The sequence below is a fragment of the Bradyrhizobium icense genome (genome assembly GCF_001693385.1).
GTDB lineage: Bacteria > Pseudomonadota > Alphaproteobacteria > Rhizobiales > Xanthobacteraceae > Bradyrhizobium > Bradyrhizobium icense.
On the sequence record NZ_CP016428.1, the window covers coordinates 5,782,007 to 5,838,865 of the forward strand.

General features: G+C 61.8%; 55 protein-coding genes, 1 pseudogene and 2 riboswitches (1 of these 58 running past the window's edge). Of the genes and pseudogenes, 12 read left to right on the top strand and 44 right to left on the bottom strand.

Going from position 1 to position 56,859, the window contains the following annotated elements:
- The 12 genes from hypF to LMTR13_RS27050 all read right to left on the bottom strand — a co-directional run.
- Positions 1-292, bottom strand: partial view of a carbamoyltransferase HypF gene (hypF, locus tag LMTR13_RS26995; RefSeq protein ID WP_065730425.1) — the start only. It extends 1,964 nt beyond the left edge of the window; the window shows 292 of its 2,256 coding nt (coding positions 1-292); its start codon is at positions 290-292; its stop codon lies off the left edge, out of view.
- Positions 289-1,248 carry a hydrogenase nickel incorporation protein HypB gene (hypB, locus tag LMTR13_RS27000; RefSeq protein ID WP_065730426.1) on the bottom strand — a complete coding sequence of 320 codons (960 nt, stop codon included), beginning with the start codon at positions 1,246-1,248 and terminating at the stop codon, positions 289-291. Before hypB ends, hypF begins: the two co-directional genes overlap by 4 nt.
- Complete coding sequence (hypA, locus tag LMTR13_RS27005; RefSeq protein ID WP_065730427.1) at positions 1,248-1,589, bottom strand: hydrogenase maturation nickel metallochaperone HypA; 342 nt, start codon at positions 1,587-1,589, stop codon at positions 1,248-1,250. Before hypA ends, hypB begins: the two co-directional genes overlap by 1 nt.
- Complete coding sequence (locus LMTR13_RS27010) at positions 1,582-2,679, bottom strand: nickel-dependent hydrogenase large subunit (RefSeq protein ID WP_065730428.1); 1,098 nt, start codon at positions 2,677-2,679, stop codon at positions 1,582-1,584. Before LMTR13_RS27010 ends, hypA begins: the two co-directional genes overlap by 8 nt.
- A complete protein-coding gene (gene hybE, locus LMTR13_RS27015; RefSeq protein ID WP_065730429.1) occupies positions 2,676-3,209 on the bottom strand; it encodes a [NiFe]-hydrogenase assembly chaperone HybE in 534 nt (177 codons plus the stop codon). The genes LMTR13_RS27010 and hybE overlap by 4 nt, the downstream gene beginning before the upstream one ends.
- Positions 3,199-3,414, bottom strand: a complete 216-nt coding sequence (locus tag LMTR13_RS27020) for a rubredoxin (RefSeq protein WP_065730430.1) — start codon at positions 3,412-3,414, stop codon at positions 3,199-3,201. Before LMTR13_RS27020 ends, hybE begins: the two co-directional genes overlap by 11 nt.
- Positions 3,411-4,229, bottom strand: a complete 819-nt coding sequence (locus LMTR13_RS27025) for a hydrogenase expression/formation protein (RefSeq protein WP_236843161.1) — start codon at positions 4,227-4,229, stop codon at positions 3,411-3,413. The genes LMTR13_RS27020 and LMTR13_RS27025 overlap by 4 nt, the downstream gene beginning before the upstream one ends.
- 470 nt (positions 4,230-4,699) lie before the next feature.
- Positions 4,700-4,990 carry a HypC/HybG/HupF family hydrogenase formation chaperone gene (locus LMTR13_RS27030; protein ID WP_065730432.1) on the bottom strand — a complete coding sequence of 97 codons (291 nt, stop codon included), beginning with the start codon at positions 4,988-4,990 and terminating at the stop codon, positions 4,700-4,702.
- 16 nt (positions 4,991-5,006) lie between these two features.
- On the bottom strand, positions 5,007-5,591 hold the full coding sequence (locus LMTR13_RS27035) for a HyaD/HybD family hydrogenase maturation endopeptidase (protein ID WP_065733005.1): 585 nt from the start codon (positions 5,589-5,591) through the stop codon (positions 5,007-5,009).
- Between the two features lie 12 nt (positions 5,592-5,603).
- Positions 5,604-6,335, bottom strand: coding sequence for a Ni/Fe-hydrogenase, b-type cytochrome subunit (gene cybH / locus LMTR13_RS27040; protein WP_065730433.1), 732 nt, complete (start codon positions 6,333-6,335; stop codon positions 5,604-5,606).
- An 11-nt stretch (positions 6,336-6,346) separates the two neighbouring features.
- A complete protein-coding gene (locus tag LMTR13_RS27045) occupies positions 6,347-8,137 on the bottom strand; it encodes a nickel-dependent hydrogenase large subunit (RefSeq protein ID WP_065730434.1) in 1,791 nt (596 codons plus the stop codon).
- Positions 8,138-8,158: 21 nt separating this feature from the next.
- Positions 8,159-9,250: a hydrogenase small subunit gene (locus tag LMTR13_RS27050; RefSeq protein WP_065730435.1), complete on the bottom strand. Its 1,092-nt coding sequence runs from the start codon at positions 9,248-9,250 to the stop codon at positions 8,159-8,161.
- Between the two features lie 266 nt (positions 9,251-9,516).
- Here LMTR13_RS27050 and LMTR13_RS41980 point away from each other — a divergent pair, with 266 nt between their 5' ends.
- Entirely contained in the window at positions 9,517-9,702 is a 186-nt protein-coding gene (locus tag LMTR13_RS41980; RefSeq protein WP_065730436.1) for a hypothetical protein, read from the top strand.
- Positions 9,703-9,833: 131 nt separating this feature from the next.
- On the opposite strand, the gene LMTR13_RS42965 is transcribed toward LMTR13_RS41980, so the two are convergent.
- Both LMTR13_RS42965 and LMTR13_RS27060 read right to left on the bottom strand, forming a co-directional pair.
- Entirely contained in the window at positions 9,834-9,971 is a 138-nt protein-coding gene (locus tag LMTR13_RS42965) for a GNAT family N-acetyltransferase (RefSeq protein WP_236843504.1), read from the bottom strand.
- Positions 9,972-10,294: 323 nt separating this feature from the next.
- Complete coding sequence (locus LMTR13_RS27060) at positions 10,295-11,263, bottom strand: hypothetical protein (protein WP_065730437.1); 969 nt, start codon at positions 11,261-11,263, stop codon at positions 10,295-10,297.
- 1,458 nt (positions 11,264-12,721) lie between these two features.
- Here LMTR13_RS27060 and LMTR13_RS27065 point away from each other — a divergent pair.
- Positions 12,722-13,297 (top strand): histidine phosphatase family protein, encoded by a 576-nt coding sequence (locus LMTR13_RS27065; RefSeq protein WP_065733006.1) that lies wholly within the window; start codon positions 12,722-12,724, stop codon positions 13,295-13,297.
- On the opposite strand, the gene cobT is transcribed toward LMTR13_RS27065, so the two are convergent.
- The 8 genes from cobT to LMTR13_RS27105 all read right to left on the bottom strand — a co-directional run bounded on the left by cobT (position 13,292) and on the right by LMTR13_RS27105 (position 20,546).
- Complete coding sequence (cobT, locus tag LMTR13_RS27070; protein ID WP_065730438.1) at positions 13,292-14,347, bottom strand: nicotinate-nucleotide--dimethylbenzimidazole phosphoribosyltransferase; 1,056 nt, start codon at positions 14,345-14,347, stop codon at positions 13,292-13,294. The two genes, LMTR13_RS27065 and cobT, sit on opposite strands and share 6 nt — an antisense overlap.
- Before the next feature lie 53 nt (positions 14,348-14,400).
- Complete coding sequence (cobF, locus tag LMTR13_RS27075; protein ID WP_065730439.1) at positions 14,401-15,147, bottom strand: precorrin-6A synthase (deacetylating); 747 nt, start codon at positions 15,145-15,147, stop codon at positions 14,401-14,403.
- Positions 15,148-15,196: 49 nt separating this feature from the next.
- Positions 15,197-15,874: an energy-coupling factor ABC transporter permease gene (locus LMTR13_RS27080; protein ID WP_065730440.1), complete on the bottom strand. Its 678-nt coding sequence runs from the start codon at positions 15,872-15,874 to the stop codon at positions 15,197-15,199.
- A 38-nt stretch (positions 15,875-15,912) separates the two neighbouring features.
- Positions 15,913-16,131, bottom strand: a riboswitch (cobalamin riboswitch).
- A 51-nt stretch (positions 16,132-16,182) separates the two neighbouring features.
- Positions 16,183-16,911 (bottom strand): uroporphyrinogen-III C-methyltransferase, encoded by a 729-nt coding sequence (gene cobA, locus LMTR13_RS27085; protein ID WP_065730441.1) that lies wholly within the window; start codon positions 16,909-16,911, stop codon positions 16,183-16,185.
- On the bottom strand, positions 16,908-18,221 hold the full coding sequence (locus LMTR13_RS27090) for a cobyrinate a,c-diamide synthase (RefSeq protein WP_065730442.1): 1,314 nt from the start codon (positions 18,219-18,221) through the stop codon (positions 16,908-16,910). The genes cobA and LMTR13_RS27090 overlap by 4 nt, the downstream gene beginning before the upstream one ends.
- Positions 18,221-19,003, bottom strand: coding sequence for a precorrin-4 C(11)-methyltransferase (cobM, locus tag LMTR13_RS27095; protein WP_065730443.1), 783 nt, complete (start codon positions 19,001-19,003; stop codon positions 18,221-18,223). The genes LMTR13_RS27090 and cobM overlap by 1 nt, the downstream gene beginning before the upstream one ends.
- A complete protein-coding gene (locus LMTR13_RS27100; protein WP_065730444.1) occupies positions 19,000-19,368 on the bottom strand; it encodes a cobalamin biosynthesis protein in 369 nt (122 codons plus the stop codon). The genes cobM and LMTR13_RS27100 overlap by 4 nt, the downstream gene beginning before the upstream one ends.
- Positions 19,365-20,546 (bottom strand): bifunctional cobalt-precorrin-7 (C(5))-methyltransferase/cobalt-precorrin-6B (C(15))-methyltransferase, encoded by a 1,182-nt coding sequence (locus LMTR13_RS27105; protein WP_065730445.1) that lies wholly within the window; start codon positions 20,544-20,546, stop codon positions 19,365-19,367. Before LMTR13_RS27105 ends, LMTR13_RS27100 begins: the two co-directional genes overlap by 4 nt.
- On the opposite strand from LMTR13_RS27105, the gene LMTR13_RS27110 reads away from it, so the two are divergent.
- Positions 20,545-21,294: a cobalt-precorrin-6A reductase gene (locus LMTR13_RS27110; RefSeq protein WP_065730446.1), complete on the top strand. Its 750-nt coding sequence runs from the start codon at positions 20,545-20,547 to the stop codon at positions 21,292-21,294. The two genes, LMTR13_RS27105 and LMTR13_RS27110, sit on opposite strands and share 2 nt — an antisense overlap.
- On the opposite strand, the gene cobJ is transcribed toward LMTR13_RS27110, so the two are convergent.
- The 7 genes from cobJ to LMTR13_RS27145 are packed head-to-tail and all read right to left on the bottom strand — an operon-like array spanning position 21,270 to position 29,176.
- Positions 21,270-22,004: a precorrin-3B C(17)-methyltransferase gene (gene cobJ / locus LMTR13_RS27115; protein ID WP_065730447.1), complete on the bottom strand. Its 735-nt coding sequence runs from the start codon at positions 22,002-22,004 to the stop codon at positions 21,270-21,272. The genes LMTR13_RS27110 and cobJ overlap by 25 nt on opposite strands.
- Positions 22,001-22,732 (bottom strand): precorrin-2 C(20)-methyltransferase, encoded by a 732-nt coding sequence (cobI, locus tag LMTR13_RS27120; protein ID WP_065730448.1) that lies wholly within the window; start codon positions 22,730-22,732, stop codon positions 22,001-22,003. The genes cobJ and cobI overlap by 4 nt, the downstream gene beginning before the upstream one ends.
- 2 nt (positions 22,733-22,734) lie before the next feature.
- On the bottom strand, positions 22,735-23,364 hold the full coding sequence (locus LMTR13_RS27125; RefSeq protein WP_065730449.1) for a precorrin-8X methylmutase: 630 nt from the start codon (positions 23,362-23,364) through the stop codon (positions 22,735-22,737).
- Positions 23,348-24,526 carry a precorrin-3B synthase gene (gene cobG, locus LMTR13_RS27130; RefSeq protein WP_065730450.1) on the bottom strand — a complete coding sequence of 393 codons (1,179 nt, stop codon included), beginning with the start codon at positions 24,524-24,526 and terminating at the stop codon, positions 23,348-23,350. The genes LMTR13_RS27125 and cobG overlap by 17 nt, the downstream gene beginning before the upstream one ends.
- Complete coding sequence (cobN, locus tag LMTR13_RS27135; RefSeq protein WP_065730451.1) at positions 24,523-27,771, bottom strand: cobaltochelatase subunit CobN; 3,249 nt, start codon at positions 27,769-27,771, stop codon at positions 24,523-24,525. Before cobN ends, cobG begins: the two co-directional genes overlap by 4 nt.
- Positions 27,771-28,805: a cobalamin biosynthesis protein CobW gene (gene cobW, locus LMTR13_RS27140; RefSeq protein ID WP_065730452.1), complete on the bottom strand. Its 1,035-nt coding sequence runs from the start codon at positions 28,803-28,805 to the stop codon at positions 27,771-27,773. The genes cobN and cobW overlap by 1 nt, the downstream gene beginning before the upstream one ends.
- Positions 28,802-29,176, bottom strand: a complete 375-nt coding sequence (locus tag LMTR13_RS27145; RefSeq protein ID WP_065733007.1) for a DUF1636 family protein — start codon at positions 29,174-29,176, stop codon at positions 28,802-28,804. The genes cobW and LMTR13_RS27145 overlap by 4 nt, the downstream gene beginning before the upstream one ends.
- Before the next feature lie 90 nt (positions 29,177-29,266).
- A riboswitch (cobalamin riboswitch) is annotated at positions 29,267-29,483 on the bottom strand.
- A 39-nt stretch (positions 29,484-29,522) separates the two neighbouring features.
- On the opposite strand from LMTR13_RS27145, the gene cobO reads away from it, so the two are divergent.
- Entirely contained in the window at positions 29,523-30,176 is a 654-nt protein-coding gene (gene cobO, locus LMTR13_RS27150; protein WP_065733008.1) for a cob(I)yrinic acid a,c-diamide adenosyltransferase, read from the top strand.
- A 25-nt stretch (positions 30,177-30,201) separates the two neighbouring features.
- Complete coding sequence (locus LMTR13_RS27155; RefSeq protein WP_065730453.1) at positions 30,202-31,650, top strand: cobyric acid synthase; 1,449 nt, start codon at positions 30,202-30,204, stop codon at positions 31,648-31,650.
- 10 nt (positions 31,651-31,660) lie between these two features.
- Here LMTR13_RS27155 and cobD read toward each other — a convergent pair whose 3' ends face one another.
- Complete coding sequence (gene cobD / locus LMTR13_RS27160) at positions 31,661-32,626, bottom strand: threonine-phosphate decarboxylase CobD (protein ID WP_065730454.1); 966 nt, start codon at positions 32,624-32,626, stop codon at positions 31,661-31,663.
- An 11-nt stretch (positions 32,627-32,637) separates the two neighbouring features.
- Positions 32,638-33,579, bottom strand: a complete 942-nt coding sequence (cbiB, locus tag LMTR13_RS27165) for an adenosylcobinamide-phosphate synthase CbiB (protein WP_083219507.1) — start codon at positions 33,577-33,579, stop codon at positions 32,638-32,640.
- Positions 33,580-33,709: 130 nt separating this feature from the next.
- Between cbiB and cobU the strand changes: the two genes are divergently transcribed.
- From cobU to bluB, 3 genes are all read left to right on the top strand, one after another.
- On the top strand, positions 33,710-34,213 hold the full coding sequence (gene cobU / locus LMTR13_RS27170) for a bifunctional adenosylcobinamide kinase/adenosylcobinamide-phosphate guanylyltransferase (protein WP_065730456.1): 504 nt from the start codon (positions 33,710-33,712) through the stop codon (positions 34,211-34,213).
- A gap of 73 nt (positions 34,214-34,286) precedes the next feature.
- Complete coding sequence (cobS, locus tag LMTR13_RS27175; RefSeq protein WP_065730457.1) at positions 34,287-35,075, top strand: adenosylcobinamide-GDP ribazoletransferase; 789 nt, start codon at positions 34,287-34,289, stop codon at positions 35,073-35,075.
- Positions 35,075-35,707, top strand: coding sequence for a 5,6-dimethylbenzimidazole synthase (gene bluB / locus LMTR13_RS27180; RefSeq protein ID WP_065730458.1), 633 nt, complete (start codon positions 35,075-35,077; stop codon positions 35,705-35,707). Before cobS ends, bluB begins: the two co-directional genes overlap by 1 nt.
- A gap of 10 nt (positions 35,708-35,717) precedes the next feature.
- Here bluB and LMTR13_RS27185 read toward each other — a convergent pair whose 3' ends face one another.
- Positions 35,718-36,215 carry a ParB/Srx family N-terminal domain-containing protein gene (locus tag LMTR13_RS27185; protein WP_156795824.1) on the bottom strand — a complete coding sequence of 166 codons (498 nt, stop codon included), beginning with the start codon at positions 36,213-36,215 and terminating at the stop codon, positions 35,718-35,720.
- Between the two features lie 20 nt (positions 36,216-36,235).
- Entirely contained in the window at positions 36,236-38,401 is a 2,166-nt protein-coding gene (locus LMTR13_RS42970; protein WP_236843163.1) for a hypothetical protein, read from the bottom strand.
- Positions 38,402-40,637: 2,236 nt separating this feature from the next.
- Here LMTR13_RS42970 and LMTR13_RS27210 point away from each other — a divergent pair.
- Positions 40,638-41,042, top strand: coding sequence for a hypothetical protein (locus LMTR13_RS27210; protein ID WP_065730463.1), 405 nt, complete (start codon positions 40,638-40,640; stop codon positions 41,040-41,042).
- A 115-nt stretch (positions 41,043-41,157) separates the two neighbouring features.
- The gene (locus tag LMTR13_RS27215; RefSeq protein WP_065730464.1) at positions 41,158-41,448 is read left to right on the top strand and encodes a hypothetical protein; all 291 of its coding nucleotides are present in this window, start codon (positions 41,158-41,160) and stop codon (positions 41,446-41,448) included.
- Between the two features lie 2,320 nt (positions 41,449-43,768).
- Here LMTR13_RS27215 and LMTR13_RS43460 read toward each other — a convergent pair.
- On the bottom strand, positions 43,769-44,218 hold the full coding sequence (locus LMTR13_RS43460) for a P-loop NTPase family protein (protein WP_065730466.1): 450 nt from the start codon (positions 44,216-44,218) through the stop codon (positions 43,769-43,771).
- Positions 44,219-44,331: 113 nt separating this feature from the next.
- On the opposite strand from LMTR13_RS43460, the pseudogene LMTR13_RS43895 reads away from it, so the two are divergent.
- Both LMTR13_RS43895 and hemN read left to right on the top strand, forming a co-directional pair.
- Positions 44,332-45,185: pseudogene (locus tag LMTR13_RS43895) on the top strand (universal stress protein); the annotation flags it as partial.
- A 321-nt stretch (positions 45,186-45,506) separates the two neighbouring features.
- Positions 45,507-46,859, top strand: a complete 1,353-nt coding sequence (gene hemN, locus LMTR13_RS27235; RefSeq protein WP_065730468.1) for an oxygen-independent coproporphyrinogen III oxidase — start codon at positions 45,507-45,509, stop codon at positions 46,857-46,859.
- A gap of 32 nt (positions 46,860-46,891) precedes the next feature.
- Here the strand turns inward: hemN and LMTR13_RS27240 are convergent, their stop codons facing one another.
- The 10 genes from LMTR13_RS27240 to LMTR13_RS27285 form a co-directional block, all read right to left on the bottom strand.
- Positions 46,892-47,299: a DUF6455 family protein gene (locus LMTR13_RS27240; protein WP_083219252.1), complete on the bottom strand. Its 408-nt coding sequence runs from the start codon at positions 47,297-47,299 to the stop codon at positions 46,892-46,894.
- Between the two features lie 171 nt (positions 47,300-47,470).
- The gene (ccoS, locus tag LMTR13_RS27245; RefSeq protein WP_065730470.1) at positions 47,471-47,638 is read right to left on the bottom strand and encodes a cbb3-type cytochrome oxidase assembly protein CcoS; all 168 of its coding nucleotides are present in this window, start codon (positions 47,636-47,638) and stop codon (positions 47,471-47,473) included.
- Positions 47,638-49,830 (bottom strand): heavy metal translocating P-type ATPase, encoded by a 2,193-nt coding sequence (locus LMTR13_RS27250; RefSeq protein ID WP_065730471.1) that lies wholly within the window; start codon positions 49,828-49,830, stop codon positions 47,638-47,640. Before LMTR13_RS27250 ends, ccoS begins: the two co-directional genes overlap by 1 nt.
- 11 nt (positions 49,831-49,841) lie before the next feature.
- Positions 49,842-50,288, bottom strand: coding sequence for a FixH family protein (locus LMTR13_RS27255; RefSeq protein WP_236843165.1), 447 nt, complete (start codon positions 50,286-50,288; stop codon positions 49,842-49,844).
- 71 nt (positions 50,289-50,359) lie between these two features.
- Entirely contained in the window at positions 50,360-51,823 is a 1,464-nt protein-coding gene (gene ccoG, locus LMTR13_RS27260) for a cytochrome c oxidase accessory protein CcoG (protein ID WP_065730473.1), read from the bottom strand.
- Positions 51,824-51,899: 76 nt separating this feature from the next.
- The gene (ccoP, locus tag LMTR13_RS27265) at positions 51,900-52,769 is read right to left on the bottom strand and encodes a cytochrome-c oxidase, cbb3-type subunit III (protein ID WP_065730474.1); all 870 of its coding nucleotides are present in this window, start codon (positions 52,767-52,769) and stop codon (positions 51,900-51,902) included.
- Positions 52,770-52,775: 6 nt separating this feature from the next.
- Entirely contained in the window at positions 52,776-52,940 is a 165-nt protein-coding gene (locus LMTR13_RS27270) for a cbb3-type cytochrome c oxidase subunit 3 (RefSeq protein ID WP_065730475.1), read from the bottom strand.
- An 11-nt stretch (positions 52,941-52,951) separates the two neighbouring features.
- Positions 52,952-53,686, bottom strand: coding sequence for a cytochrome-c oxidase, cbb3-type subunit II (ccoO, locus tag LMTR13_RS27275; protein ID WP_065730476.1), 735 nt, complete (start codon positions 53,684-53,686; stop codon positions 52,952-52,954).
- Between the two features lie 11 nt (positions 53,687-53,697).
- Positions 53,698-55,320, bottom strand: a complete 1,623-nt coding sequence (ccoN, locus tag LMTR13_RS27280) for a cytochrome-c oxidase, cbb3-type subunit I (protein WP_197521182.1) — start codon at positions 55,318-55,320, stop codon at positions 53,698-53,700.
- 403 nt (positions 55,321-55,723) lie between these two features.
- Complete coding sequence (locus LMTR13_RS27285; RefSeq protein WP_083219253.1) at positions 55,724-56,443, bottom strand: cyclic nucleotide-binding domain-containing protein; 720 nt, start codon at positions 56,441-56,443, stop codon at positions 55,724-55,726.
- Positions 56,444-56,859 lie beyond the last annotated feature (416 nt).

Below are 56,859 nucleotides of genomic sequence, written 5' to 3' on the forward strand. Positions count from 1 at the left end.
CGCGGATCGAAAAGTCTTTCGTCGAAAGCGCGTCAATCTCCTGAACGGAGATGTGGTCGATCCGCGCCAATGGAGGCCTTTCGAGTGGTAAAGCGGCCACAAACTCGCACGTAAGGTCGCCCTCGACCTCGATGATCACGCCATCGGGATCGTTGGCGACGAACCCGGTCAACCGATAGCGGGTAGCGAGACCATAAATATACGGACGAAAGCCGACACCCTGCACGGCGCCACTGACGCGCACCCGCAGCCGCGTTCCGCCGCGGGCGATGCCGTCGCTGCTCGCGCTCATCGCAATTCGTCCCCGACGGGACGTCTCTGATGCGCAGCCTGCTTCCGGATCCAGGCGTAGAGCGCGGCAAAGCCCTCGCCCGTACGCGCCGAAACCGTCAGCACCTCAATGTTCGGATTGACACGTCTCGCATATTCGACGGTCTGGGCTAGATCGAATTCGATCACCGGCGCCAGATCAATCTTGTTGATCAGCATCAGCGACGATGCGGCGAACATATCCGGATATTTGAGCGGCTTGTCTTCACCATCGGCGGTCGAGAACACCACGATCTTGCAGGCCTCGCCGAGATCGAACGCCGCGGGACAAACTAGATTCCCGACATTCTCGATGAAGAGAATACCGCCCTTGAGCGGCGGCAAGCGCCGATAAGCCTCGCCGATCATCGCAGCATCGAGATGGCAGCCCTTGCCGGTATTGATCTGGATTGCGGGCACGCCGGTGGCGCGAATGCGATCGGCATCGTTCGAGGTCTGCTGGTCGCCCTCGATGACACCAACCGGGCGGCTGCCCTTGAGCTCGGACACGGCGCGGACGAGCAGCGAGGTTTTGCCCGCGCCCGGACTAGAAACAAGATTGAACACGAGCAGGTCATCGGTCAGGAAGCGCGCGCGGTTGTCGGCGGCGATGCTATTGTTCTTGCCAAGGATGTCGCGCTCGATCCGAATGGCTCGCTCGCTGCTCATACCCGCGATCTTCAAGCCGGCCGGGTCGGCGCCACAATCCACAAGCGCGCCTCCGCCCTTAGCATGCTGATGGCTATGATCATGATGGTGATAATGGCCATCGTGATGGTTGTGAGAATCATGCACGTTTTGACCGCTAGGCACATGATCATGATGGTGGCCGTGCTGATCATGCGCATGATCATGGTGATGGCCCTGCTTTTGCGCACTTTGCGCGTCGGCGCGTTCGATGGAGGGCGTTCTTTTGCTACAGCCACATACGGTACACATCAGTCGACCTCCAGCTCTTTCACTCGCATCTCTTCGCCCGCAGTCACCTGCAGCTGATAGCTGCCGCAGCAGGGACACGGGTCATCGCGCTGCGCAATCTCAACGCTCCTCGAACAGGCCATGCACCAGGCGACGCCAGGCAATTCGACGACCTCAACAACCGCGCCGTCGGCGATGGTCCGCGCGGCAACGGCCGCAAAGCAGAACTTCATCGCTTCGGGAGCGACATGGCTCAGCGCCCCGATCTCCAGACATACGGTCTTTACCCTGGAAAACGATCGCCGGCGCGCCTCCTCCTCGACGATCTCGACGATGCCCTCACAAAGCGCCATTTCATGCATCGCCAATTTCGCGAAAATTGAGAGTGAACCCGACGCAAGGGTCGAAGGATGCGACCATCGCGCGAACCGCACGCTGTCCCCGTGGTTTCGCGATCAGCACCGCGCCTTGCAGGCTGCGGACAAGCGGTCCGCGCGCGTGAAAATTCCACTCGGTTGGGGCAAGAACTTCGAAGCGCGACATCTGCCCCTGACGATCAAGCTCAACCGCGTGATAGAGACGTCCCCTCGCGCATTCGACCGCGGCCGCACCAAGGCCCGGCCCCAGCCTGTAGCTTTCGACGATCCCATCCTCCGCTGTTTCAACATGAGCACCGGCGCGGAGCCAAGCGTGCAGCCGCACGATTTCCGCGATCCTCGCCTTCAGCCGCTCGGCCGGCCCCGACCGGCCTAGCGTGAGCTGATCACGCATCATTTGGCGCGCCCACGCACCTGTTTCGGGAACGGGGCCCTCCAGGTCGAGGCAACGGCAAAATCCTGCATCATCCGCGAGCAGCCTTTCAATGACGTCGCGGTCGTCGGCAACGGACAAAAACGAGTGCTGCATCGGCGTCGGGTTCAAGGCGTCTTCCTCGAGAGCCGCGATGCGAAGCGCGAGTGGGTTACCGAGCATCGGCGCGCCGTCTTCGTTCGTTATGCCAAGCGCTGCCAGCGCAATCGCAACCCGCGCTGTTGCCTCGCGTCGAACCTGGCCGCAGCCGGGCTCTGCGCTGCTGAGAAGTGCCGATACCCCCTCCATCAGGGCGCGGATCGCTGCGGCGCTGGTGGTATCCAGCGCGAAATGCCCGACAAACAGGCCCCGCAGCAATTCCGCCAGCCGCTCGGCAACGACCATGGCGATACGATGCTGCCGCGTCGCAAGGCTGATGTTTTCGCCGCGCGCCGCCTCGATCGCGGACAGGAATGCCACCTGGTGCGCGGCGGCACACAACGAGAAGATTCGCGGCAGCACGTTGAGCAACGAAGCGACCGGCTTGCCGGCGAACAGCCGCGCCAGTGGCGGCCGGGCGCGCGGCAGAATCTCGACCGCCGCAATTGCGTCGCCAGCAAGCGATACGGTAACATCGATCTGGTTGCGGACGGCGAGGCTCATGCGCGCCGCTCCGCCAGTACACGGCGCAAGAAATGCCGGCGGTCGATCGGACTGATATGTGGCGCATCGGGCCCATGTGACGCCGCGCGATTGGCCGGCGACATCAGCGCCGCGAGCACTGCTTCGGCGGTGGCGCGCGCAGACGCCATATCCTCGAACTCAAACATCGGCGAAAACAGTGAGTAGCTCGCGAGCGAGCCCACGGGCGCCAGCTCACTGACGGTGAATTCGATCTCGCCGGCCGGAAATCGCAAGCGCAGGTTCGATCCCGTGCCCGGAGACGATTGCGAAGTGCCGTCACGCATGGATATGACCACGTTCATGAACCAGGGCGTGACCATGATGCCGACGACCCTGCCCTCGCGCGCGCGAAAGCCGATGGCTTCGACGCTCAAGGCCTCGTTGAAGATCGGCAGGTCGCGCATGGTGCGATCGGCGATATCCCGATAGGCTGCCGCGAGCATCTCGCCCCACGCCGACGCATCGGCGTGCACGCTTCTGCGGGGATGCTGTTCGCGGTCAGACGTCATCTTCAATCGCCATGAACTTAGATTTGGGCGCATCGCAATTTGGACAACGCCAATTTTCGGGCAACCCGGCGAAAGGCGTTCCCGCTGCAATCTGCGTCGCCTCATCCCCATCAGCCGGGTCGTAGACGATCCAACAGATGCCGCACTCCATGCGCGCGCCGCCTGCGATATCCTTCCTGACGCCAGAATTCTCGAAGCTCGTCATTCGAAGTACGCCTTGATGATTTCTTGCAGGCGTTCGGCGGAATCTGAGAAATCCTCCTCGGCGGCCAACGCAACTGCTGGCACGCCGCCGACCTCCAGCGTATCCAGAATGATGGTGTCCATGGCATTGAAGAACTGCACCGACCAGACGTTCCGGATGCCTGTCGCAAGCACTCGGCAAGTCCCGTAGCCGCGCGAGATGAGCTGGATCGGCCCGTTTCCAACGCTTTGCTGCAGAAACGCCTGGTCGACCGCGCTCATCGGCAGCAGGGAGAAGTTAATGATCTGCGAGCGCATGCCCGACCGCCAGGCCAGCGCCCGCTCGCGGATTTCCGCGAGCACCGGCAGCACGTTCATCGCGCCTTCCGGTGCCGCGCCGATCATGAGATCGCTCGACGTCAGGTCGGTTGCGGCGCGCCGCACGATCTCCGGGATCGCACCGACCTCGACATATTCGTGTGCGGCGTCGGTCTCGATGCGCACGCGCCAGATTCCCGCAAGTACCGATTCCTGGATTTGCGCCACGCGGCCACCCGGCAGCGCAACGACCCCGGCGAGCTCGCCCTCCCCAAGCACGTCCGCAATCAGCTTGCGCTCAAGATCGCTGAGATTCCCGAGCCTGAACAGCTGCGTCGGCAGGTCGCTCTTCTGGCCGGAAATAGCAGCCCCGACGGAAGACAACAGCGCGATGGCATTCGGACAGTTCCTTGCCAGCTCGATGCCATCGAGCGAAGCGAGCTTCGCGAGCTCACCCGCAGCCGTCAACCCGCTATGGGCTGCGTCGAGACTTTCCGCGGCGATGGGAAACACGCTCATCGGCTGCTCGCATTTTCTCGGCGCTATCGGGTGCGACCCAGAAAACTGTTTCATGATACGACGTTCCGTTGGTGTACTGAGGGATGATGCTTATGTCCACGGACGCGCCATTGGCGCGCGGGCGATCAATGAGTTTCGAAATGCGGTGGATAGAGTTCTCCCGGATCTTGGCGATCATGCCGAGTGTCTTTCGCTTGTGCGACGCTTGCGGTCCCCACCTCGGATAGACGGAGCCGCGTCAGATCATGTTTCTCGGGCTGAAAGTCCATCAGCCGCCTCTCAGATAATCCATGGTTCTGCTGGATGAGGTGTAGCAAGGCACGTGCCAATCATTGCTCTTTCGCGATTGCGTTCCCGCTCGGATCAGCACCCGCTCGACATATTCCGCGTGAAGCTCGTTTCGGCTGCAAATTTGGCTTCCGTTGATATTGGCAAAGATGGGCAGGCAGTGTCCGGGAGGCGGCACCGGGCTAGCGCAGGTGCTCGGGCAGTTGCGGCTCTTGACCGATCAAGTCCGCAAAGAAACGATCGCAATCGTGGTCATCGAGGGCCGCATTAAGGCCCTCGAGCGCGTCCGCGATCAGCCGCGCTTCGTCGTCATCCAAGAGCCGCACCGCGGTATCGATATGGACAAGCACGTTGGCACCGACCGGCGGCTCGGAGAGCAGCATGACTGAGACGCGCCGCTGTTTATTGGCATATTCGCACAGCGCCGACATGCCGTCGGTCTCAATAATCGTCATTGGCAAGCCAAGGCACATGGTAATCCGCGAGCCGCTAGATCGGCCGCGTCCTCCTCTCATACTTTGCATGGTCGATATCGTTCGCGAGCAGAAGCTCCGACTCCGGTAGCGGCGCGGTCCGCAGTTTTGCCGGAGAACCCCATTGCGCCAGCAGTTCGCAAGCCAGTTCAATCGCAGGCGCAATCTGAGTGCGCACCGGAGCGGTCAGCGGCCCGCCCCAATCCTCCAGATCAAGTGGCTGACAGCCGATTAGAGCGAGCTCTCGCGGACAGCAGCCAAGCAGGTCGGCCGCACTTAAGACCTCCTGGAAACCGGTCTGATGCAGGCTCACCTTCTTGGCGCCGGTGAATTTCGGCACCTCCTCGTCTCGCACGAGCTTCAAGTGCCCGGGCGCGAGTCCATAATCGATGGCATCGAACGCGATCAGGCTATCGGCCTCCTCGAGAAAATTGACGAGGTAGAGTCCCTGCGTGCCGCCGTCCAGCATGGTTACATGGTCAGGGACGGCGTAGCGGCGGTGGAACTGCTCCACCACCCGCACGCCGAACCCCTCATCGGCCCACAGGATATTGCCGATGCCAAGCACCAGGATCCGTTTCGTGTTCTTCGGAGTTGGCATCTGCATCGTCAATCAATCGCGGAAATCGCGCTCGCCAGAAATGATCGAGGAGACGATGCTCTGGCGCGACACGATGTCTTCGCGAACCGCCGTATAGATGTGGATGAGCGCAAACGTCACGATCATCCACAGGCCGAGATGATGCCAGGTGTGGACGTCCTGGCTGTTCGGCCAAATCGAAAACACCCAGCCGAACAGCTTGTACTGCCAGCTATCGTTGCCGGTTCCCTGCGCATACAGTGCAAAGCCGGTGACGATCATGAACGCGATCGCCTGCGTAAACATGAAGAACATCGCGAGCTGGGCCAGCGGATTGTGCCCGACATATTTCTTCGGCTCGACCGCAACGAAAGCGTACCAGCGAATCTCGTGCCACACCTCGCGCCAATAGCTCTTGCGCCAGAACGGCACGTAGAAAATCTGCTTAGCATGGGGGTTGCCCATGAACGCCCAGTAAATGCGCGAGAGGAAGCCGAGCGTGAGCACATAGCCTGCGAAGAAATGCGCAAAACGGATATAGCCGAACAGGAAATTGGCGCTTGTCTCTCCCGGCATGGTCGGTATCGCACTGTCGATGAAATAACCGGTGAGGCCTAACACCAGGATTGCCGCGGCGTTGATCCAATGCCACAGCCGCACCGGCGCCTCGTAGACGTAGACGACGCCACGCTCGGCGCTGCGGCCGGAGCGTACCGCGTCGGCCGCGACAGCGGCGGTTAGCGCTTGCGGAGATTTGTCCAACAATGCCCCCTCCCCTAGCGGACCTTGACCGTTGCCATTTCCTGGGCATCCGGGCCCATCACATGGGTCGAGCAGGCCAGGCATGGATCAAAGGAATGGATCGTGCGCAGGATTTCCAGCGGCTTCTCCGGATCAGCGATCGGCGTATCCATTAGCGAGGCCTCAAATGCACCGATATTGCCCTTTGGATCACGCGGCGAGCCGTTCCATGTCGTCGGCACCACGCATTGGTAGTTGTCGATCTTGGTGTCCTTTATCTTGATCCAGTGCCCGAGCGCACCACGCGGCGCCTCGGTGAAACCGTAGCCCTTGGCTTCCTTCGGCCAGCTCTCCGGCTTCCATTTATCGACGTTGGCGGTAGCGGTGTCGCCCGCTTTGATATGCGCCATAAGCTTGTCCTGGAAATAGCGCATCTGGTGCGCGGCCCATTGGCATTCGAGCGCACGCGCCGCAGTGCGGCCGAGCGTCGAGAAGAGTGCAGCGAAGGGTAGATCGAGTGTCTTCAGCAGCTTCTCGGCCGGTTCCTTGAACTCCGCTTTGCCTTGCGCGTGACCTATGATGTATCGCGCCAGCGGTCCCACCTCGACGGCGTTGCCGCGCCAGCGAGGCGCCTTGATCCAGGAATATTTGCCGCCTTCGTCGAGCTCCTTGATGTGGGTCCTGGTGCCCTTGACGTTGGGCCCCAGCTGGAAATTCGGCTCGGTGATACCACCCCAGGGATGCAGCCCCCTGGTTTCATCGGGATATTTGTACCAGGAATGGGCGACGAACTCCTGGATCTGATCGGGATCGCCGTGATCGATCGGCAGGACTTCGCTGAAATTGCCATTGAGGATCACGCCGCGTGGCTGCTTGAGGTTTTTTGCGGAATAATCATTGGCGTTCTCGGGAATGTCGCCATAGGACATTATGCTCTTACCCGAGAGACCGCCGCCATAGAGCCAGTCTTTGTAGAAGGAGCCAATCACGGCAACGTCGGGCAGATAAACCTGCTCGACGAATTCGATCGAACGGTCAATGATCGAGGATACCAGGTTCAGTCGCTCCATATTGATGGCGCCCACTGCACCGGTACCATCGACATTGATGGCACAGGCCACGCCACCAACCAGCCAATTCGGATGCGGGTTCTTGCCGCCATAGATGGCGTGGATCTTGACGACGTCCTTCTGGAAGTCTAGCGCTTCCAGATAATGCGCCAAGGCCATCAGGTTCGCTTCCGGCGGAAGCTTGTAGGCCGGATGCCCCCAATAGGCATTCTTAAACGGGCCGAGCTGCCCTGATTCAACGAACTTGGTGAGCCTGATCTGCAGATGCTTGAAATAGCCTGGCGACGATAGCGGCCAGGACGAGACCGATTGCGCCAACGCAGAGGTCGCCTTGGGATCGGCCTTGAGGGCGGAAATCACGTCGACCCAATCCAGCGCGTGCAGGTGATAGAAGTGCACAAGATGATCGTGCACCTGCAGGCAGAGCTGCATGATATTGCGGATCGAATTAGCATTCTCTGGAATGGTGATGCCCAGCGCGTTCTCCACCGCGCGCACCGAGGTGAGCGCATGTGCGCCGGTGCAGACGCCGCAAATCCGCTCGGTGAACGCCCAGGCATCGCGAGGATCGCGTCCACGCAGGATCGTCTCGATGCCGCGCCACATAGTTCCGGATGAGACCGCGTTGCGGATCACATTGTCGGAATCGAGATTGACCTCGACGCGGAGGTGGCCTTCGACCCGGGTCAGCGGATCGACGACAATGCGTTTGCCGGAATTGTCGAGCTTGAACCCATTGGGTGTCTGGGCGCCCATCGTTGTCCTTCCCTGAATTAATTATTTTTCCTGGACTATGCGGCCCGGTTTACGGGTCAGCCGCTTCGCGGCAGTGACCGCCGCGTGGGCGGCAACGGCTAGGCCGACCGCGCCAGCAGCGGCCATGCCGATCTGATCGGCGTTGGCCTCGATGCCGAATTGCTTGATGGTCGTCAGTCGATCGTAAAACGAGCCCTTGTCCCAAAAGCCATCTTCGGAGCAGCCGAAGCAGCCGTGGCCGGATTGGATCGGGAAGGAAACGCCGCCGTTCCACCGAACGGCCGAGCAGGCGTTGTAGGTGGTCGGTCCCTTGCAGCCCATCTTGTAGAGGCAATAGCCCTTGCGCGCGGACTCGTCGTCCCACCCCTCGACAAACTGGCCGGCGTCGAAATGGGGACGCCGATAGCACTTGTCGTGGATGCGCTGGGAATAGAACATCTTTGGACGCCCTTGGCGGTCGAGCTCGGGAAGCTTTCCGAACGTGGTGATGAAGGTCACCAAGGCTGTCATGACCTCTGCGATGGGCGGGCAGCCGGGCACCTTGATGATCGGTTTGTTCGTGATCACTTTATCGATCGGCGTCGCCTGAGTCGGGTTGGGCTTGGCCGCCTGCACGCAACCCCAGGACGCACAAGTACCCCAAGCAATGATCGCCATGGAATCTTCCGCCATCGCCCTGAGCTTTTCGACGAACGGTTTGCCGCCATCAATGCAGAACATGCCGCCTTCGTTCAGCGGCGGATTGCCTTCAACGGCAAGCACATACTGGTCCTTGTACTTGGCGCGGGTCTCCTCGAGGATGGCTTCGGCCTGGTGTCCTGCCGCCGCCATGATTGGGGCGTCATAATCCAGCGAGATCATCGACAGCACCACGTCTTTGACCAGCGGATGGGCCGAGCGGATAAAGCTTTCCGAACAACAGGTGCATTCGAGCCCGTGCATCCAGATCACGGGCACACGCGGCTTTGTCTCCAGCGCGTTGGCAATCTGGCTTGCCGCGAGCGGACCGAGCCCGAGGCTCGTTGCCGTCAAACTGCAGAATTTGTGGAAACTGCGACGCGTGATACCCTGACGTCTGATGACGCCGTAAAACGTTTCCGTTGTCCCGCCCATAAACTCTTCCACGAGATCTGTTATCGACGACTTGCTGACGCTCGGGTAGCAAGAAGCAGGCCAACACCACACGTGAAACGCTTGAGAGATACCAAGCCGTTTCCAGACTCGAAGCGCAAGGGCGATGAGAGCCGGGGAAACGGAACGCATTCAATCAGAAAGCGGCAAGTAAGCTGCCGGCTATGGCTCGGTGACTTTGCGATCAATCCACCGTACACATCACGCAGGGCCGAACGAACACGCGATATTCTGGTCGCAGCGTCTGCATGACCAAGCCTTTGTTCGACACTCTGATAGCTAAACATCACCTCGATGCGGGCATCGCCACGTCTTTACTTGTCGAGCTCACCTTCCGCGTTTCCGCGACGCCGCACTTCTCTTGGTCGTTGCGCGTCGAAATCCAGTGCCTCCACCTCCTTCAGCTTTTCACGAAGCTGGTCCCTCAGGACTAGACTGGATTATCCACGTCACAATGTCGTCTATCATGTGAGGTGGGTCATCCCGGCCGGTGAGCCGCTTATCGTAGAAGATCACTGCATATCCGTGCAATATCCCTTCCTTGCGGCGAACGTAGCCAGCCGTCTCATGAAGCCTGAGTCCCTACTTGGATCTTTGTCGTGTCGAGAATTATGCGCTTGAATCCGAGAGCCCCGGCTCGCGATTCCAATTCACGAAGAATCTTCCCGAGCCCTCGTCGTTGAAAGGCGGGATCGACCCGCATCCGCTTCAGCGCTGCGACATCGCCGTCAACAGGTTTCAATCCTCCATGGCAAAGAGTCGGGAACCAATATGCGCAACCACGAAGTCTCCGCCTGACGCGATGTATACTTCTCCGATGTATACTTCGCCAATGTTGCGTAAATCATCCTCCCACGTTCCTTCCGGGCCACGCACACCAACATTCTCCGATGCGCTTCTATGCATATGCCATACATCATCAGTATCCCCAGACTCAAACCTACGAAAGATCACCTCGTCATGGAGACATCGAACATCACCCTTCGACCGGTGTCGGACGCCGCACGTCTGGCGCATACCGTCAGCTTACGGACGCGCCGCCGTTAATAGCCGCTGTGAAAGAACAACCTCAATACTTTCCGACGCCTCAACTCCGATAATTGGACGACCCGGTTCAACCGTATGTTTTAAAGCAGTAATACGGTGCATCCGGGTAAACTGATCCAGCGCATAAACACAAGACGCGCGCAGCTTTCCGATTCCATTGCCATGGCGTTCCATGACGGGCGAAATGGTTGCAGACCTGGGAAAGTCCGCTTTCCCTTCTAGCCAAGTTGGCGTGAGCTCCGCGCTTCTATTGTCCGGCGACAACCAGCGGAACACCTCGTGTATGAATCCCTGCGGATAGTATTCGGACAGCCGATATACATCCCTATAAAATTGCGGCTTCTGTTGGAAGAGTTCTTCACCGACCAGTAGCACCGAGACCGCCACGATGCGGGCAGAGAACCGACCGCTCGGGCCAAGCCTGTTCTTGTAAGGTTTTTTTCCGTAAAACACACGAAATTGGCCAAATAGGTCAGGCGACATATGTTCATAAAAGCGCGTCAGAACATAATTTGCTGACTCAAGGTGCTCCAAGCATACCGCAAGACATTCACGAGCGTCCGCGCCAGCCGCGTCACGCAATTCAAGTAGAGCGTCGATTGCTAGCTGTAGCTCGCTCTCGATGAGTTGGTGACCCAAGCAAAAATCTCGCTCTTCGACCCCAGCCGCGCCGAGGCAATATACGCGTGGATCGCTCTGCACCGGGTTCGCAAGAATCATATCTTCATACGAGAGGACCTCAATGCTAGGCTGCCGATGACAACTTAAGCGAGCAAGACGGCTCAGCTCCTCTCCCACCGTCAACTCCGCTTCCACGGGATGAAGACCGGCAAACGCTGACATCTGATAAGCACAGTTGACGAGATAGTGGATGTCTGTCTTAGCGATCGAGAAGTCGGGCTGCGGCAGATTCAGCAGCTGTACCTCATAGTCAGTCGATGCAATCATCGCGTTGATGCTGCGTCCAAGAGCCTTGACCCCTTCATCTGGCGTTTACTGCCTTTGATCTCGGCAATGGAGTGCGGAAGCTGATCTACGACAAAATTGCTGACAAGCCCAAGCGGGCGTTTTCGCTGCCCGCGATCAATGCTATCGGTCAGATGAGAAAATATCTGCTTCGCCCGATAGGGCGGCGGCTCCGGAGTGGAAAAGGATAAACTAGCGACCATAGGCGAGCGCGCCCCGATTTCATCGAAAGACAGCCTGCATTTCTGCACTTGACCCGTATCTTGCGGCCGGCAAGTAGTCGTGTTTTTCGAGCAGATCGGTTCGCTTGTCTGTTATCATGCTATCGTTGTACGCGACCCGCTCAAGCACATTGTCGGAGAAAAATAGCAGCGATACTGCGCCCGAGTTGCATTCGCCTCCCACTACTCGGCCCAGATCAGATCGCACGTCGCGATGCGCCCGGCGAGACGCACGGGATGACTGCAGATTGTCGAGGACAGGCAGGTGTCGCGGCCACCGCGAATATTTTCGTGCGTTGCGAAACCTGACGGCACTCAGTGCGGCGTCTCTAGCGCTGATTTGGATCAATCGAGTAAGTTTCATTTACCTCCTGCGCCAATGACTGGGAGAGCGGCATGATCGCGCGGATCCTTTACCGTGTCCCAGCAATCGACGTGCCACCAAGCACGTTGTGCGAGCCTTGCTTGAAGAGTGAAAACCATGTGCTTCGCGCCGCGGCGACAGAATACTTGCGCCTCAGCGTCGGTTTCCGGACATATGCGTCTTCAACCGGACACGCCGAACACGACAACACGGAGCATCGAATGGCGATGGTCGTCTCTCGACGAGCTCAGTTGCCCCATTTCGTGGCCGAGCGGGAAGTCAGCCTGGGAGAAGCGACGCTGCTACACATCGCACCAGCTTATGGTTATTCTCGCTGTTGGCCCGATCATACCAGCCAGTGGTATCGTAATAGGTCGCCGGCGGTCGAGCCGTTAAGCCTGCAAAGCATCCCATCCGCGGGCGGCCGATGTCGATTCCAGAACAGAGGCCGATGGCAAGCGAGCATCCGAAGCTTAGAACTACTCTCAGGATGCGATCATGAGCTGTCCTCCTCCGCGGACAGCGTAGCTTCCGCGTTCTCCTGAACATGGCGTCGGGATCGGGCACCAGCGGCGTCGGCATGGTCGAGTAGACGATCGCCACGCTCGCAACGAGTTGCACTTCAGCGCCGGCGTCCCTCGCCGTCGCGTTAACGAGAGAAGGCACGAGCGCGGTCATGAGAAACTGGCCTGACGCGAGGCAACAACGCACCTTCCATGCACGGCGGCGGCGCCGGGAGGTGTTGAGATACGCATTTTGCTCCGGCTGTGATATCAGTCCTTGGTCGCGGTAGAGCCTCCGCGGGCGAATGTTCAAGATGTTTCTCGCATTGATAAGCATCTCGGAGATATGGGGATGGAAGGGGAAGCCATTCTTTGGTTGGTCCGGCATGCGGTCGTCGATTCTATCGAAGGAACGATCTCCCCTTCGGGCGCTCCGGCCGATCTCAGCGATCGGGCGCATTTGGAGGCCGTGCGAAGGCGCTTGCCGCAGGACGCCGCAAGCTATGCGAGTCCGTCTCAACGAACTCTCGATACTGCGCGCGCATTCCAGCTTGATCCAATCCTGGTGCCTGAGTTTCGGGAGCAGGAATTCGGGGATTGGACCGGCCGACGTCACGACGATCTCGCCGCTCTCGGAGAAGAAGGGTACGCCGAGTTCTGGAAGGATCCCGCTCGTTCAAGCCCACCCGGCGGCGAGAGCTTCGAAGATCAAATTGCGAGGGTTCGGGATGGACTTCGTAAAATAGCTGCTGGTCCAGCAACGCTCGTCGTGCATTCCGGCACTATTCGCGCCGCGCTCTGCATAGCCCTCGACATCGCACCGCAAGCAGCGTTGCGCTTCGTAATCGATCCTCTGTCGATCACCCGAATTGATCGGCTACGGAATGATTGGCGGATTGTGTCGGTCAATCAGAATGTCGCGTTATGAGCGATTCGGAACGCTGGCTTGCGTGAAGGTCGCCATGCCGTTGTGCAGAGCGCATGCAAGCCGCAGGATCGGCAATGCAAGCGCGGCGCCCGACCCCTCCCCTAACCTGAGGTCCAGATTGAACAACGGCTGCACATTCAGCGCCTCAAGAACCAGGCGGTGCCCCTGCTCGGCCGATTGATGTGAGGATAAGAGAAAGGGCCGACACGACGGATTAAGATGCACCGCCGTCAATGCCGCGACGGACACGATGAAACCGTCGATCAGGGTCGGGAGGCGACGCTGTGCGGCGGCGATGATCGCGCCCGTAATCGCGGCAGTTTCGAGACCGCCTACCGCGCACAGGATCCGCTCGGCAGAAGTTCCTGGTCTTGTAAGGTCATGACGAGCTAACGCTGCATCAATCAGGCGCGCCTTGCGCGCTCGGCCGTCTGCATCGATCCCGGTGCCATTGCCGGCCACCTGCTCGGCGCCCACGCCAAGTAGGGCGGCGGCGACTGCCGCAGAAGTCGTGGTGTTGCCAATCCCCATGTCACCAAGGATTAGAAGATCTGGCTCTGCTGAGGCCGCGCGCGCGACGGCGCGCTTGCCGCAGTCGAAGGCGAAGGCGACCTCCCCCAACTCGAGCGCCGCTTCCCTGCTGAAATCCCGGCTGCCCCGGCGCGGCTTGTCTGTCGCGACTCCCGGGATGGGCTGCTCGGCGAGCGTCCCGGCGTCGACGATCTCCAGACTTAAGCTCAGTTCGCGCGCGAGAACCGAAATTGCTGCACCGCCTGACGCGAAATTCGACATCATCGCGCTCGTAACTTCCTGAGGATAGGCCGATACTCCCTGGGCGGCGATGCCGTGATCCCCTGCAAAGACGATGATCGGCACGCGCTCGGCTCGAGGCCGGTCGGTTTGTTGCAGACCGGCCAGCTCGATCGCGAGGTGCTCGAGGCGACCCAGCGCACCGGTCGGCTTGGTGAGCTCGGCCTGACGGGCCAGGGCAACATCGCGATGGACGGTCGAAACGCCCGGGCACTCCTGGTAGACCCACTCGGGTAGCATGTCGTCCTGCCTTGGTGATTGTTCAAGGTGCAGCGGCCTTCGCACAAGTGCTACTACACGCGCTTGAGGATGTAGCTATCCATGATCCAGCCGTTCCTGGCGCGTGCTTCCTGTCGTGCGGCGACGATGCCTGGCCCCACTTCTGCAAGCGCACCTGACATGGTGATCTGCTCGGGCATCCCGAGATAGGCGCCCCACCAGATATGTAGTCCGTTCGGGTCGAGCGACTGGAACGCGGCACCGCCATCGAGCATGACGACCACGGTGTCGGTGCCGGAGGGCCAACCGACCTCGCGCAGCCGCCGTCCGGTGGTGACGAGAAAGAGCTCCCCGATGTCGTTCAGCGGCAGTGAATGCACGGCGCAAAGTGCCTGGATCGACGTGACGCCTGGCACGACCTCGATCGTTGGCAACGGATCAAGCCTTCGTGCGATCCGCAGGCTCGAGTCGTATAGCGAAGGATCGCCCCAGATCAGCAGGGCAACGCGCCCGTCATGACCGATATGCGCCGCAATTGCCCGGGACCAGGTCAGGGCGACGGCGTCGTGCCATTCCTCCACTCCCTTGCGGTAGTGCTCCTGCGCGGTGTCGCGAACGGGCAGGTCGAACTCAGCAACGCGCGTGTGGCTGTTCGTCAAGGCTTGCGCACAAATGAGCCGGCGCAGGTCGGCGAGATCGGACTTCGCGGCACCTTTGCGCGGAATCAGCACCAGGTCAGCCGCATTGATCGCGCGGATCGCAGCAAGCGTGAGCTGCTCGGGATCGCCGCAGCCAATGCCTATCAGGGAGAGTGTCAGCATCACGTTATGAGTGGGGGCGGCCGCGCTTGCGACCGCCCTTACGCCATCTTCAGGCTGCGTTGTGAAGGCGATAGGTAACAAGACCATCGGCCGTCACACCTCGCAGTGATTTCGCCAGTGCCAGCACGGCCAGATCGGCCAGCGACTCAAATACTACGACGAGCGCGTAGGAAGCGGCGAAAGACGCGATGGAGGCGAGGTTCTCGGCCGCAAAGCCCGCACCATACAGCGCCCAGAAGGCGACCCACGCCACGATGCCGGATTGATAGGCGGTCGAAAGCGCAAGCGCCTGGCGATACTGCAGGTCAACATAGGCGGTGTTGCGAGGAATGATCCACCCGGCCAGCGCCTGGATCGCAAACAAAGGCACCAGCAGCGTGGTCACGTTCATACCATATTGCGGCAGGTCGGTCGGTACGAAGAACAGCCCCTGCAGCAGAAGACCAAGCGCCAGCCCGAACGCGGCTGGCGCTGCACCGAACAGGAGAAACAGCGTCGAGCCGAGAATGAAATGCACCTCCGAGACCCCGATCCGGAAATGCGGCAGGAGTTCGAAGAACGAGAAGACCAGAGCCGTTGTTGCGACGGTGCGCACCGCGAATGAAACAATCCCCTGCTCGCGCACGGTTTCGACCGTGAGCTTGAGAGCGCAGCCGGCGGCAACGGCACCGGTCGCGTAACTCAGCACGAGCTTGGCGCCCGTAACGATACCTGGTTCAATATGCATGACTTACGTCCCTTCTGCCGTCACACCCGACGGCGCTGGTGATAAAAAACTACAGGGCCGGTCTCCTGGCTCGCGGTTCGAAACGGATCCCGGCCTTCCCAAGCTTGACGGCCCAGTGGCGGTTCGGAGCCCATCACCGCTTACAGGCGCGGGGGCGGCCGCGGCTTTGGGCGCCGCATTCAGGTCCGCCCTTCCCCGTTCCCGATTATGCTCCGGCGCTTTGCGCCGCTTCGAGCACCATGCCTGCTCTGTGTGCTCCTTCCGACGAGGAGACGTCAAGGGGCACGCAAGATCGGGCGACGGCATCATCACAGAGTCTCTCCCGCCAACGCGCCGAAAAGAATGACCGCCGCCGTCGTTGCGGCGCTGGCTTGCGCGAGCTGCTCTGCAAGCTTTGCAATCGTGGTGCGGACAATCCGCTCCTCAGCGCGGCCCAGAGACTCCGCAAATAGCGCCGGCGTGTCGGGAGCCATGCCGTGCTCGATCAGCTTTGCCGCGAGCGCCGGGAATGTGCGCTTGCCCATATAGACCACGGTCGTCGATTCCGGATCGGCCAGTGCCGCCCAATTAAGATCCGCGGGCAAACGCCCGGTGACATCTGCGCCGGTCACGAACTGGACGCGGCGCGAGGTGTGCCGGCGGGTGAGTGGAATGCCGGCGCGCGCTGCCGCAACGCAGGCCGAGGTGACGCCTGGTATGATCTCGTAGTCGATGCCCGCAGTTTGCAGCGCCTCGATCTCTTCTTCAAGCCGGCCGAAGATGCCGGCGTCTCCCGATTTCAAACGAACAACGCGGGCGCCTGCGGCAGCGTAGTCGATGAGCAGCCGGTTGACGTGCTCCTGTTTGGCTGAGGGCCGGCCCACACGCTTGCCAACCGCTACCAGATTGGCCCCGGCTCGGGCGTAATCGAGGATCGCGCCCGAGGCAAGGTCGTCATACAGCACGACATCAGCGGCGCGCAGACGCGCAGCCGCCTTGAGCGTCAGGAGCTCGGGATCGCCTGGGCCGGCCGAGACAAAGGAAACAAAGCCGCTCACATGTTCTCCGCAATGAGGTGGAAGAACGTGCCGGTGGCGTAGCCTCGCCGCGAGCCCGTCTCCGCAACGACCGCGCCAGTCGCGTCGCGCACGATAGCCAAAGGTGTATCGGGCTGCGAGACGATGGTGGAGTAATGGAATTCATGGCCGCGCAGGAGCGCGCCGGCCTGATATCCGGGCATCGGCAGCGCGAGTTCCGCAAGCCGATAGCCCAGATGCATGCGACGTTGGGCAAAACTCGTATGCAGGCCGAGCAGTCCCGTCATCTCATGGTGTGTGCCATTGGCGTCAGTTAAGGCGGTGCCAAGCAGCATGTAGCCGCCACACTCGCCATGTACCGGCCGTGTCTCTGCAAAGGATTTTAGCGCACGGCGAAATCGGCGATTTGCCGCGAGTTGGCCGGCGTGCAATTCCGGATAGCCGCCGGGCAGCCAGCAGACGTCGGCACTGTCATCAGGACCCTCGTCGGCGAGCGGCGAGAACGTCGTGATCTCGGCTCCGGCGGCACGCCAGGCCTCCAGCATGTGCGGATAGACGAACGAGAATGCGCCGTCGCGCGCCAGAGCGATGCGTTGGCCGGGTGGCTTGACGCTTGGGCCGTGCGCGGCGCATGGCGCCGTCCGGGCACATGCCGCGGATTGCAGCACTGCATCGAGATCGACATGCTCGGCGACGAAGCGGGCGGCTTCCGCGATCAGGCCTTCGACCTCGCCCTGCTCCTCAGCCTGTACCAGGCCAAGATGCCGCGTCGGCAAGGTGATCGCGGCGTGGCGGGGCAACGTCCCGAACACCAGAATGCCGGCTCCTGCCATGGCACGGCGCACCAGGTCCTCGTGTCGCGTGCTGGCGACGCGGTTGAGAACGACGCCGGCAAGACACACGCCCGCGCGGAAATCGCGCAGTCCCGCAGCCACCGCCGCGGCGGTTTGCGCCTGTCCGGAGGGATCGATCACAAGCAGCACCGGCCAGCCCATCATCTCGGCGATATCGGAGGTAGCGCCGGTCCCCGAGACGCCCCGTGCGGCAACGCCGTCGAACAGGCCCATCGAGCCTTCGGCCAGAACGAGGTCCGCATTCGCCCCGCGCGAGGCGAGCGCTTCGATCGCCTCGCGTTGCATGGCCCAGCTATCGATGTTGACAGAGGTGCGCCCCGTGGCGGCCGCATGAAAGGCGGGATCGATATAATCCGGCCCGCTCTTGAAGCACTGGACCTTCAGCCCGCGATCGCGATAGGCGCGCGCCAACGCCAGCGTCAGCGTCGTCTTGCCGACACCGGACGCCGGCGCGGAGATGACGAGGCTCGCCGTCATCACGAGCCTTCCGGAAAGCGCGGCGTCGGCCCGAGCGGCCGATAGCGGCGGTCATAGTCGACGGCATACAGGCGGCTCTCTCCGAAATCTTCCGAACCTAGTGTGCGTCCAACCAGAATAACGGCCGTGCGCTCGAGCTCGGTGCTTACAGCAGAGTCCAGGGTACCGAGCGTGGCGCGGATGATGAGCTGATCCGGCCAGCTTGCGCGCCAGACTATTGCGACCGGGCAGTCTCCTCCGTAGTGCGGCGTCAGCTCATCAATCACCCTGGAAAGGAGATGGATCGAGAGATGGATGGCGAGCACCGCACCGGTCGCGGCGAAGGTGGCGAGCTTCTCGCCTTCGGGCATCGCGCTCGCCCTGCCCGGCATCCGCGTCAGCACGACCGATTGCACAAGACCCGGCAGCGTGAGCTCGGCCTCGAGTGCTGCCGCGGCGGCGGAAAAGGCCGGCACGCCGGGCGTGATTGAATAGGAGATTTGAAGCGCGCGCAGGCGGCGCAATTGCTCGCCCATCGCCGACCAGATCGAGAGATCTCCGGAATGCAGCCGTGCGACGTCCTTGCCCTCACGATGCGCGGCGACGATCTCCGACATGATGTCGTCGAGCGACAGCGGCGCGGTGTTCACGATCCGTGCATCCCTTGGGCAATGCGCAAGAACGCCCTCGGGCACGAGAGAGCCGGCATAGAGGCAGACCGGACAGGCAGCGATGAGATCGCGTCCGCGCAAGGTGAGCAGGTCGGCCGCGCCCGGTCCGGCGCCGATGAAATGCACCGTCATTCGCCGTCTCCTTCCGCGATCGCTGCGGTCGCCGTCCGATCTTGCGAGACGGCCCGCGTCGAAACGAGGCGAGCACCACGGCCGGCGACCGCAAGCGCCGCGGCTTCGGCGATGGAGCCCGTACCGAACTTCGCCTTGATCAGTTCGGACTGTGTGGGCGTGGCAATGCCGGCCAGAACATCGGCCGAAACAGGCTTGATCGGCACGTTGAGTTCGCGCGCTAGCAATTTGAGCGCGGCGGTTTCGGCCTTGTCGCTGACCGTTGCAACTGCAGCGAGATCTTCAGGGCCGCCCGCGTCGGCGAGAGCTTCGCGCAACGCAGCCAGTGTGACGTCATGCTTGAATCCAAAGCCTGCGGCCTTCACTTGAGTGCACTCCATTGCACGACCGGCCGCGCCGCTTCCCAGGACCGGTAGCGGCCGAGGTGTCCTGCATGCGCAATCTCGATTCGCATCAACTCGCCACCGTGGCGTTGATGAAGGTCCGATAGTAGCGCCTCGGTCTCCAGCGTGACGGCATGCGCAACCACCCGGGTTCTCGGCTCAATGCGCGACCAGACCGCATCGAACATCCTGGCGTCGAGCCCTCCGCCGATGAAGACGGCTTGCGCTGTCTGAAGGCCTGAGAGGATATCAGGCGCTGTTCCCTCAATGATGACGATCCGATGCGTCAGACCGAAGGTCGCGGCGTTGCTGTGAATATTCGCCACGCGATCAGCCCGCGCTTCGATGGCGATCGCCGTGCCACCGCAGAAAGCCCATTCCACCGAGATTGAACCTGAACCGGCGCCAATGTCCCACAATCTTGCCCCGGGCCTCGGCGCCAGCGCCGAAAGCGCGAGCGCGCGCATTGGCCGCTTGGTTATCTGGCCATCATGCACGAAGAGCGCGTCCGAAAAACCGGAGCTGCGAGGAACGCCGTCCGGTCCCGTGGCTTCGAGTGCAACTGCCACGGGAGCCGCGATCGCGTCGGCCGCGTAGCTCTCGGCGCGTTGTTGCGCCACGGATTCGCGGGCACCACCGAGCGCGGTGAGCGTCCACAGCCGTGACTCGCCCCATCCGCGCGCCGTCAACCATTTGGCCAGATCGCCGGGCGCCTTGTCGTCGCGCACGAGACAAATGATGCGCGCTCCACGTGTCAGATGCGGCATCAGGCGTTCGAATGGCGCCGCGTGGAGACCAAGACAGACGACAGATTCGAGCCGCCATCCGAGCCGCGCCGCGGCGAACGAGAATGTCGACGGCGCGGGATGCGCAATCCATTCGCTCTTGCTGAGCCGTTCCGCGAGACTGGCTCCTACGCCGTACCAGAACGGATCGCCCGAGGCGAGCACCACCGTCGGACGGCCGCGGCAGGCCAGCACGCAATCTGTCTCGAACGGCGCCGGCCAGCGACGGCCGCGGTCGGCAATCCCTGCCAGCGCAAGATGCCGTTCGCCGCCAAACACCGTCTCGGCTTCCGCAAGCGCCTTTCGGCTTGCATCCGAGAGCCCGGCAAGTCCATCTTCGCCAATGCCGATAATGGTCAGCCAGGGATCATGCATGATGCGCGCCCTCATTCTGGGCGGAACAAGCGATGCCAATCTGCTCGCGGACGCTGTCGCGCGCGCGGGGTGTGATGCGATCTATTCCTATGGAGGTCGCACCCGCGCCCCCGCGAACCAGCCGCTGCCGACCCGCATCGGTGGCTTCGGCGGCGTGAACGGCCTTGCCGAGTTCATTCGGCGCGAGGGAATAACGCATCTTGTCGATGCAACCCATCCCTTCGCGGCCGAGATGAGCCGCAATGCGGTTGCAGCGTGCGAGACGACCGGAACACCGCTGATTGCGCTCGAGCGCGCGCCCTGGGCAAAAGAGGCCGGGGACACTTGGATCGAGGCCGCGGATATCACCTCTGCTGCCGCAGTGTTGCCGAACAATCGCGCGCGGGTATTTCTTGCGATCGGACGGCAGCACATCGCAGCTTTCAGCGCCAGGCCGCAGCACGCCTACATTTTGCGGTTTGTCGATCCTCCCGACGGACCACTGCCGTTTCCGGACGTCGATGTCATCGTGTCGCGCGGACCATTCACCCTCGCCGGCGAATTGGAGATGATGCGCACGCGCGGCATCGAATGGGTCGTTGCCCGCAACTCCGGTGGAGCGGGCGCGCGCGCCAAGATCGACGCCGCGCGCGAGCTCGGCCTTTCCGTCGTGATGCTCAAGCGGCCCGAATTGCCTGACAGGCCGCGGGTCGAAAGCGTGGCGGAGGTCATGCAATGGCTCGGTCATCGCGCATGCCTCGGTGCATAGACCCAGCGACCGACGCGGCGCGTTGCCGAATTGCCGACGATGACAAGGGTTCGCATGTCGGCCATCTCCGGCCGCGCCTCGCGCAGCAGCACCGTTTCAATTCGCTCCGCGGGCGTGCTGACCGCATGGGCGAAGATCACGAGGCGTTCGCCGCAACCTGCTTCCTTCAGAACCGAGAGCGCGCGTCCAAAACCCTCGGGCCGGCTCACTGAGCGCGGATTGTACATCGCGATCGCAAAGTCGGCTTCGGAGGCAAGCCGCAAGCGTTTCTCGATCATCGGCCACGGCTTCAGATTATCGGAGAGATTGATCGCGCAAAAATCGTGGCCGAGCGGCGCGCCGGCGCGCGCGGCCGCTGCCAGCATTGCAGTCACGCCAGGCATAACGCGGATTGCAAGCCCCTGCCATTGAGGCGAGACTTCAAGTGCTTCGAACACAGCCGCTGCCATGGCGAAAACACCCGGGTCGCCGGAAGAAACCATGACAACGCGCCGTCCTTCCGACGCCAGCTGCAAGGCATCGCCTGCGCGCTGCAACTCCATGCGATTGTCTGATGGATGCAGCGTCAGTCCTTCACGCGGTTGCACCCGCCCGACATAGGGCGCATAGCCCACGACGTCGGTCGCGGCGGCGAGCGCGGCGGAGACTTCCGGCGTGACTAGCGCCTGATCGCCCGGCCCAAGTCCCGCGATGGTCAATATGCCGCTCATTCGGCAGCCTCCATCCGGCGTCCCTGCCCATGCACAAGCACGATCGCGAAATAGGGACACTCGGTCTCGTCCACGTCGTTCAGCCGCGCGACCCGCTCGCCTGGCATGGTCCCGCGTTCGATCAGCCATGCCTCGCCAAGGCGGCCGGCGGTGGCAAGCGCGCGGCGCACCTTCTTCAGATTGCGCCCGGTCTTCATGATGACGAGCGCGTCGGAATTGCGCGCGCGTTGCTCGAGCTCGTGTTCCGGCAGCGTACCCATCAGCACCGTCATCACATCGTCGCCGAGGGCGATCGGCAGGCCGACCGAATTCCAGCAGCCGGCCATGCCGGGAACGCCGGCGATCACCTCGATCTCGACGTGGCCCTGCAGACGCGCACGGAGATGCATGAAGGAGCCGTAAAAGTAGGGATCGCCCTCGCAGAGAACGACGATGTCGACTGCGCGAGCAAGCCGCGCAAGACGCTCCGCCCACTCGTCGTAGAAGCCTGCAAGGAGGCGAATATATCCCGGACTGTCGAAGGCGATCTCCGTCGTGACCGGATACTCCATCGGATATTCGCAGACGTCCTTTGCCAGTAGTCCATCGACGATGCGGCGCGCCTGGCCGGGCCGTCCCTTCTTCCGGAAATAGGCAACGTGCTTGGCCGCACGGACCTCACGATCGGCGCGCACGCTCATCAGGTCCGGATTTCCTGGCCCGAGGCCGCAACAGATGATGCGCCCCATGGCTATTCGCTCCGGCTCGCCAGCGCGTTTACGGCGGCGACTGTGATCGCCGAGCCGCCAAGGCGTCCCTCGACCGTCAGCGCCGGCGCGGGCCGATCGGCCATCAATGCGGCCTTAGCTTCAGCAGCCCCGACGAAGCCGACCGGACAACCGATGATCGCCGCAGGTCTTGGACAGTTGCGATCCTCCAGCATGTTGAGCAGGTGAAACAGCGCGGTCGGCGCATTGCCGATGGCGACGATCGCGCCGTCCAGATGCGGCCGCCACAATTCCAGCGCTGCGGCCGAACGGGTGTTGCGCATGGATTGAGCGAGCGCGGGAACCGCGGGATCGTCGAGTGTGCAGATGATAGCGTTGCCGGCCGACAGGCGCGCGCGCGTGATTCCTTCCGACACCATGCGCGCGTCGCAAAGGATAGGTGCGGCGTTCTGAAGCGCGGCCCGCGCGATGCGTGCCATGCCGGGCGTGAAGCGGATGCAGGATTCGAGACTTACCATGCCGGCGGCATGGATCATCCGCACGACCACCGGCTCCTCGTCGGCCGAAAAGCGCTCAAGGTTCGTCTCGGCGCGGATGGTGGCGAAGGATTGACGGTAGATCGCCGCACCATCGGTTTCATAGACATGCGGCATCAGTGCGTCCCGTTAGAACGGAAGGATCTGCGATCATCCGGCCGGCACTCAGTCCACGCAAGGCTGGCGCATCCCGCGTCGAGCCGCCGCGGACGAGGTCAAATCCCTCACGGGCCGCAACGAGGGTGAGGGCGGCACGCCCCGAATGGGCACAGCCCTTGGCGCAGCCGGAGACATGAAGCCGCTCGTCCGCGGCAATATGCTGGGCCAGCGTCGCCGCGAGTGCGCGTGTGTCGGCATACGCCTCGCGGCAGGCGGGCGCGCCAGGGCAGGCAACGACGCGCAGGATCGGATCGTCCGCTTGCGTGACGAGGCCCTCGCAGTGAGCCATTTCGCGCAGCTCTTCCGCCAGGATCATGCGCCACGGCGTCATCCGTAATCCTGGCGAGCATCCAGCCAGATAGCTGAGCGTCGCACGAGTTACCTGCCCGAATGCCGCGCCGACCATCGCGCCTTGCGGATAGAGCCCCAGGCGCGGCTCGGCGATCGTTCGAACCGGCTCGGCGCGGCCACGAAGCGCGTCCGGCAGCTTTGCGCCAGCCCCGATATGCGCTGCCATCCGCCCTCGCCCATCCCTCGCTCCGCCGAAATCGACGAACCACTCGGCAAGCGCGAGCGCAACCTTGACGGCTTCGCTCCGTGCTACGGGACGACCATGCTCCGCGCCGTCGGCACGCACGATCAGCTCTCCCGCGATGCTGCGCTCAATGCGGATATCGGCAGATGCGCCGGCCAGCGCGCGCTCTGTCCCGCAATCGACGGCGAAGCCGAATTTGGTCGGCAGGCCGGGCGGTCCCATCACAAGCCTCTGTTCAAGTTCTGCAGCGAGAAAACAGGTATCGTCACTTGCGCTCCAGAAGGGCGTGACAAGGATGTTGCGCCGCGCTTCCGACTCCGGATCGGGATCGAGCAAGTGCAGCCGCGAGAGTTCCTCGATCAAAGGCCGATGACCTTGATCACTGACACCCCTGATTTGCAGGTTGGCCCGGCTGGTCAGATCGATGAGGCCGTTGCCGTAGCGCTCGGCCAGCGCCGCAATTCCCGCTGCCTGCTTGGCATCGAGCCGGCCACCGTGCGGCCGGACGCGAACCACGAGCCCATCTCCCGATCGCATCGGCCGCAAAGCGCCGGGACACCACCCCTTGATCGCAACGGCGCTCATGAGGCCTCCCGCAGCGCAGCCGCGATCGAATTGCGTTGCGTCCTCCAGAGCGAAGCTTCATGCAAACGAGTGAAGCAAGCCTCGATCGTCGCGAGCGCCGCCGGATTTTTGCGCGCCAAGAAGCTCCGCACCTCGTCATTGCCAAGTGTCGCTTCGTAATAAAGATCGAAGAGATGCGGAGGCACGGCCCGGGCGAGAAGGGCGAAAGAGGCCATGTGGTCGAGCGTCGCTGCTATCTCGGCCGCGCCCCGGAAGCCGTGGCGCATCATGCCCGCGATCCATGTCGGATTGGCAGCGCGAGCACGCACCACGCGCGACAGCTCTTCTGTCAACGAGCGTGCCTGCGGACGATCCGGGCGCGTGGCATCGAGATGATAGAGTGATGGGGCGGCCATGCCGAGGCGCGCCGCCGCGGCCGCAATGCCCGCCTCGTGCACGGCATAGTCTGCAGCTAATAGCAGGTCGGTTTCCGGCAGGTCCTGCGCATGGACGAAGGCATCGGCGGCGACGAGCCTTGCCTCGATACCTGTCCGATCAGGCCGCATCGTGCCGTCCGATGCGAATGCCCAGGACGAGGCCGAAAGCCAGGCCTCACCGGCCGCCTCGCGCGCCTCCTCCGTCAGAACATTCGGCAGCGATGGCATGCCGACACCATAATGCCCGGGCCGTGGCCCGAACACGTGCGCCGCGCGATGGCGATAGGGATTTTCTTCGCCCTCCTCGTCGCGTTCAGAAAGCGCTTCGGTCGCCGCCTCGAACAATTGCGCAAGGGATGAGAAGACGTCGCGAAACAGCCCCGACACGCGAAGCGTCACTTCGATGCGCGGTCGACCAAGAGCGGCCAGTGCGATGATCTCATAACCCAACACCCGACCCGACCCGTGGTCCCAGCGCGGCGCGATGCCTGCCAGGTGCAGGGCCATCGCGAAATCCTCGCCAGCGGTGCGCATGGTCGATGATCCCCAGAGATCAACCAGCAGCCCCTTGGGCCAGTCGCCGTGATCCTGCAGGTGACGGCGCAGCAATTCCTCGGCGAGCTTGATCCCCTGCACGTGCGCGGACGGTGTCGGCACTGCGCGGGGATCGACGGCGAACAGATTGCGTCCGGTCGGCAGCACATCGCGCCGCCCACGATATGGCGAGCCGGCGGGCCCCGGAGCAACGCGCCTACCAGAGAGAGCGTCAAGCAGCGCGCCCTTCTCCGCCTCGCCGCAAGCCCCGCGGCCGAACACATGCAGGCCATCGCCGAACTGGCTTTCCTTGAGGTCGCAGACGAAGCGATCGATCCGGGGAATTGCCTCGGCCGGCGCAGCCAAGGCGCCAAGGCCGAGATCCTCTTCCAGTCCCGCGGCACGCGCTTCATCGCGGACCAACGCGATCAGGCGCTGGCGGCGCGCGGGATCGAGACCGTCGGCGGTCGAGTATTCATCGAGCAGTTGCTCGAGCCGGCGCAGGCCTTCCGGCAAAGCCGCCCGCGCCAGAGGTGGCGGCAAATGCCCGATCGTGACCGCGCCGATGCGCCGCTTGGCCTGCGCCGCCTCGCCGGGATCGTTGACGATGAAAGGATAGATCACCGGCGCGCTGCCAATCAGCGCTTCCGGCCAGCAGGCAGCGGACAGCGCCACGGACTTGCCGGGCAGCCATTCCAGCGTTCCGTGGGTGCCCATATGGAGGACCGCGTCGACCTCTTGCTGCCTCAGCCAGAGATAGAACGCGACATAGGCGTGGCGAGGCGTGCGCGAGAGATCGTGATACTCCGCGTCACGATTGGTAACATCACTGCGTTCAGGCTGAACGGCGATGATCGCCTTGCCACGCTGGATCGCTGCGAAATGAAATTCGCCACCACGACAGGCGGGATCGTTCTCCGGCGCGCCCCACGCGCGCGCAAGGTCATCCTGTAACGGGCGCGAAAGCCTCGCCAGCTCCGTGCGGTAATCCGCAACGCTAAAGATCAATTCCTCCCGCAGGAGAGTTTCACCGAGCGCTCCTGCCGCTTTCACGTCGTAACCCGCAGCGTGGAGATCGGACAGCATCGTTTCGACCGAAGCGAGTGCGTCGAGCCCGACCGCATGCGCGAGCTGGTGCGGACGGCCCGGATAGTTCGAGAGCACAATCGCCAGCCGCTTCACGCCTGCCGGCTTGTCCGCGAGCCTGTGCCAGGCCACCACCCGATCCACGACAGCACCGACACGTTCGTCGTCAGGCCTGTGCGCCAACTGCGCAAATTGCAGATCGGGATCGCGCTCACCCGCCGACTTGAAGCTGACCACGCCCGCAAACAGCCGGCCGTCAATCTCCGGCAACGCTACATGCATCGCCAGATCGCCCGGCGAGAGACCGCGAAGCGACTCCGCCCAATCCTCGCGCCGGGCCGTCGACAACGCAACCTGGAACACCGGGCCGGAGGCGGCATCGAAAGCCGTCGTGCCGTCGTCGGCGGCCGCAGAGAAGGCGGTTGCATTGACGATCACTGCAGGCGGGCATTGCTCGAACTGCCCCTTCAGCCAATCCGCTACACCCGCGGCCTTTAGCGATGTGACGAATATGCCATAGGCATCAAAACCCGCTTGTCGCAGTGCTGTGATCAGCGCGTCGACCGGGAGGGTATCTGCCGCGGTGAGATAGGAGCGATAGAAGGTGACGAGCGCGCGCGGCCGCTGGTCGCAATTTGGCAGCACCGCGATTGCGCCACGACCTGGATCATAAAAACCGATCTCGGACATTTCGATCTCGCCGACGACAGGCCCCGCATAAAGGCCCGAGGCCAATGCGAGCTGGGCGATTGCAGCCTGCGCCGCCATTGCTCCGCCCTTGTCGCACAACGCCTTCAGCCGTCCGAGCGTCGAGGCGGGTAATGTCGAGAGCGCATCCAGGTACGGATCGTCGCGACCGTCAGCCGGGAGCACCGCAACCGCGATGTCGCGATCCTTGGTCAATTGATGCAGGGCAGCCAGCCCATATGACCAGTAGGACTCGCCACCGATCAGGCGCACCAAGATGCCGCGGGCATGCGACAGCGTCCGCTCGATATAGGTGTCGACCGATAGGGGATGACGCAGTTCCGCAAGATTCGCGAGCCTCAGCGACGGCAGGCAAGCACGCCCACGCCGCCAGCCGGACGCGAACGCGGCGAGATCGCTGTCTGAGAACGAGAGCACGACAAGGTCGGCCGGGTCCTGACCGAGATCCTTAGGGATCGCGGTCTCCTCAAGACCGCGGCTCTCGCGAAACACGACGTGCATCAGACACCAAGTCCCGCCCTGATAGCGGCCTCATCAATATCGTCGTGTTCACCGATCAGAACCAATTTCGACTGCCTTGGCCGCGTGCCCCAGGGCATATCGAATTGATGCCGCACCCGCTCCCCGACCGATTGCAGGAGCAATCGCATCGGCTTGCCCGCGACCGCGATATATCCCTTGGCGCGCAGCACATTCTGCTCGCGCGCAAGCCGCTGGATCGATCCGACCAGCGCATCGATATCAGCAAGTTCCGGGAGCTCAACTATAACCGAGGCGAAGTCGTCGTGCTCGTGCTCTTCTTCGCCGTCATGATGAGAGGGGCGCGCAGCGAGATCGTCTTCTGCCGCCGCTTCGAGACCAAGGATGATACGCGCATCGACAGCGCCGTCGACGACCGGCAACATCGGCACGCGACGCGGCATTTCGGCGACGATCGCCGCCTTGGCCGCTTCAAGTCCTTCAACGCCGGCAAGGTCCGCCTTGGTGAGCAGCACGATATCCGCGCACGCGATCTGATCCTCGAACACTTCCGACAGCGGCGTCTCGTGATCGAGGTTTTCATCGGCCGCACGCTGCGCTTCCACCGCGACTGGGTCTGGCGCAAAGCGGCCGGCCGCCACAGCCTCGGCATCCGCAAGCGCAATCACGCCGTCGACCGTGATCCGCGAGCGGATCTCCGGCCAATCGAACGCCTTGAGCAGCGGCTTTGGCAAGGCCAATCCCGATGTCTCGATCAGGATATGGTCGGGCTTCACGCGCCGCGAGAGCAGCTGCTCCATGGCGGGAATGAAGTCGTTAGAGACCGTGCAGCAGATGCAGCCATTGGCGAGCTCGACGATATTCTCGGCCGGACAATTGACATCCGCGCAGGACTTCAGGATCTCTCCATCCACGCCTTCGCTGCCGAACTCGTTGACGAGCACCGCAAGCTTCTTGCCGTTGGCGTTGGCGATCAGGTGCTGGATCAGCGTCGTCTTGCCCGAACCGAGAAAGCCGGTGACGACCGTGACCGGAACCTTGGCGAGCGTGTTCATTCTGCGGCCTCCGGCAGGATGGTGATGGGTGGAATGCGGGCAAGCGATTGTTTGCGGAAGATCTCCGGCCGGCTGCGCCACGGCACGATGCCGTCGGGCGCCGCCGCATAGGCCGCAGCACCGGCGATCACGTCCGGCGCATTTGCGTCGGACAGGCGGCCGTAGACGTAAGACCACCGTCCAGGCGCGCTGAGCGCGACCGAGCAACCGTGGCTACAAGCGGACAGGCATTCGACCGGAACGACGTGGACGTTTTCCGGCACGCCGGCCTCGAAGATGGCGCTGTGCAGACGCGCGCCTGGCGTGATTTCGCCTTCGCTTAGGGGTTGGCCGGCACGGCAGGTGATACAGACATGAAGCGTGACGGTCATCGCCCTCCTCGACGTGTTGGCGGAGGCGATGAGGCGCACGAACCGAAGACACAACGGTTCGTTGCCGTCGCGGAGCACCCCGTCCGCCGGTCTCAAGTCTCTGCGCTGGCAGGTCTCCCGGCTTGCGGAGCAGGTTTTCCCTTCGATCTCCGCCTTCCCAACCCCTGACGGGTCAGTGGCTTCTAGAGATCTCTCCGGTCACGGTCGCGGGGGCGGCTGCGTTTCAGGTTCAAGCTTTGCGGCTAGAGCCCTATCGCATTCCCTCTTCGCCTGTCGTAGGACAGGAACCAACGCCACCCCACCATTTGCCCAAGCGTGCAACTTGTCAAGCCAAAGGAGCGTGCTGATGACTTCCGAACCTGATGCCGCTGAGGACGAAACCGTGACCTCCGAAGCCTCGCTGGACGCCCGCCATGCGGCCAAAATGGCGAAGAAAAAAGCAGCGCGCGACCGGATGATGGCCGTCAAGAGCGGCGAGAAGGGACTCATCATCGTGCATACCGGCGCGGGCAAGGGGAAATCCTCCTCGGCTTTCGGCATGATCATGCGGTGCGTCGCGCATGGCTTTCCCTGCGCCGTCGTGCAATTCATCAAAGGTGCGTGGGACACCGGCGAGCGTCGCCTGCTGACCGGACATTTTGGTGAATTGTGTCAATTCCATGCGATGGGTGAAGGGTTCACCTGGGAAACACAGGACCGCGCCCGGGATATCGCCGCGGCGCGCGCCGCATGGCAAAAGGCCAAGCAGCTGATCGCCGATGAAGCCTTGCGCATGGTCGTGCTCGACGAGATCAACATTGCTCTTCGCTACGACTATCTGGAGATCGCAGAAGTCGTCGAGTTCCTGAACAATTCAAAGCCGCCGATGACGCATGTCGTCCTCACGGGGCGCAATGCCAGGCAGGAATTGATCGATGCCGCCGACCTCGTCACGGAGATGACGCTCGTGAAGCATCCTTTCCGATCCGGCATCAAGGCGCAGCCCGGCGTTGAGTACTGACGAATCAACCGCGGAATCCGATTCGATGGCGCGCGCATTGATGATCCAGGGAGCAGGATCGGACGTAGGCAAGTCGCTCATCGTTGCCGCCCTTGCGCGCGCCGCGACCCGCCGCGGCTATCGGGTGCTGCCCTTCAAGCCACAGAACATGTCGAACAATGCGGCCGTGACAATCGACGGTGGCGAGATCGGACGCGCGCAGGCGTTGCAGGCGCAGGCCGCAGGTGTCGAGCCGCACACCGACATGAATCCCGTCCTGCTCAAGCCGGAGACAGATGTTGGCGCCCAGATCATCGTGCAGGGACGGCGCGTGGCGACGCTGCGAGCCCGCGCGTACGCTGCGATGAAGTCATCGCTGATGGAGCCGGTCCTCGAAAGTTTCGGGCGCCTGAAGGATCGTGCCGATCTTGTTCTGGTCGAGGGCGCCGGCAGCCCAGCCGAGGTCAATCTGAGGAGCGCCGATATTGCCAATATGGGTTTTGCCCGCAAGGCCAACGTGCCAGTGGTGCTGGTCGGCGACATCGATCGCGGCGGTGTGATTGCACAGCTCATCGGCATCAAGGCCGTGCTGGATGCCGACGATGCGGCCATGATCTGCGGCTTCGTCATCAACAAGTTCCGCGGCGATCCGACGCTGTTTGATAACGGCTACCGGCTGATCGAAGCACGCACATCCTGGCGGGGATTTGGGGTTCTGCCCTATTTCGCCCGCGCTGGCGAGTTTCCGGCGGAAGATGCGCTGGGGCTTGTTGACGCTCGCAAGGTAGGCAAGTGCAAGATTGCCTTTCTCGCGCTGTCGCGGATCGCGAACTTTGACGACCTCGATCCGCTGAAGCTCGAGCCAGATGTCGACCTTGTGATGGTCCGGCCTGGAGAGGCAATCCCGGGCGATGCAAAACTCGTGATCCTTCCCGGCTCGAAGTCGACACGCGGCGACCTCACCTTCCTGCGCGCGCAGGGCTGGGACATCGATCTTCTCGCGCATCACCGTCGCGGCGGCCATGTGCTCGGCGTCTGCGGCGGTTACCAGATGCTCGGACGCAGTGTGGCGGATCCTACAGGAATCGAGGGACCGGCGGGAGAAACGCCCGGCCTCGGACTCCTCGACGTGACGACGGTGATGACGCCACAAAAGACTCTCACGCGGGTTGCGGCGGTCCATACCGCAACGGACCGGCCGATCGAGGCTTACGAGATTCACATCGGGCATACCGACGGGCCGGACCGTGCACGGCCATTTGCTTTGATTAGCAGCGCGCCGGAAGGCGCAGTTTCCAGCGACGGACGCGTGTACGGTAGCTACCTGCACGGCCTGTTTGCTTCGGACAATTTCCGCAGCGCATTTCTCGCGCAACTGGACATTCCGGCCGCAGACCAGCAATACCGCGCCAGGGTGGAGAGCGCGCTCGATGCGCTTGCCGATCACATCGACAGCCATCTCGATGTAAATGGGCTGCTTGCACTCGCGCGCTGAGTATTAGTGATCAACGCGAGAGCGCGGCAGCAAGCCGCGACCATTCCGTCCCGTTACCCGGCAAGCCCAGCCGGAGCCATCCCGGCTTTTGCTCAAAAACACGCGACCATATCTGGCCGCGAGCGAGTCGCGCCTGCGCGGCGCGCGCGTCGCCGGTCTCGTAGAGCCGGAACAGCGGCGTCCCGCCGACCAGTTGCCAGCCCTGCGATCGCACTTCAGCATCCAGCCGGAGGCAATCGCGCGCCAGACGCGTCGCGGTTGCCTTTGCCCACTCGCGATCAAGCAAGGCGCGCCGTCCGATCGCAATCGCTGCGCCGGAAATCGGCCATGGACCCACCATCGCCGCCAGCGCCGCGATATCGGCCTCGCTGCCGAGAGCGAAACCGAGCCGCAGTCCTGCAAGCCCGTAAAATTTCCCGAACGAGCGCAGGATCAACAACCCCGAGGGTCCCGCCCCAGATGCCAGCGACAAGCCGGAAACGGCGTCAGCAAAGCTCTCGTCGACCACTAGTCGACCGACGCGCGGCAAGAGCGAGAGAAACTCGTTCGGATGATGGCGTCGACCATCCGGATTGTTGGGATTAACAACCACGGCGAGATCGGCTCCCGCCAGCGCTTCGAGATCAGAAACGTGGGCCACGTCCCAGGCTGCGGCGGAAAGAACCGCCGCGTACTCGTTATAGGTCGGCGCAAGAATTCGCGCCCGGCCGCGCGACGAAAGACTCGGTAGCAATTGGATGGCTACTTGTGCGCCACCAAGAGCCACGATTCGCGCCTTGGTGGCGTAGGCCTGCTGTGCAGCCTGATGGAGAGATTCGATATCGGATCGCGACGGCAGCGCGCTCCAGTATCTAGGTTCCACCTCACCCACCGGATAGGGCTGCCGATTGATCCCGGTTGAGAGGTCGATCCAGTCCTGCGCACGCCCGCCGAAGCGCTGAACGGCGAGATCGAGATTTCCACCATGCTCGAGCATTGCCCTCTCCGTCACGCGAAGTCCAGAATCGCAAGCGCAGCGGCCAAAAGAACCATGGCGCGGACGTAGAGCTTCAACCCTTGCCGGATGTCCGCAGCGAACGGATCGCGCGCCCGCTCGTTGAGCCAAGGTTCGTTGGCGGTGCCACCGTGATAGATGCGCGGCCCGCTGAGCCGCACGCCGAGCGCGCCGGCCATGGATGCTTCCGGCCAGCCGGCATTGATCGAGCGGTGGCGGCGCGCATCCCTCGCCATGCAAGACAACGCATTCGAAGGCCGCGTCGCCAGCACCACAAACAAAATGCCTGTGAGACGCGCCGGTATGAAATTGGCGAGATCGTCAATGCGCGCGGCAGCCCAACCGAAGGATTCGTGGCGCATCGTGCGATGGCCGATCATGGAATCGAGCGTATTGATCGCCTTGTAGCCGACAATGCCCGGCAGCCCGAACAACGCTCCCCAGAACACGGGCGCCACAATGCCGTCGGAAGCATTCTCGGCCAGGCTCTCGATGGCCGCGCGCGCAATGCCCGCCTCATCGAGAGCTGCGGGATCGCGTCCCACGATGTGCGCGACCGCGGCACGCGCGGCTGCGATATCACCGGATTGCAACGGATGCGCAACGGCGGCCACATGATCATAGAGCGAACGCAGCGCGACCAGGGGCCATGCGAGAATTCCCAGGAGGACGATGCGGCTCCATTCAAAGGCGAGCGCGGCCTGAACCGCCCATCCAATTCCGGCCGAAACTCCAATCACGAAAAGCGCCACGGCTGCGCCAGCGATCCGCCTGACTCCAGGCGGATCGATAGCCCGGTTGAAGCTGATGTCGAGAATGTTGATCAGCCTCCCGAGCCAAGTGACGGGATGACCAATGCGGGCGAACAGCGCGTTGGGCCAGCCCAACAGGGCGTCCACCGTCATCGCTACCACCATCGCTCCCGCAAAGCCCACACTCATTCTCCCGTCGTGCCTGGCCCTGATGCACAAGAATTCCCTATCAAGGCAAGCCCCATATCGCCTGATTTCACCTTTGTCTTTGTCGAAGATTGGTGATTAGTGCTGGCCATAAGTGGAGGACGTCATGGACATCATACTCCTAACGGGCGGCGCCCGATCGGGCAAAAGCCTACGCGCAGAAGTTCGCACCCGCGCTTTTCCGGGACAGCCCGTCTATATCGCCACGGCAGAGGCGCTCGATCAGGAAATGGGTGAGCGAATAGCGAAGCATCGCGCGCGGCGAGGAAAGGACTGGATCGAGCGCGAGGTTCCGCTCGATCTCGTCCAGGCCTTGATCGAAACCGATGGCGGTGGCGCAAGGTTGGTCGATTGCCTCACGCTGTGGCTGTCGAACCTGCTCCACGCGGAACGCAACTGGTCGCATGAGGCTTCGCTGCTCGCTGACGCGCTTGCCCGCCAGCGCAGCCCGGTCGTTATGGTCACCAACGAGGTCGGGCTCGGTATCGTGCCGGATAATGCGCTGGCGCGCGCATTTCGGGACGCGGCGGGTATCCTGAACCAGACGATTGCCTCCGTTGCGGATGAGGTCGAATTCGTCGTGGCAGGATTGCCAATGAAGCTGAAGTAATGCCGCGCTTGGCGGTATTGCGACGCGTCGTCGGGTGATCGCGAGCGAGTTGACGTTTGAGGGCTGAAGACACATGCATCATTTCGAGCTTCTCAGGGGCATCGTCGCTGACCTGAGAATCGCCGTTTCGCTCTCCACGCTTCTGCCTATCGGGCCGGCGACGCCGGTCAGCGATGGCGATGTTGCCCGCGCGAGCTGGGCGTTGCCGGTGGCAGGATTGCTGGTTGGCTTTGCCGGTGCGGCGGTCTACTGGATCGCACGCGAGGTGGGCTTGACGCCAAGCCCTGCAGCCATGCTGGCGCTGGCGGCCACGGTTCTCGTCACTGGCGCGATGCATGAGGACGGCCTTGCCGATACCGCCGACGGGCTCGGCGGCGGCCGGACGCGCGAGCGCAAGCTCGAGATCATGCGCGACAGCCGGATCGGTACATACGGTGCGTGCGCGCTTATCGCATCGCTCATCTTGCGATGGAGCGCGCTCGAAACGATCGCCGAGCCAATGTCGATTGCGGCGGCGCTTTCGGTTGCACATGCGGCGGCGCGCGCCGGCATGCCCGCCTTCATGTGGCTGATTCCTCCGGCGCGATCGGATGGGCTTTCGGCCCGAGCCGGACGGCCGCCGGGGCGAAGCGCCGGCATTGCGTTTGCTCTCGGGGCACTTTGCCTCGTTTTCGGTTCCGGGCCGAGCAAGGCATTGATCGGAGTGATTTTGCTCTCGCTGGCCGGGTTGATACTGGCGTGGCTTGCCACGAGGCAGGTCGGCGGACAGACAGGTGATATATTGGGTGCGTTCGAACAGATTGGCGAGATCGTGGTTTTGCTGATGACAGCCGCCCTCCTCCACACGGAACCAGGACCCTGATGGTCGCTTTCGATGAAGCCTTTCGCCGACAACTGCGCGAGCTCTTCGTGTGGCGCCGCGACGTGCGGCGCTTTCGTCTCGATCCTCTGCCGAGCGGCGCCATGGAACGGCTGATTGAGATCGCCTGCCTTTCCCCGTCGGTCGGCCTCAGCCAGCCTTGGCGGTTTGTGATCGTCGAAGACAATACAAGGCGCAGTGCCGTGGTCGAGGATTTCAAGGCCTGCAACGCCGATGCGTTGCATTCCTATTCAGGCGAACGCGCGGCGCGGTACGCGAGCCTCAAGCTCGCCGGTCTCGAAGAGGCGCCGGGTCACCTGGCCGTGTTCGCGGACAAGACGAACGATATGGGGCATCGCCTCGGGCGTGCAACCATGCCGGAAACGATCGAATACTCCGTCGCCGCCGCCATCTGCTGCATGTGGCTCGCCGCACGTGCAGACGGCATCGGACTTGGCTGGGTGTCGGTCCTTAACCCGGCTCGCATCCACGAGGTTCTTGAAGTGCCGGAGTCCTGGAAATTTATCGGCTATCTCTGCGTCGGCTATCCCCAGGAAGAGTTTGATCGACCCGAACTTGAGCGGGCCAACTGGGAACATCGGCGACTGGCGAAGGAATTTACCACTCAACGCTAGCGCCCAGATTTCAAGTTTCCACCCGGAGCCTTCGCTTCGCGTGTGTCAATTCGAGTTGTGGCATCTCGTCATCCCAATCGCTCGCGTCGGTGAGCCGATTATCGGCCATGACGTAGGCGCGGTTCTGCTGATCGCTCCAACCGCGCGCGATAATGACCGGGACACGCGTCATTCCGAGCAGTTTGCCGGCGGCTAGACGCCCGTGACCAGCTAGAACCATGCCGTCATCGGCTGCCAAGATCGGCATCGTCCAGCCCCATTGCCGGATCGACGCCGCGATCTGCTCGATTTGCTCGGCCGAATGCCCGCGGGAATTCCGCTCATAGGGCCGCAATCGCTCAATCGGCCATTTTTCCACGGCCGCCTTGCTCGCTAAAGCATCCATGATTTGCCGTCTTGTGCGCTTTAACTTCGAACGACGCGTTGCTGGGCGGTTACATTGAGCGAGACGACTATGGCCAATGCCGCACGGCGTTTGCACCTGCGAGCGGTCATTGAACGGCCCCACTTTCGAAGATTGTCATCCCTCTATTCGATTGGGCGCAGAAAAACCTCACTCTCATAGCTTGGCGGCCCAATGGTGGCGGTGTAATTCACGCCCTGAAGGGTGAGATTTGTCTCCGGTTGAGACGCGCCTGGCAGCACGTTGTGCAAGCGCATTCCCTCCTTAAGGTCTTCGGGCGCCCACTGTGCGCCGTGCCGCCACTCCAGGGGAAGATATAAAGATAGATTCGGCAGCGGACCCGGGTCGTAAGACGACTGATCTGCCGGGCCGGAGGTATATGCCTCGAAGTTTTTATCCCAGGATGGCGGGTTCGACTGACTGACACTTTGCGTTAGCAAATAGGCCGGCTGCGGCGCCCACTGGGAATGGCTCGTTGTACTCCAATCGTCGATTGGCGACTGGCGGGCTAAATGATCCACTTCCAACTGCGCGCCTTCAGTATCCAGCAGTCGCCGAAGCTCCCCTGGAGAGAACTGCTCTAGATTGAAAGTAAACTCCTCTGGATCGACGGGTTGATCATCCGGCTGCCGCTGAATTTCGTTGTGGAGCTGCTCTTCCAGTCCCAGAAGCTCCTCTGGAACGACGGAGGCTGGCGAAGGCATGGATTGATCATCCAGATGATCGAGCACTCGCCGAAGCTCCCCCGGAGAAATCTGCTCTGGATTGAATGCGACGTGCTCTTGGACGAGAACCGAGGGAGCGGGTTGATCCTCCTGCCGTTCCCGAAGGTCCTCTCGCCGACTGCTAGCTTCGTGCGACGCCCTGTGCTGCGCAGCGGCGTCGCCGATGAGCCTCGGTTCCATCAGCACCGCGTTTTCGGGATGAATGGGAGCCACGTCCGGGGGGTGAGGATTGGGCTGGGCGCCGGGGAGTGCGATCGAGCCTGTCGACCGGAAGGTCCGGAGCTCGTCTATTGCCCTAAGGAGTCGGTCGGGATTACCCTTTCCGATGAACCGGGACACGTCACCACTCAACGACTTACTGTCGAGCCGAGCAACAAGGCTTGGTTTGTTTTTTGCGAAGAGCCAACGGCTAAAGCTACGAAGAGGACCTGCAAAATTGTAGGCGGAGGCTCTCATTCCGGCCTTGATGAAGGCCTCCTGGAGCCCCGAGATATCGCGAGCATCCTCGAAATAAAGAGGCCGCATGTCCGACCCTGTCACAACCCCCCTTGATTGAGCCGGCTGCAGCGCCGAGGACGCGCTAAGCTGCGCAGCGGCGATGTCGAGGCGCCTAGTCCCGGCCTTGATGAGGGCCTCCTCAAGCCCCAGGACAACGGGAGCATCCTCGGAATAAAGAGGCCGCTTGTCCGACCCTGTCACACCCCCCCTTGATTCAGTCGGACGCAGCGCCGAGGACGCGCTAAGCTGCGCAGCGGCGATGTCGGGGCGCCTAGTCCCGGCCTTGATGAGGGCCTCCTCAAGCCCCAGGACAACCGGAGCATCCTTGGCGCGACCTCTCCTTGGGTGTACGATGACTTCGCCCGTCGACCGAAAGCTGCGCAAATGGTCTAATGCTGAAAGGAGTCTCTCGGGTTTACCCTTTCCGACGAACTCGTATACGTCACCGCCATCGCTCAGCGACTTACTGTCGAGCCGAGCAACAAGGCTCGGTTTGTTTTTTGCGAAGAGCCAACGGCTAAAGCCACGCAGAGCACCTACCGGGGCCTTGGGAACCATCCCGGCCTTGCTGAGGGCCTCCTCAAGCCCTAAGATAGCGGAAGCATCCTCGGAATAAAGAGGCCGCGTGTCGTGCCCGATGACAATCCCGGTTGACTGAGCCGGCTGCAGCGCCGTGGCGGCCGGCATTGCTCCACCACCTCCACCTGAATTGGCGGTCTCGCTCAGCTGAATGGCGACGTCTTGCGGATTGTTTAGGGTCCTCGGCCTCTTCGCTGCTCTCAACTCAGCTTTGTCATGCTCATCGTTGATGAGGACCTCCTCGCTTGGCAAGAGGTTGCTCCTGGCAAGCGCATCGTCCGAGGACTGCTGGCCGTCACTAGACACATTGGGAGGGGGGCTATGGCGCGGCCCTTCGTCGGGCATCGCGGTATCGGCCTGGCGCGCCTCGTGCAATTGCTGCTCAAAGGCCTCTTGCCCGGGTCGGTCCGCTTGCCGCTCTTGCAGCACAGCGTATTGCACCTGGGGCCACGCAGTTGCATTGGATGGGTCAAAATTTTGCCGGTCCACGCTAGCCTCACGTCCAAGATCATCTGAGCAGGTCTCCTACTCAGGCAAGCTGTCGAGAAGCTGACGAGGCCGCGCGGTCCTGTAGCTGGGAGGCATTCCCGCCGCCCAGCCCTGTTCGCTCCGATCACTGCAGGCACACCACTTTCGTGTGCCCGTTCTACAGCGCCTTGACAAGCGCCAGAACGACTTCAGTTTTGCGCTCCAACCCCTTCAAGTGGGCTTCCTTCAAGGTGTTGGCCCCCAAGGCCTACCTGCGGCCATGTCGGGTTAAAAGTCGCTCGGTCCAACCACGATGAACGGGACTTGCGTCAATCCGAGCAGCTTACCTGTCGCGAGGCGCCCGACCGGCCCAAACCTTCATCGGCGGATAGAATCGGCAAGGTCCGACCCATTGCCGGATAAACGCCTTCGGCCGAATGCGGTTAATTGCGCTCATCGCCGTAGCCTCTCGATAGGCCATGTTTGCACGGTCGGCTGCTCGCCAGTGCATCCATGATTTGCCCCCCTGTGGGGCCCGGTTAGCGGCGCCGGAAAGCCCATTTGTGCGGGAAACCAAAGCCAGAAAACGCCGCCGCCAAATCCGGGGACCGGGCGGTCCCGCGTACCCGCGCCGGATTGCCCAACCCAAAGTACCTACGCCACGCCCGTCCCGGAATTGGGCCGAGCCGCCGATTTCGGCCAGCACCATGTCAAGGGTACTGTCCGTATTTCCTAAGTTGATTTGGGAAAATTCGATTAGGGACCGACCAGCGTTAGAAGTAGTTTACAACCATCACCGCACGGTCCCAGGTAGCTATGGGTGATGAGAACGCCGGTTGCGCTTCCCGCCTTCCTCTAGGAATGGAGCAGCGCATGCAGAAGCGTCGCTGTTTCAAACTAACTGCCAGCCTTGAAGAACGAAGTGACAAAATTGCGCGATTATTTCGCGAGTGGACTTGCGCCATTTCCATTCGGAAATTTTCGCAGTAGTCGCGAGAATTTTGTATCGTCGGGTAGCGGACCACCCTTGATCCAATACGCCATGAGCAGCAGCAGATGGGCCCCTTGCTGCTCCGCGAACGTATCGCGGATATAGCCGCCGACATAGCACGGGGACCAAGGGCGTGCTGCCATGATCACAGTCTCCCGTTTGCTTGGAATACAGCGGTCGCAAAGCCGGGCGGGGTCGCGGCGCGTTTGTCGGCGCGATCGGCCGACGGCGAATATTTGATGATAGCGAGCCTTCGCTCGGACACCTCGGCATTGGGACATGAATGATCCGCGCAGCCTTCCAATATCAGCCTCCGTAGCCGTCGATCTTGGCCAGAATTTCCTGCACGACTTCCGGATCAAACTCCTTCGTTTGCTGGGCTGCTTGCTTCGCCATCGGGTTCCCTTTCGATTGCACGGGCCTCGGCGAATTGGGATCGATCGCCGGGCCGCGCGCGGGCGGCCCATCACGCCCTCCCGACGTAAGCGCTTCTGACGAATTTGCGCTTGTGCTTCGCGCACATGGCGATCCGGCTACCTCGCGCGCACCGCAGAACATCGCGAGGCCATTAGGATCGCGCTGATCGAGCACGACACGCAATGAATTTGGGAGCGATGCCGGCGGCGCTTTCTTCGATGGGCTCGATAGCCGGTATCTCCTCATGATCGGTCCGCTCCCGCGATGAAGCTTCAGCCGCTTGATCTTGCCGCAGGCGGCACTGCGCGTTTTCTTCTGCATCGGCGATCGGCGCGGCCGACGCGCCGGCACTGAACAGTTGCCGCAGGGTGATTCGGTCTTGTCAGACCATTCGTTCGATTGAGCCATCGCACGCCGCCTTTGCTCGCGAAGCAGACAGCCACATCGAATAGGCGATGATTTGCGTGCGCGTCATCTGAAAAACGCGATCCATGCCGGGCAATTTCGTAAACGGCATTCTTGCGGCAAGTACGCGCGTGCATCCGGCGTGAACAGAAAACTTTTTGCTGCTACAGAAGCTCGAAAGTTTCACTCTGCCGCCTTTTCTTTGTGAACGTATGTTGACATCGGGCGCGAAGCGGAATGAAAATTTACGCGCGTAAGCCCGGGCACTCAGACAAGAAATAACCCCTTGCGCGAGGCGTCACCGGCACGCCATCGGCAGCGGGCGGCACCATCAAAGATCAAATGTTTCCGAGCATCACCTTTGCGAAGCGGCGGCTTCGCAGGGCACGGGACGTCTTTGTTTTGGATAACGGGGCTTTGGGAATGAAAGCGCGGTGCAGTGCAATGCAATCGATTCCATGGGACGGCAAGCCGATCACTCGACCGGGGCTCTATCGCAACATTCCGCTCGCCAATTATCACCAGCGCGATTTGTGCGATCCAGTCAGGGTCTCTTCCTCGATCCTTCGCACCATCATCCACAAATCGCCCGCGCACGCGTTCACAAATTATTCGCTCAACCCACACCGCGACTGTGAGACGCAGACCGAGAGTATGGCGCTCGGCCGGTTTCTGCACAAGGCGGTGGCCGGCGAGCCGTTCGACGACGATTGCGTGCTCTGCCCGCCGCTGGTCAAGGGCGAGCCGTTCAATATGCGGAAGACGGTTTGGCAGGATTGGAAGGCCGAACAGGAAGCGCCGGCAAATACGTCATCACGCCATCGCTGGCCACGCGCGCCAAGGGCATGATCATCGCCCTCGGGCAATTCCCGCTCGTGCAGCAAGGCATGCTCGGCGGATCGCCCGAACGCTCGTTGATCTGGAAGGAACCGCGCGGCTTCTGGAAGAAGCCCGACCGGACGAGATGCCGAACCACAGCGGCGATTTCGTCTACCTTAAGACCACCGCGTCCGTCCTCTATCGCGACACGCAATACTCGATCGCCGAGTACGGCGACATTCAGCAAGCCGCGATGATAATGGAGGGCGCCCGCGCGCTCGGCATGGTCGCGAATTCCTTCACCCTGCTTTGGGTCGACAGCGATAAGCCGCATTGCGTACGCGCCCAGACGCTCAAGGACGAGGATTTGGCGCGTGGGCACAAGCTCAACGGGCTGGCCGGCAGAGTGTGCTCGCAATTCGACGAGAAAGAATAATGCCCGGGTTGCGACTTCAGCTGATCTGGCGATGGATTGTGCGAGGACGCGTCGCCAACCCCTGAATTCATGGGTGTGAGATCAAATGCAAGATCTGCAAGCTGGCGCTCGTACTCGCCATAGTAAAAAATGCCCGGCCCCTTTCGGCGGCCGGGCGGAAGTCAGTCTGGGAGGAGCGACGCTGCTACACATCGCACCAGCTTCCGTCGGCAGAGGGAGGGTGCCGACGGTTCATTTACGGCGAGGGCATTCGCCGTTAACTTTAGCCACGGGAAGACCGATATCCGTTCCAAACGATATCTGGTTTCGCTTCCTGCTCTATTCAGGGAATTCGGCCCAACACTGCGCGGGATGGTCGACAACGGCTTCAGTTCTTCCCTTCCGTAATCTTAGGACGGTCGCCAAGATCATGCTTCTGAGATGAACCCCACGGAAAAGAGGCTGTCCGCCAATGCTTCACCCACCGACTGATCGTCATCCATGACGAAAATCCGCCGAGTGTGTGCGCCATTTGCACCAGACTATGCGCTTTTCTATGCAGCATTCCGTAAAATTGGTGAAATCGATTGTTTTGATGGGATACATCTATACTGTTGATACATAAAGACATGCGTTCAGCGGCCTTGATCTAACTCGCGTCGTTCGCGCCGGACGCTCTGATGACCCAGCGTAAGCTCTGTCCGCATAGCAATCTATTCTATCAAGACCTCGCGGTGGCCGACATTTTTTGCGCGGCCTCGGCCCCTTTCCCAGCTGCAAGCCCCGCTGCGGACTTGCGTTGCTTTTGCGGATCAGCCAGGGCACGCCGCGGAAAGCTCACAATTGCGCGTTTAGGGCTTCAATCGCGAAAGACCGCTGAGGGGGGCGCGTTAGCCGACGGCTGGTGCGGCGAAGGTAATCATCGAGGCTTGCACGGACACGGCTCGCAAACCGCGAGGCACCCGGCTCATCATGGCGCATGATTGTTTGATGGCCGACAAAGTCTCACTCGGCAATGTGGTAATTGCGACACTATTCTCAATCCAAGAATATCGCGCGGCCGTGCCCCGGGCCGACAAGACGCACATCATCGGCAGCCTTCGAGCGGCACGTCATTTGCAAAGATGATGTTGGGCGTGGACACGGACGGTCACCCGTGCCGATGCCCGCAACCTCAAGGTTGCAGCCCGACGCACCTCTAGCTTTCCCCTTTTGCAAAGTGCGTCGGGCTTTTTCGGTCGTCATACAGACACGACCTTGCAAGTTTCCACTTATCTGCCTGTCCTCCGCGTGAATGCAAATTGGAACGCCGATGAACTACACGCGCGCATTTTCGGAGACGCCGAACGCATCCATGTCGGCGCCAATCACCGGATGCATGGCAATGTTCTCGGCGACCAGCGGCATTGCGGTCGCCGAGATTTAGTCCACTTCCTTCTGCGCCAGACGCAGCGGTAACATCTCAGGGTGCGCAGGAAGCAGCGCTTGCGCCAGAGCGTAGCGACGCTGAAAAGTGCAGCTCCCTCTCGCTGAAAGGATTGATCATCTTCAATAGTTCTTTCGGTAGCGTCCAATACGATTAGAAGTGCACGCTGCTCCGTATCCGGATTTTCGTATCCGGGATGCGGCAATGCACCAGACAACCTGTCGGGGAGCCGTCGAAGAACATTCCTAAATTGATAGATTCCCGGCGATTTAGAACACTACCAACCACAACCTTGACGACCAAGCCCATTGGGTTTGAATTGCTGATCTCGCCGGTCATGCTGTTACTGGCCGCTTTCCCAGTGAAGCTGATGGAAGCCACTCGATCCAGCTCGCGACTGCGAGCTGCAATGTATGTTAAGCAATTGTGATGCTCACCCGGGATTTCGATCTCAAATGAGAATTTCTCGATAGCCGTATTGCCGTCGTTCCGCACCCTAATGATTACGCGGGTAAGCGACCGAAGCGTGCGTCCGTCGAAACCAACGCCTAGCTCTCTGCTCTTAAATTGGTTCCGCAATTCGCGCGTTAGATCCAGCGTCTCTTCTATCTCAAACCTTAGCTTTCTCCGCCTCGCTACAAGAGAATGCGCAATCAAGAACCGGACGGGGGCGCTTATCGCGGCCCGGATGATAGCCGAAATGGCTGTTTTGCTCTGAGATCCGGCATTTTTCGCCTCCGGTACCGGGCTAATTATCGCAGGGCCATATCGGCGGTGCCACCTTGATGCGAGCGCGCGAACCAATTCTGTCGGAGTTAGCTCCTGCGAGCGTTTCGGGGCGCTTGCGTTATCTGTCGTGAATGGTGCGAACCTAGGTCGCGCCTGTTCAGCGGAATGCTCGAACACCTGGCGCGCTCATTCCTTTGCTTTTCCAATAACGCCAAGCCCAACCGTCTCTCCCTCAAGCGTAGCCGTTGGCGGAATCACCCCGCCGTGACCGGAGGCCCGCACTGACCGCAGCGGGCAGAGCGCGGCAATCTTGCCGTCCGCCAGCGCCGCGACACGCTGGCAGACTGCATGGAGGTTGTTGAGGTCGTGGATAACCATGAAGACGATGAAGCTCAGCGTCCGCTGCAGCCTCACCATATCGAGCTTCGCATTGGCGATCTCATCGAACGAGGACGGCGACAGATGTGGCGCCTCACGATCGAAAACGGGAATCGCTGTTTCAGAGTGAAAGGCGTCGGCGGCTTGGGTGTTGCCGGCACAGGTGACGGCCACGCGGTAGCCCGCGTATTGATGTGCCCGCGCAACTACGGAGCCGATGCCCCGGATGCTGCCCGTATCCAATGCAATGCGTGCCATGCCAATCTCTCTCCTGCCTTCGTGACGTGCATCTTTGCCAAATAACGCAAGGAAGACCGGCGGCTTTGATGTGGGTCAACAATGGGGGATCGCGCTGCCATATTGAATCCGTCATGAGAGTTTTCGTATTCACTACGGAGAAGTCTGTATACAGGAGCATTCTGGCGTTGCTTCCAACGGAATTGCCGGTGCGTCCAGCCGTCGACGGCTCGATTCTCATTGACTATCGCTTGCAAAGCCGAGCTCGTGGCCGTGCCCGTGGGTTATGAGACTACCAGCATGCCCATCGTCTCTGAGGGCAGCGCTGCGGTCGGCTCTGTTCTCGAAATCCACCGACACCAGGCGCTCGAACGCGCGGAAACTGTGCTTACAATTTTGAGGTGAAGACCAAAAAGGCAGGCATCCGCTACCGGTGCCGGGCCCTCACTGCACCCTGGGGCGAAGCGGCTACTCTTGTCGGAGCTGCCGCCAGGCTTCACGACATAACCGTCGTGCAGCAACCCGAGATTAGGCGGCAGTTTCGATAATGTCCTAGCGCAGGAGATGTTTTCCAGGCTGGCGGGCCCGTGCTGTTCATTCCGTACACCTTCCGGGGCGCCTTCGCGGCGAAGCGGATCGGGATCTGCTGGGATGGCAGCCGCCTTGCAGCTCGCGCGGCGCACGATGCCATGCCACTCTTGGAGGCGGCCGACGCACTGATCATCATCACCGTCAACGAGGCCGAAAACGTACCCTCACCAACACATTTTGCGCGATACCTGGCAAAGGCCGGCTTGCCAGCCCGGCTGGTCCCGTTGGACACCGATCGCTCGCAGATTCAATCAGGCATTTTTTCCTGGAAGCCGACGAATCGCTCGATCTGTTTGTCATGGGCGGCTACGGGCATTCGCGCCTGAAGGAAACCGTGCTCGGCGGTGTCACGCGAGCGATGCTTCAGTCCATGACGGTGCCGACGCTGATGTCCCACTCCCCCTCTACTACTGGTCTCCAATACCGGAGAGAGATCTCATGCGGCGGACCAGATCATGCCTGAGACGTCATCACAGTGACCCATCATACATCCATCATGGACAATATCATGCTGCGCTGTCACATCAGCGGCCTGCGTGATGAATGAGGACGGCACGCGTAGCGATCATAACGAATTGACTTTGCAGGTCTGGTGCAGTGGAAGCTCCGCCGTAAGCGGGGCCCGAAGGCGATCCGCTAATTCGGAATCCAGTTGACCCAGCGCAAAGTCCCGTCGGCGCCAAAACTGTTATGTGGCTAGGAATGGGGGAACCCGAATATGCGATCGGATTTGGCTGACATCTACGGGCAAGACAAGCTCCCACGGTACACCAGCTATCCAACAGCCCCGCACTTCTCTTCGGCAATCGGCGAGAAGGTGTATCGGCATTGGCTCAGATCGGTTTCGGCCCACCGACCCGTCTCGCTCTATCTTCACATACCTTTCTGTCGCTCGATGTGCTGGTACTGCGGCTGCCATACATCGGTGGCCAAGCACGACGAGCCGATTGCCGCGTTCGTCGCAGCTTTGCGTCGGGAGGCGCAGCTAGTCGCGGACACGACAGAGAAAAGCCTGCCGGTCGCGCATCTGCACTTCGGCGGGGGCACTCCGACCATCATGGCTCCGCAACTGCTCGTCGATCTCGCTGACGCCTTGCGCTATGTCTTTTTCGTACTTCCGGATGCCGAGATTGCTGTTGAGGTCGATCCGCGAACTCTGACCAACGACCTGACGCAGGCTTTAGAACACTGCGGGGTCACCCGCGCGAGCCTCGGAGTTCAGAGCTTCGACCCAAGAGTGCAGCGCACAATAAATCGATTGCAAAGCTTCGAGCAGACGGCAGCTGCAGTCGAAAGGCTTCGCCGGGCAGGTGTGCGGGGGATCAACTTCGACCTTCTCTATGGTCTCCCCTTTCAGACGGTAAGCTCTTGTCTAGACAGCATTGCCAAGTGCGTCGAATTGCGCCCCGACCGGCTTTCGGTTTTCGGCTACGCGCACGTCCCCTCATTCAAGAAGCATCAGCGCAAGATCGCGGAGGAGAGCTTACCTGACAGTGTCGAGCGACACGTTCAGTCCGAGACCATCGCAGAGGCCCTTCAGGACGCGGGGTATGTGCGCATCGGGTTGGATCACTTCGCGCTCCCAGACGATGCGCTCGCGACGACGCAGCGCGATGGCCGACTGCGGCGCAATTTCCAGGGCTACACCGATGACGGCGCTGACACACTCATAGGCCTCGGGGCGAGCGCGATCGGTCGGATGCCACACGGCTTTGTCCAGAACGTGGTGGCAATCCGCGACTACCTGAACCGCATCGCGGAGGGCCGGCTAGCCACGGTGAAGGGTTATGCTTTCACCGAGGATGATCTTTTCCGCGCTGATATCATCGAGCGGATCATGTGCGATTTGACCGTTGACCTGGAGCAGATATCCCGCATCCATCATCAGGATCCAATGACAGCAATCGTCGATCGCGCCCGCATCGACCGGCTTTTAGCCGACGGAGTCGCGACAATGTCTAAAGGTCGGCTAACCGTCAGCGAAGGATCAGAATTTCTGGTGCGTAGCGTCGCCTCAGCGTTTGATGCTCACCTTTCGCGGTCAACACGCGTGCTCAGTCGCGCGGTTTAAGGACCGAGAGGCCCTAGACCATTTGTAGCATGTCAGCAGCAGCTCGGACCACGAACGATATCCATCGCATCTGGCTTTGGCTTCGTCCGGAGCGCATCGATCGTGTAGCTGTTGGCGCAGTATTCATGAAGGTGCTGCGCCGTTGTTTCCGCCTCTATCTCGCGATTGCATCGGATCTTTTCGGCGCACAGCGCACATACCAGCGTCATGTCGCGCAGCACGCCCGGATCCTTGCGCGCAATGGCCCTCTCGTCGATGCCGAGCGCCTTGAGTAGTCCCGACAGCTCATCAGCGCCACGCCGCCCACGGCAAGTGAGGGTTTCGAGCTCGATCGGTGAGACGCGAAGGTCGCGCGCGATGCAATCGAGCTCGGCGGCTCCAAGAGCGCGGAGGTCGGCGGTATCACGGAGCCGGCCGAGCCACTCCGAAAACCTGCCCATGAGCCTACCGCCGATCGATTCCGTTCTTATAGGCGATGCCATAGTACCCTCCCGGCACGGTTTGAGCACGTCAAGTATGCGGGGCGAAATAGCCGACCGTATTGCGCCAGATCAAAATTGGAAGGATCCCGAGACGCGCGACGACGAGGCGTTACGGTCGCGATTCCGACCTCAGCTCGACGCGGGCGGAGCCGGCGTTTCGTCGTCGCCAGAAATCGCCCGCCAGGCCGCGCCATCGAGATCGTCATACTGGCCGTTCTTCAACGACCACAGAAATCCGAGCAGCCCGAACAGTCCGAGCAAGAGCGCCAGCGGCACCAGGAACACGATCACTTCCATCACAGAGTCTCCTGCGGGACATGGCGGCCCCGCAGCGCATTTAGCATCACCAGAATCGATGAGCCCGACATCGCGGCGGCCGCGATCAGAGGCGTCACGAAGCCCAGAATGGCGATCGGCACGGCGAGGAAATTGTAGCCAACCGCGAGATAGAGGTTCTGCCGCATCAGGCGCAACGCTTTCCGCGAATGGTCGACCGCGGCAATCACCGGCGCGAGGCGGTTGCCGAGGAAGACGAGATCGGCCGTCGCCTGGCTCAAATGCGCCGCCGAGATCGGCGACATCGAGACATGCGCCGCCGCCAGCGACGGCGCATCGTTGAGCCCATCGCCGACCATCATGACCATAAAACCTTGCCGCTTCAGTTCCTCGATCCGCGCGATCTTGTCGGCCGGCGTGACGCCGGCGCGCCATTCGGGAACTTGAAGCATCTCGGCCGCGGCGCGCACCGCCGGCTCACGATCACCAGAAAGAAGCTCGACCGCTATGCCACGCTTCTGCAGCGCCGCGATGACCGCGCTCGCGTCCGGCCGCAGGCTCTGGCGGATCGCGAACACGTAGCGCTTTCCGCCGCGGGAGAAGGCAACGACGGAAGCCTCGGGATCCCGGCTCAGGATTATGTTCGCGAGATTATCGGCCTTGCAGAAAGAGGGACTTCCAAGCCTCACCTCTTCACCTTTAAGGATGCCGCGAACGCCCTGCCCCGGCTGTTCCGTGACGCCGGGCAGCGGCGACTTCGCGCCGGCCGCACGCGCCAGCGCAGCGGCGACGGGGTGATGGCTCGCCAGCGCAAGCCGGCCCGCGAGCTCGAACACATCGGCGGGCACGGCCGCCGAGTTCACCACATCGAACTCAGGCAAGGTTAGCGTTCCCGTCTTGTCGAAGATGATACGGTCGATCTCGGCGACGCGCTCGATGGCATCACCCGAATTGAGCAGCACGCCAGCGCGGAACATCGCGCCCGACGCCACTGTCTGCACCGTCGGGATCGCAAGCCCCAGCGCACAGGGACAGGTGATGATCAGAACCGCGATCGCGCTGATGATGGAGTCATGGAAGCTGGCGCCAGCGATGAACCAGCCGGTCATGGTCAGGAAAGCGGTCGCATGGACCACCGGTGCGTAGAGGCGCGAGGCACGGTCGGCGAGCTGCACATACCGCGAGCGCACCTGCACGGCATGGTCAAGCAGCCGCTGGATTTCCGCAAGCAGGGTGCCTTCGGAAGCGGCCGAGACACGGATGCGCAAGGAGCCGGAGATGTTGAGCGAGCCGGCGTAGACCTCGCTGCCCGGCTCGACCGACGCGTGCAGCGTTTCACCCGTGATCAAACTCTGGTCGATCTCCGACCTGCCGTCGATGATCGTGCCATCGATCGCCGAACGTTCGCCCGGCCGCAGCAGCACGATGTCGCCGGCCGTGACCGCCGCGGCCGGCACCACGGATATCTCGTCTGGACCGACGAATTTGGTCACCGTCTCGGCCTTCAGCGCGGCGAGATTGCCGGCCACCGCGCGGGTCCGCCGCCGCGTGTTCTGGTCAAGGTATCGCCCGACCAGGAGAAAGGTGATCAGCATAATCGAGGCGTCGAAATAGGCGTGCTCGGCATGGCCGATGGTCTCGACGATCGAGGTCGCAAGCGCCAGGATCACGCCGATGCTGATCGGCACATCCATGTTGACGTTGCCAGTGCGTAGCGCGTTGAACGCCGAGCGAAAGAAAGGCTGGCCGGCATAGGCCGCCGCGGGCAGCGCGATCAGCGCCGATATCCAATGGAAGAAATCGCGCTGCTCCGGCAGCATATCGCTGACATTGCCGGACCACACCGGGATCGACAGCATCATGACGTTCATGGTCGCGAATGCCGCAACACCCAGGCAGCGCAGCAGGAAACGGGAGTTCTCGGCCTCTACCGCTTCGGCGGTGACGATCTCGAACGGATAGGCCTTGTAGCCGAGCTCGGCCAGGCGATCAATGAAGCGCGCCGGATCGAGCGCGCCCTCCTTCCACTCCAGCGCGACACGGCGGTCGGTCAGGTTAACGCGCGCCAGCGTCACGTCCGGGATGGCTGAAAGGCCACGCTCGATCTTCGAGATGCAGCCGGCGCAGCTGACGCCTTCGACCGCGAGGTCAATATGCGCCAGTCCGGAGCCGAGATGCTTGACATAATGCGAAAAGTCCCGCGTCGCCTGCATGAAGAGTTCCCTTAGTTCAGTACCACGCGGTTCCTAGACATGAACAGACGCCGGCCGTCGGCTTCGCTTTCCAGCACCAGATTCCATTGCCCGGGTCCGACCGCGCCGCCGCTGCCCCGATAAATACCGCCCGTCACCTCCGACAGCGCGATCACCCGGTCCGCCCGCCGGTCGGTCGGCCGCTCCAGGCGACCGGTGAATTTCAGCCCGGTCAGCGCCTTTCCGTTCTCGTCGCGTGCCTTGACTTCCAGCGCGGTGTCGCCGTTCGCACTGCGCGCAAGATGCGCGTCCACCTTCCAGCTGCGTGCATCCTGCTCGCGTGCGGCGGCGATCTCCTTCTCATAGGCAAGGCTCGCCGCATAGGCGCTGTCGACGTCGGTGCCAGGCAGCGTCATGGAAGCAAGCCTTATTATGGTGAGGTTGACGCCGATGATGACGCCAAAGAACGCAAGTAGCATGAAAAGCACCTTGCGGCCGGTGAGCGGCTTTGGCGATGCACTGGCTCTGTTCACGACAACTCCACTTGTTCTCATGGCAAGACGAAATTGTCGATCGCGGAAGCGACCTCGCCGAGACCGATATCGGTGATCCGGAATTTGATCGGAATCGATCTTTTGGAGTTCTTCTCCGAGGGGGCGGTCACCAGCACGCGCAATTCCGTGGTGCCGTCGCGTCCGAGCACGACCATCGGCCTATCAGGTGTGGTCGAATCGTCGCCCACGACGTGCAGCACAGCATCCTGCGGACCATCGACGTCAATCGTCACCACGCGGTCAAAACCGCGCTTGTTGAGGAAACGGACCGTGTAGGCGTTGCGGATCGAGCCGTCGCTGAGCTTCACCGCAACCGGGTTGCGATCGTGCAGCACGTTGATGTCGAGCAGCGAACGGGTGAGCAGCGCATACAGCATGATCCCACCGACGAGTGCGATCAGCGCGATGTAGATGATCGTGCGTGGCCGCACGATACCGTAGATCGGCGGCTTGCCGGCCATTCGGCGCTGGATGTTAATGTCATTGTCGTAGCCGATCAGCCGAGTCGGCCGGCCGATCTTCTTCATCACGTTGTCGCATGCGTCGATGCACAGGCCGCACTGGATGCAATCGATCTGCGGGCCATTGCGGATATCGATGCCGGTCGGGCAGGTCGCCACGCATTGATAGCAATCGACGCAGTCGCCGGCAGGCAGGCAGAGCGCCCGCAGCTCGTTCGCCTTCTTTACCGACATGCGCTTTTCGCCCCGGTCGTAGCGATAGGTGACGTTCAGCGCCCACTCGTCGGTCAGCGCCGCCTGGATACGCGGCCAGGGGCACATGTAGACGCAGACCTGCTCGCGCATGAACCCGGCGAGCAGATAGGTCGTGGCGGTGAGGATTGCGATCCAGATATAGGCGATCGCCGGCGCCTGGAAGGTGACGAGCTCCTTCACCAGCGTCGGCGCGTCGGTGAAATAGAGCACCCAGGCGCCGCCCGTCCACCAGGCGAGCAAGAGCCAGATCGAATGCTTGAGCACGATTTCGGAGATGCGCTCGAGTTTTAGGGGATCGGCGGAAGCCGCCTTCCTCATGCGCTCGCGCCGGTCGCCCTCGATCAGGCGCTCGACCGCATAGAACAGGTCGGTCCAGACCGTTTGCGGGCAGAGATAGCCGCACCAGATGCGGCCGCCGACCGAATTCATCAGAAACAGTGTGAGCGCGGCGATGATGAGGAGGCCGGTGAAGTAATAGACCTCCTGCGGCCACAGCTCGATGAAAAAGAAATAGAAGCGACTGTTCGGCAGATCGATCAGCACCGCCTGATCTGGGGCGCCAAGGCCGCGATTCCAGCGCACGAAGGGCAGCAAGTAGTAGACGCCCAGGCAGAACGCCATCAGGCCCCATTTGATCCGACGGAAGGTGCCGAAAACACTCTGCGGGTAGACCTTCTTGGGGGCCGCGTAAAGCGGCCCAACACCTTCGACTTGGTCGGGGTCTGTTTGGACGATCTTGTTCATGGGCCCGCGCTCTCCTAGTCTCCTCCTCTCTGCCGGGTTGATCCAGCGCAACCCAAAGCCGCTTCCCTTTGCTCCGCTACTTGCCGCCGCCGAGCGTGTGGACGTAGACCGCCAGCGCCTTGATGGTGGACGGATCAAGCCGGCCCACCCACGTCGGCATCACGCCGGCCCGACCATTCGTGATGGTCTCAATCAGGGTCGCCTCGTCCGATCCGTAGAGCCAGATCTTGTCAGTGAGATTGGGTGCGCCGAGCTCCTGGTTGCCCTTGCCCGCCTCACCATGGCAGCTCGTGCAGTTCTCGACGAAAATTTTTGCGCCGGCGATGACATCGTAACCCTGGCGCGTCGACAAGCCCGAGAGCGAGCGCACATAGTTGGCGACCGTGCCAATCTCGTCCCGCTTCAAGATGCCATCCTTGCCGAAGGCGAGCATCGCGCCCTCATGGGTCTTGGTGTGACCCGAGCGCGCGCCGAACTGGATGGTCTGCACGATCTGGTCGAGCGAGCCGCCCCACAACCAGTCGTCGTCGTTCAGGTTGGGATAGCCTTTTGCGCCAGCGCCGCCCGAGCCGTGGCAGGGCGCGCAATTGTCGCCGAACGCGGCCTTGCCGCGGGCGCGCGCCAGCGCAAGTAGCGCCGGATCCTTTTCGATATCGGCGAGCGAAGCCGCACCCAGGGCAATCATCTTGTCGCCGCGGATCTTTTCCAGATTGGCAAGCTCGACGGCGACCGCGGCGCGCGTCGAATAGTTGAGCGCGCCCGTGGTGTGGCTCCACAGAAGCGGCCAGGCCGGGTACACGACCCAATAACCGATCGCCCACAGGATGGTGGCGTAGAAAGTGATCAGCCACCAGCGCGGCAGCGGCGTGTTCAGTTCCTTGATGCCGTCCCACTGGTGACCGGTGGTGGTCTTGCCGGAAACCTTATCGAGTTCGCTTTCCGCCATGACCTCTCAGTCCTCCCGCAACGGCATCCGAGATGCCTGGTCGAAAACCGCCTGGTTGCGGGGCCAAAGCGCGTAGATCACGATCGCAATGAACAGCCCGACGAAGCTCGGCGTCCACACACTGGTGACGAGGTCCGACGCGATGTTGTGAACGGTCAAGATTGCTTTCATCGTCCTGCCTCTCAGCGAAGATTGGCCTTTTCGTTGTAGAGCTTGAAGTCGACCAGCGTGCCGAGCATCTGCAAATACGCGACCAGCGCATCCATCTCGGTCGGCGCACCGGCCTTGCTGTCGAAATTGCGGATCACAGCTTTTGGATAGCGCTTCGCGAACGCATCGGTGCCGACATTGTCCGGATCGGCCTGCGCCTTCAGGTCGGCGACCGCGTTCTTGATTTGCTCGTCCGAATAGGGCACGCCAACGACGCGGCTGGCCTTGAGGTTATCGGCGACAATAGCGGTGTCGACCTCGGTCTGGGCGAGGAACGGATAGCCCGGCATCACCGACTGCGGCACAATCGCGCGCGGATTGGTCAGGTGAGTGACGTGCCACTCATCGGAATACTTTGCGCCGACCCGCGCGAGATCCGGCCCAGTGCGCTTCGAACCCCACTGGAATGGATGGTCGTACATGCTCTCGGCAGCGAGCGAGAAGTGGCCATAGCGCTCAACCTCATCGCGGAGCGGCCGGACCATCTGCGAGTGGCAGAGATAGCAGCCCTCGCGGACATAGATATTGCGGCCAGCTAGTTCGAGAGGTGTGTAGGGCCTGACGCCATCGACCACCTCGATCGTGCTTTTCAGGTAGAACAGCGGCGTGATCTCGACCAGGCCGCCGATCGCAATCACAACCAGAATGCCCGCGATCAGGATGATGGAATTCTTCTCGAAGATTTGATGGCGGGTCCAGAAGGACATCCGATCGCTCCTTATTCCGCCGCCTGCAACGCGAGCTCTCTGCCGACGTCCGCCTCGCTTGCACGCACCGTCATCCATAGATTGTAGGCCATGATCAGCGCGCCGATCAGGAACAGCGCGCCGCCGGCGGCCCGGATGACGTAGAACGGGTGCATCGCTTCCACCGTCTCGAGGAAGGAATATTCGAGGAAGCCGAGCGAGGTGTAGGCGCGCCACATCAGGCCCTGCAGGATTCCCGAGACCCACATCGCCGAGATGTAGAGCACGATGCCGATGGTCGAGATCCAGAAGTGCCAGTTGACGAGCTTCAAGCTGTACAGTTCCTTGCGGCCCCACAGCCAGGGCACCAGGCAATACAGCGCACCGAAGGAGACGAAGCCGACCCACCCCAACGCACCGGAGTGAACGTGGCCGATGGTCCAGTCTGTATAGTGACTCAGCGAGTTCACCACCTTGATCGACATCATCGGACCTTCAAAGGTGGACATGCCGTAGAAAGCCACGGAAACCACCAGCATGCGCAGCACCGGATCAGTGCGCAGCTTGTCCCAGGAGCCCGACAGCGTCATCAGGCCGTTCATCATGCCGCCCCAGGATGGCATCCAGAGCATCACAGAAAAAGTCATGCCGAGCGTCTGCGTCCAGTCCGGCAGCGCCGTGTAGTGCAGATGGTGCGGGCCGGCCCAGATGTAGAGGAAAATCAGCGACCAAAAGTGGATGATCGAGAGCCGATAGGAATAGACCGGGCGCTCCGCGCGCTTCGGGATGAAGTAGTACATGATGGCGAGGAAGCCGGCGGTCAGGAAGAAGCCGACCGCGTTGTGGCCGTACCACCACTGGAACATCGCATCCTGCACACCGGCCCAGGCGATGTAGGATTTCGAGCCGAGCAGTGACACCGGCAGCGCTGGGTTGTTGCCGAGATGCAGCACGGCGATGGTGACGATGAAGGCGAGATAGAACCAGTTGGCGACGAAGATGTGCGGCTCTTTGCGCTTTAACAGCGTCATCACGAACACGACGAGATAGACCACCCAGACGATCGTAAGCCACAGATCGGCGTACCATTCGGGCTCGGCATATTCCTTGGATTGCGTCACGCCAAGTAGATAGCCGGTGCCCGCGATCAGAATGAAGAAATTGTAGCCGAGCACGACGAACCATGGCGCGAGATCGCCCACGAGCCGCGTCCGGCAGGTCCGCTGCACCACATAGAACGAGGTCGCGATCAGCACGTTGCCGCCGAAGGCGAAGATCACCGCCGAGGTGTGCAGCGGCCGGAGCCGGCCGAAGCTGGTCCAGGGCAGATCGAGGTTCAGCGCCGGCCAGGCGAGCTGGGATGCGATCAAGAGCCCGACGGCGAAGCCGGCGATGCCCCAGAACATCGCCATGAAGGAAGCAAACTTGATCGGACCGAGATTATAGTTCGGCTTCCCGTTGATCTCCTCCGGCGGCAGCGACGCGGGGCGGTCAAGATACCGATTCATGATGGCGAAGGAGGCGACGCCGCTTGCCACGGCAGCGAGCGAAGCATGAAACGCGAACGGCGCGTCCAGCGCCTTGGCGGCCGCGAACGCGCAGACGAAGGCCGCCATTGAGAAGAATAGCATCAGCCCGGCTTCGCCGTGAGTCATCCATTTCGTGAATTGAGTTTGCTGCATGTGTGATGCTCTTTGCATGGGCGCCTGCCCCGTCAGCCGGGATCTCGCTGTGTTTTCCTTGATTGAGATCAACCCGATCAGCTACCCCCGCGACCGGCGAGCGTTTTGCACCAGCTCCAGCAGCTGCCTGAAGGAATCAGAATGGACGACGCTTGCGCGCTCCCGGTGTTGCCTGATGCGACCTTGGTGATTGGACACTGGCCCAAGCAAGAGCAGCGGCGAAAATCATGAAGACCGAGATGACAGCTGCGGAAACCAAGAGCGCATCGGCGGGCATGACGACCTCCATTGAAGCTGATGCGAATATATCGCCATTTCAACAGAGACGTCTTTGACCTTGATCAAACGAGGACAAAAGAACCCTGCGCGACGCGCTTCAACTTACGCCCGCAGACAACGCTTCGGCGCGCGGGGCATCCAACAGGACGACGCCACTCGCAAAGGTTTGGATGACACCATCACGTTCGAGCTTCGAGAAGGTACGGCTCACCGTCTCGATGGTGAGCCCCAGATGATCCGCGATGTCCAGCCTTTTCATCGGCAGCGGCAGAATTTCTCCGCCACGTCCAATTCCACTCAGTCGGTCGCGCCAGCCGATCAGGAAGCTCGCTATCTTCTCTTCGGCGGAGCGCCGTCCGAGCAAGACCATATGTTCCTGTGCCCGGGCCAGCTCGTGGCCCGCCAATTCGACCATGCGGCGCAGCAACTGCGGCCGTTTCTCGGCGAATGTCGCGAATGACTCCTTGGGGAACTGACACAGCGTGACACGGCCGACCGCGTCAGCGGAGAATTCGTGGTGCGGCAAGCCGGGGAGCCCGAGGAAATCGCCTGGCAATGCAAAACCGACGATCTGCCGCCGACTGTCCGGCAACAGCTTGTAGAGGCGCAGGGTACCCGCATGCACGCTGAAGAACGACGTTGCTATGTTTGCCTGTGCGAACACGGTGGCGCCTGATTCGAAACGAACATGCCGCGACAGCTGCGCCAATTCGCGCAATTCGGTCTTGTCGAGCGCTGCGCAGATGGCAAAGCCCCTCGCCGTGCAATCGTGACACGATCGACAATGCATTCCTTCCCCCAAAACCGAAATCTTCACGCGTCCCTCCGATTGCCGCCTGCAGGCCTCATGGGCGCGTTTCCCTGCGGGTCGATGCAGTGTAGCGTCCGTAGGGATGAGGTGTTGTGATGCAGATCAATCGCCGGAGGACGCCCTGAGGCTGCGTCGTTCCGCGCCCCACGGAGGTCGTTAAGGGCGCGAGCTCGAGCTTGTCAATGAGATCCAGGGGGCACCTCGCTTGACGCGCTCCAGATCGAGGCGCCCCGCTATCGCAGGTCTCGGGCCTGCTGCACCATCCCCTGAACGGACGGTCAGCCTGCTCGTGCCGCTGGTCAGCATCATTATCAAGGCCTGACCAAACCCGCAGCTAGCCAGCTCCCACTAAGATCCCACTTAAGCTGCCTGTTGAACAGAGCAGGATCGCGACGAAGAAACCTCCCTGAAGCCGATTCTTA

Coding starts and splice junctions, on each gene's coding strand:
- LMTR13_RS27030 (WP_065730432.1), bottom strand. CDS start 4,990: ATGTGCCTTGGCTTGCCAATGACGATTATTGAGACCGACGGCATGTCG.
- LMTR13_RS27080 (WP_065730440.1), bottom strand. CDS start 15,874: ATGCATATTGAACCAGGTATCGTTACGGGCGCCAAGCTCGTGCTGAGT.
- LMTR13_RS27050 (WP_065730435.1), bottom strand. CDS start 9,250: ATGGGCGGGACAACGGAAACGTTTTACGGCGTCATCAGACGTCAGGGT.
- bluB (WP_065730458.1), top strand. CDS start 35,075: ATGGTCGCTTTCGATGAAGCCTTTCGCCGACAACTGCGCGAGCTCTTC.
- LMTR13_RS27240 (WP_083219252.1), bottom strand. CDS start 47,299: ATGGGCAGGTTTTCGGAGTGGCTCGGCCGGCTCCGTGATACCGCCGAC.
- cobM (WP_065730443.1), bottom strand. CDS start 19,003: ATGACGGTGCATTTCATCGGCGCCGGACCGGGCGCGGCCGACCTGCTC.
- ccoN (WP_197521182.1), bottom strand. CDS start 55,320: ATGACTCACGGCGAAGCCGGGCTGATGCTATTCTTCTCAATGGCGGCC.
- LMTR13_RS41980 (WP_065730436.1), top strand. CDS start 9,517: ATGACCAAGCCTTTGTTCGACACTCTGATAGCTAAACATCACCTCGAT.
- hypB (WP_065730426.1), bottom strand. CDS start 1,248: ATGTGTACCGTATGTGGCTGTAGCAAAAGAACGCCCTCCATCGAACGC.
- LMTR13_RS27255 (WP_236843165.1), bottom strand. CDS start 50,288: ATGCTACTTGCGTTCTTTGGCGTCATCATCGGCGTCAACCTCACCATA.
- ccoP (WP_065730474.1), bottom strand. CDS start 52,769: ATGGCGGAAAGCGAACTCGATAAGGTTTCCGGCAAGACCACCACCGGT.
- LMTR13_RS27020 (WP_065730430.1), bottom strand. CDS start 3,414: ATGACGAGCTTCGAGAATTCTGGCGTCAGGAAGGATATCGCAGGCGGC.
- LMTR13_RS27250 (WP_065730471.1), bottom strand. CDS start 49,830: ATGCAGGCGACGCGGGACTTTTCGCATTATGTCAAGCATCTCGGCTCC.
- cobO (WP_065733008.1), top strand. CDS start 29,523: ATGACTTCCGAACCTGATGCCGCTGAGGACGAAACCGTGACCTCCGAA.
- LMTR13_RS27025 (WP_236843161.1), bottom strand. CDS start 4,229: ATGAGCGTGTTTCCCATCGCCGCGGAAAGTCTCGACGCAGCCCATAGC.
- LMTR13_RS27105 (WP_065730445.1), bottom strand. CDS start 20,546: ATGCATGATCCCTGGCTGACCATTATCGGCATTGGCGAAGATGGACTT.
- LMTR13_RS27215 (WP_065730464.1), top strand. CDS start 41,158: ATGCCGAACCACAGCGGCGATTTCGTCTACCTTAAGACCACCGCGTCC.
- LMTR13_RS27125 (WP_065730449.1), bottom strand. CDS start 23,364: ATGCCGCATGTCTATGAAACCGATGGTGCGGCGATCTACCGTCAATCC.
- cobU (WP_065730456.1), top strand. CDS start 33,710: ATGGACATCATACTCCTAACGGGCGGCGCCCGATCGGGCAAAAGCCTA.
- LMTR13_RS27045 (WP_065730434.1), bottom strand. CDS start 8,137: ATGGGCGCCCAGACACCCAATGGGTTCAAGCTCGACAATTCCGGCAAA.
- cobG (WP_065730450.1), bottom strand. CDS start 24,526: ATGAGCGCCGTTGCGATCAAGGGGTGGTGTCCCGGCGCTTTGCGGCCG.
- hypA (WP_065730427.1), bottom strand. CDS start 1,589: ATGCATGAAATGGCGCTTTGTGAGGGCATCGTCGAGATCGTCGAGGAG.
- LMTR13_RS27090 (WP_065730442.1), bottom strand. CDS start 18,221: ATGACGGCGAGCCTCGTCATCTCCGCGCCGGCGTCCGGTGTCGGCAAG.
- cobI (WP_065730448.1), bottom strand. CDS start 22,732: ATGGGGCGCATCATCTGTTGCGGCCTCGGGCCAGGAAATCCGGACCTG.
- cobD (WP_065730454.1), bottom strand. CDS start 32,626: ATGCTCGAGCATGGTGGAAATCTCGATCTCGCCGTTCAGCGCTTCGGC.
- LMTR13_RS27110 (WP_065730446.1), top strand. CDS start 20,545: ATGATGCGCGCCCTCATTCTGGGCGGAACAAGCGATGCCAATCTGCTC.
- LMTR13_RS27060 (WP_065730437.1), bottom strand. CDS start 11,263: ATGATTGCATCGACTGACTATGAGGTACAGCTGCTGAATCTGCCGCAG.
- cobJ (WP_065730447.1), bottom strand. CDS start 22,004: ATGAGCGGCATATTGACCATCGCGGGACTTGGGCCGGGCGATCAGGCG.
- cobF (WP_065730439.1), bottom strand. CDS start 15,147: ATGCTGACACTCTCCCTGATAGGCATTGGCTGCGGCGATCCCGAGCAG.
- LMTR13_RS27065 (WP_065733006.1), top strand. CDS start 12,722: ATGGAAGGGGAAGCCATTCTTTGGTTGGTCCGGCATGCGGTCGTCGAT.
- LMTR13_RS27210 (WP_065730463.1), top strand. CDS start 40,638: ATGCAATCGATTCCATGGGACGGCAAGCCGATCACTCGACCGGGGCTC.
- LMTR13_RS43460 (WP_065730466.1), bottom strand. CDS start 44,218: ATGGCACGCATTGCATTGGATACGGGCAGCATCCGGGGCATCGGCTCC.
- cobN (WP_065730451.1), bottom strand. CDS start 27,771: ATGCACGTCGTGTTTCGCGAGAGCCGCGGTCTTGAGGAGACCGCGATC.
- ccoS (WP_065730470.1), bottom strand. CDS start 47,638: ATGGAAGTGATCGTGTTCCTGGTGCCGCTGGCGCTCTTGCTCGGACTG.
- LMTR13_RS42965 (WP_236843504.1), bottom strand. CDS start 9,971: ATGCGGGTCGATCCCGCCTTTCAACGACGAGGGCTCGGGAAGATTCTT.
- LMTR13_RS27145 (WP_065733007.1), bottom strand. CDS start 29,176: ATGACCGTCACGCTTCATGTCTGTATCACCTGCCGTGCCGGCCAACCC.
- LMTR13_RS27270 (WP_065730475.1), bottom strand. CDS start 52,940: ATGAAAGCAATCTTGACCGTTCACAACATCGCGTCGGACCTCGTCACC.
- ccoO (WP_065730476.1), bottom strand. CDS start 53,686: ATGTCCTTCTGGACCCGCCATCAAATCTTCGAGAAGAATTCCATCATC.
- LMTR13_RS27155 (WP_065730453.1), top strand. CDS start 30,202: ATGGCGCGCGCATTGATGATCCAGGGAGCAGGATCGGACGTAGGCAAG.
- hemN (WP_065730468.1), top strand. CDS start 45,507: ATGCGATCGGATTTGGCTGACATCTACGGGCAAGACAAGCTCCCACGG.
- LMTR13_RS27035 (WP_065733005.1), bottom strand. CDS start 5,591: ATGCCAACTCCGAAGAACACGAAACGGATCCTGGTGCTTGGCATCGGC.
- cobT (WP_065730438.1), bottom strand. CDS start 14,347: ATGCTACCCGAGTGGGTCTACCAGGAGTGCCCGGGCGTTTCGACCGTC.
- cobW (WP_065730452.1), bottom strand. CDS start 28,805: ATGAACACGCTCGCCAAGGTTCCGGTCACGGTCGTCACCGGCTTTCTC.
- LMTR13_RS27010 (WP_065730428.1), bottom strand. CDS start 2,679: ATGAGCCTCGCCGTCCGCAACCAGATCGATGTTACCGTATCGCTTGCT.
- ccoG (WP_065730473.1), bottom strand. CDS start 51,823: ATGAACAAGATCGTCCAAACAGACCCCGACCAAGTCGAAGGTGTTGGG.
- hybE (WP_065730429.1), bottom strand. CDS start 3,209: ATGACGTCTGACCGCGAACAGCATCCCCGCAGAAGCGTGCACGCCGAT.
- cobS (WP_065730457.1), top strand. CDS start 34,287: ATGCATCATTTCGAGCTTCTCAGGGGCATCGTCGCTGACCTGAGAATC.